Below are 57,671 nucleotides of genomic sequence, written 5' to 3' on the forward strand. Positions count from 1 at the left end.
TTGCACCGGAAAGCGAAACAGAAATCACGCTGGCGGCGATCTGGTCGGAATTGTTGCAGACCGAACGCATCGGTCGTCACGATAATTTCTTCGCGTTGGGCGGGCATTCGCTGTTGGCGATGCAACTGATGTCACGCTTGAGAAAAACATTCGGTATTGAAGTGGCGTTAAGTACCTTGTTTGCGCAACCGGTATTGGCTGCATTTTCGGCAGAGTTGTTAAAGAGCGGCGTGAGCACACGACCGCTATTGACAGCTACGACAGGAGCCGAACGTGAACTGCTATCGTTCGCCCAGCAACGCCTATGGTTTCTGGAGCAAATGGGTGGAGTCGGTCAGGCATATCACATTCCGGTGGGCTTGCAACTAAATGGTCACCTCGACCGGGTCGCCTTGAGGCAGACACTTGAGCGGCTGGTATTCCGGCACGAAGCGCTGCGTACTCATTTTACGGAGAAAGACGGCCACACCGTACAGCACGTCACAGCGGCAGATGTCAGTCATTTCCAGTTGCTGGAACACGACTTACGCCACCATCCTGAGCGCGATATCGAACGGGAACGGATAGTCGCTGAAGAAGCCGTAACGCCGTTCGATCTGGTCCATGGTCGGCTGATTCGGGCGCGTCTGTTGCAGGAGAGTGCCACGCAACACACGTTGTTGATCACGCTGCACCATATTGTGTCAGACGGTTGGTCGATGGGCGTGTTGTTTAATGAAATGAGTGCGCTCTATAACGCCTACCGGCAAGGCCAGCATGATCCGTTGCCAGCCCTGAGCGTGCAGTATCCCGACTATGCAGCATGGCAACGGCGCTGGATGTGCGGCGCGGTGCTGGAGCAACAGACGGCGTATTGGAGAGACGCGCTGGCAGACGCGCCGAGCTTGCTGGAAGTGCCGACCGATCATCCGCGTCCGTCACAGCAGGACTACGCTGGTGCTTCTATCGAGACGACGCTGGACGCCGCGCTGACGCATAAGTTGAAGGTGTTGAGCCAACGCCACGGCACCACCCTACACATGACGCTGCTCTCGAGTTGGGCGATGTTGTTGGGGCGGTTGGCGGGGCAGGACGATGTTGTCATCGGCACGCCGACGGCGAACCGTACCCAGCAAGAGGTCGAAGGACTGATCGGCTTATTTGTCAACACGCTCGCGCTGAGAATCCGTCTGCCGGAACAGGCGACGGTGGCGATGCTGTTAGCCCAAGTGAAACAGCAATCACTGGCAGCGCAACAGCATCAGGACATCCCGTTCGAGCAAGTGGTAGAACATACGCAGCCGGTACGCAGCATGGCGCATAGCCCGTTGTTTCAGGTCATGTTTGCCTGGGAGAACGTAGCGCAAGGCCAGCTCAGTTTGGAGGGGTTGACGTTGACGCCCGTACCGTTGGCGCAAGTGACGGCCAAGTTTGATCTGACCTTGACGCTGGGCGAATCAGAGGATGTCATTAGTGGTACGTTGGAATATGCAACGGCCTTGTTCGAGCGCCGCACGATAGAACGGTATCTGGGGTATTGGCAGTGTTTGTTGGCGGCGATGGTGGAGGATGATGCGCAGCAGATCGCATGCTTGCCGATCCTGAGTGCTGCCGAACGGCATCAGCTCGTGACCAGTTGGAACGCGACGCAAGTGATCTACCCGGAACGCGCATATCTGCTGCATCAACTGGTTGAAGAACAGGCCATGAAGACGCCGCACGCGGTAGCAGTCGTATCTGGTGCAGAACAGTTGAACTATGCCGAACTGAATCATCAGGCCAATCAGTTGGCACATTACCTGCGTGAGTCAGGCGTCGTGCCAGACGATCGGGTGGTGATTTGTGTCGATCGTGGTCTGGCGATGGTGGTCGGTGTGCTGGCGATATTAAAATCCGGTGCAGGGTATGTGCCGCTGGACCCGGCGTATCCGGCCGAGCGACTGGTGCATATGTTAAGGGACAGCGCCCCGCGTGTGGTCCTAAGTGGGGTGATAATGCAAGCCGGGATTGCCGGCGGCTGGGAGCAGGCGAGGGCAACGATAGCGCCGGACGTACCGGTACTCGATTTGCACGCGCCGAGTTGGCGTGCGTACCCGAGCGAGAATCCTGACAGCAGCCATCTCACGTCATCGGATCTGGCGTATGTGATCTACACCTCAGGCTCAACTGGCATGCCCAAGGGAGTGCTTAACGAACATCGCGGCATCGTCAACCGCATGTTATCGGTACAGCAGTCTTACGGCATGGATCAACACGACGTAGCGTTACAAAAAACATCGTTCAGTTTCGACGATGCTGTGAGCGAGATATTTTGGCCGTTGATGGCGGGCGCAAAACTGGTGATGGCCCGGCAGGACGGCCACAAAGATCTGCGTTACTTGAGTGAGCTCATTCGTAGCGCTGGTGTGACTACGCTACATTTCGTGCCATCGATGCTGCAGGTCTTTATCGGGCATGACGACGTGGCAAGCTGCACCAGTCTCACCCGTGTCATGTCCGGCGGCGAGGCTTTACCGGCATCACTGGTGCACAGTTTTCATGCGCAATTGCCGCACGCCCGTTTGCATAATCTGTACGGCCCTAGTGAAGCAGCGGTGGATGTCACTGCCTGGACTTGCGTGGCGGGAGCAACCGGGACGACGATCCCGATTGGCAAACCGATTGCGAACACCCGTATTTACATTCTCGACGCCCAAGGTGAACCGACTCCGGTCGGTGTCGCGGGCGAGTTGCACATTGGCGGGGTGCAGGTGGCGCGTGGGTATTTGAATCAGCGAGAACTGACTGAGAAACGCTTCGTTCCTGATCCGTTCTCGTCTCAGTCTGACGCACGTTTGTACAAAACGGGCGACCTGGCGCGCTGGCAATCGGACGGCAATTTAGTGTATCTGGGCCGCAATGATTTCCAGGTCAAAATTCGCGGTTTTCGGATTGAATTGGGCGAGATTGAAACGCAACTGGTGGCGCATCCCGGGGTCTGTGAGGCGGTAGTGATGGCACGGGAAGACATTCCCGGTGACCAGCGATTGGTGGCGTATATCGTTGTCAATACAGAGATCGATGCCACAACCCTACGTACGCATTTGAGTGTAAATCTGCCCGATTACATGGTGCCAGCGGCGTATGTCACGCTGGCAGCATTGCCGCTGACGGCCAACGGCAAGCTAGACCGCAAAAGCCTGCCTGCGCCCGATGGTGCTGCTTACGCTTTAAGTGGGTATGTTGCACCGGAAAGCGAAACAGAAATCACGCTGGCGGCGATCTGGTCGGAATTGTTACAGACCGAACGCATCGGTCGTCACGATAATTTCTTCGCGCTGGGAGGACATTCCTTATCGACATTGCAGGTAGTGAACTTGCTTAAGCAGCAGCACATGCTGATCTCAGCGAGCGATGTATTCATGTATCCAACTGTCGCTACTTTGGCAGAAAGAATTGCGCAGGCCGGTCTGCAAGAAGAAGATCGGTTGCCGATACTGATACGCGTTGGTGGAACAAAACAGCCTCTGTTTTTAATGCATGAAGGGGCGGGGCTGCTGCTGTACGCGCATGCGTTGGCCGCATGCATCGACACCGATATCCCCATCTATGGCCTGCCGCCGGTGCCGTTTTCTCAGACACAGCAATTCACCACTATGCACAGTATGGCGCAACGGATGGTGGGATTGATACGACGCGTACAGACCAAGGGTCCTTATCGTTTGGCGGGCTGGTCTTTTGGCGGTGTGCTGGCGTATGAAGTTGCGCAGCAGCTGATCGGTGATGGCGAGCAAGTAGAATTTTTGGGCCTGTTTGATACGGCAATCTACTTTGGGAGCAAATATATTTCGACTGTGGATGATAAAAACCTGCTATTGGACTTGATAAAACCGGGACTTAACGAAGCTTGTACCTTGAAGCTAGCGTTCGAAAAAATAACACTGGCAGCAGCGGAGGTGGATGTTGTAACCCTGGTAAAGACGGCAAGGAAATACGGGATCGCACCTGTATTTTTGTTGTCATCCTCTGATCAGGAGATCCCGGCAGTGATGGCGCGTATTCGTGTCCTCATCAGAGCGTTTGACGATTATGTCGCCCAGCCGATTAGTATTCCGGTGCATCTGTATAGCGCTGAAAGTGATGCAGCCTATGGGCCTCGTCGTGGTTGGGAATTGATTTTATCGGAAGCACAGCTACGCTTGGTGCCTGTGCCTGGTACGCATCAATCGATGATGGAGGATGGGAACATCGTTGTCCTTGGGCAGGCTCTGGATGCCGGACTGCGTGCTGCAAGTGTGCAGAGTACGTTGTATGGGACGGGAGACAGCATGCTCGATGATGAACTTATCTGAGGGGTTTAGTCTGGACTGACACGGCAAAAAATCGCATCTTGCAAGAATGCAAGAAAAGATTTTTTGTCACTCAAGGCTACGCATGAAATGCACGTAGGTTAGGCCTCATCATTGTTTAGACCAGGCGCCCCGACGCAGACAGTACGACTGTACGGCCATGAGAGGCAACGAGGTATAAACGATTATGCGGCCTTACTTAACTGGATGCACAGCGCGATTGCCCTACCTCCTATAAGATAGAGATAGCTCTATACAGATTTTTCTTATGTTGTTGAATAATCTTATGATTGGAGTTATCCCAAGATGAAGAACGCACAACCTGCAGAGGCACCATCTGCTGAGCAATTTTTCCCGCTTGATGACCATGACTGTGCTCTTTTCCTCGACTTCGACGGTACGCTAGTTGATTTGGCCGCCAGGCCAGATGAAGTCGTTATTCCCTTTGAATTAATCGCGTCCCTGCGCGCTGTCCATACTTTGTTGGAAGGGCGTCTGGCAATTGTGACAGGTCGTCAGATTGCGCAGATTGACGCTATGCTCGCGCCATTGATCTTGCCTGTGGCCGGTGTGCATGGGATGGAGAGGCGCAATGCTGAGGGTGTGACGCACTATTTCGCTTATCCGGATGACCACTTTGCCACCGTGTTTTCTGCGCTGGAAACCTGCGCGGTGCAATTGGCGGCTATTCATCCCGGTGTAATTGTTGAACAAAAACGGGGGGCGGTTGCGCTCCATTATCGTCAGGCACCGGCGCTTGAAGCGTTGTGTAAAACGGCGATGCAAGCGGCCCTTGGAACCTATCCCGGCATCGTTTTGTTGTTTGGAAAAATGGTGATAGAGGCCAAACCGGCCAACGTCACCAAAGGCACGGCCATTCGTGATTTTCTGGCAGAGCCGCCGTTTGTCGGTGCGCGCCCGGTATTTGCCGGTGACGATACGACCGATGAGGCTGGCTTTGATTATGTGCAGCAAGTTGGTGGCATAGGGGTCAAGATCGGCAAGGGCGCAAGTGTTGCCCATGCTCGGGTCGCCTCACCGCAGGCATTGCGTGCTGAACTCTCACGATGGGTGCAACAAGCGCAACAAGCGCATCCGGCCGACACTTTACCCTTCGCTAAAGGATCTTGATATGCCCAATACGTTTACCGAGTCAGTTCCCCCCATTACGCGTCCTACCCCGAATGCCGCCTCGCTCGATTGCGGTGTCATCGGCAATTGTGCATTTAGCGCACTGATTGATCGGATGGGCAAAATGGTCTGGTGTTGTTTGCCGCGGTTTGATGGTGATCCGGTCTTTAATGCGTTGCTCGATGATTCTGAGAACGGCGGTTTGTGGAGCATTGAAGTCGAAAACTTTGCCCGTAGCGAGCAATTTTATAATCCGAATACCGCCGTGCTGCATACCCGCTTATTTGATACCGATGGCAGGGGAATAGAAATTACCGATTTTGCCCCGCGCTTTATGAGTCGGGATCGGATGTTTCGTCCGCTGATGCTGATTCGCCGGGTACGTCCGCTGCACAGCGCCATCCGCATTCGTGTGCGGCTGCGACCACGTTTTGACTGGGGACGGCAGATTCCGACCATCACGCAAGGTAGCCATCATATTCGCTATGTCGGCCCGTCCGATACGTTGCGGCTCAACACCGATGCTTCGCTGAGCTATTTGCTGACCGAGTCATTTTTTATGTTGGATAAAACCACCAATTTCATGCTCGGCCCGGATGAGACGCTGGCTGATGGCATTAGCGATACCGCCCACCGATTTGAGAAAGAAACCATCGGCTATTGGCGTGCCTGGAGTCGTCGTCTTGCCGTTCCGTTGGAGTGGCAAGACGTGGTCATTCGGGCGGCGATTACGCTAAAAATGTCGTTATATGAGGATACCGGCGCGATCATTGCCGCCATGACGACCAGTATCCCCGAAGCGCCCGGCAGCGGACGTAATTGGGATTATCGTTATTGCTGGTTACGGGATGCTTTCTTTGTGGTGCGCGCCCTCAATAGTTTGGCCGAAGTCGGCACCATGGAGGATTACATGCGCTGGCTCACCAACGTCGTGGTGCGTTCCAAAGGCGGGCACATTCAGCCGTTGTATGGGATTGGGCTGGAAGAGTCGCTGCCCGAGTCAACCATGGCGCATCTGCCCGGTTATCGGGACAACACGCCGGTGCGGGTGGGCAATCAGGCGCAGGAACATTATCAGCATGACGTCTACGGCAATGTCATTTTGGGCGCGACGCAGGCGTTTCTCGATCACCGTTTGTTGCATCGGGCGGGGGTTGCTGAATTCACTACGCTCGAAGCAGTAGGCGATCAGGCGTTTCGGCTCTATGACCAACCGGACGCCGGAATGTGGGAGCTACGCTCACGCGCAAGAGTCCACACTTCGTCAGTGTTAATGAGCTGGGCCGCCTGTGACCGGCTCGCCAAAATTGCGCATACGCTGGGCTTGGGTGAGCGTGCCGTGCATTGGGAGGGGCGGGCACATACCATTCGTGAATTCTTGTTGCGTGAGTCGTGGAGTGAGGAGCGGCAGGCGTTTACCGCCAGTCTGGGCGGGCACGATCTGGACGCTAGCGTGTTGTTGATGGTGGAAGTGAATTTTATTGAGCCCACCGATCCGCGCTTTATTGCCACGGTCGCGGCGCTGGAGAAATCGCTGTGCGACGGCCCGTATATGCGCCGTTATGAAGCCCCGGATGATTTCGGCAAGCCCGAAACCACGTTCAACATTTGTACCTTCTGGCGTATCGATGCGCTGGCGCGAATTGGCCGTAAAAAGGAAGCCCGCGCTATTTTCGAGACCATGCTCAAGGCGCGTAATCATCTCGGCTTGCTGTCTGAAGATACACATCCTGTCACTGGCGAAATGTGGGGAAATTTTCCGCAGACGTATTCGATGGTCGGATTGATTAACTGTGCTGTGCGGCTGTCTGCGCCTTGGGATACAGCGATTTAATTACTTGGTTTTTCGCTTGCGGTCGGGGCGAGCAGGATACGTAACATTTGAAATTAACAATAAAAAGGAATCCATGTCACGTCTCGTTATCGTTTCAAACCGCGTTGCCGATCCACGTAAGCCTGCCGCCGGGGGCCTGGCTGTTGCACTCGGCGAGAGTATGAAAAAAACCGGCGCACTCTGGTTTGGCTGGAGTGGGACTATTGTCGAAGAAGCCGATGGCGGCACGCCCGGCGAAGGCCGCCTCCATACACAAGAGGCTGGAAATGTCACATTGGTAACAGTGGATTTATGTCGCAAGGATCACGATGCGTATTACCTTGGCTACGCCAATGACGTGCTGTGGCCGGTGTTTCATTACCGGCTTGACCTGGGTAATTACGAACCCGGTTTTGCCGAAGGCTACCGTCGGGTCAACGAACTCTTTGCGCGTAAGTTGCTGCCGTTGTTGCAACCGGACGATCAAATCTGGATTCATGACTATCACCTGATCCCGCTAGCGGCCTGCTTACGGGCAATGGGATGCCGCAATCGCATTGGATTTTTTCTGCATATTCCGATGCCGCCGCCTTTAATCATGGCGGCCATCCCGCATCAGGAATGGTTGATGCGCACGCTGTTTGCCTATGATCTGCTGGGCTTTCAGAGCGAAGCCGATTTGCTCAATTTTTCGCATTACGTCCAAAGTGAAGCCCGGGCCGAGGTCTTGCCCGACGGGCGTTACCGGGCCTTTGATCGCACGGTGCTGGCGGGGGCGTTTCCAATCGGTATCGACGTCGATGCCTTTATCCGTCTGGCCGAGAGCAAAGAAAGCATGCAAATGTTTACGCGATTGCGGGAAGAATATTCACGCCGCCAATTGCTCATCGGCGTCGACAGGCTGGATTACTCCAAAGGCCTGCCGCAACGTATTCGTACTTTCCGTGAGCTGCTTGAGCGCTATCCAGAGACGCGCAAAAGTGCAACGCTGATCCAGATAGCTTCGCCCAGCCGAGAGGATGTGGAGGCCTACGCCAGGATACGCACTGAATTAGAAAATCTGTGCGGCGCGATTAACGGCGATTATGGCGATCTGGACTGGATGCCGATTCGCTACATCCACCGCACGGTGTCGCGCAAACGCTTGCCCGGCCTGTATCGCGCAAGCCGAGTCGCCTTGGTCACGCCTTTGCGCGATGGTATGAATCTGGTCGCGAAAGAGTTCATCGCCGCGCAAGACCCTGCCGACCCAGGCGTACTAGTGCTGTCACGCTTTGCGGGCGCTGCCGAACAACTCAAGGAAGCATTGCTGGTCAATCCCTATGACATTGAACGCACCGCGCAAGTGATCGCGCAGGCTTTACAGATGCCTCTGGAAGAACGCATTACGCGTCATGCAGCGTTGCTGCGCCGGATTAAAGAACATGACGTGCATTGGTGGTGTGCTAGTTTTTTGACCACCTTGGCTAACATCGCGTAGCCAGAGCTATTATTAATAGCGTGGTGCATTAATGCTCTATTTAGCAATGCCAACGAAAGGTCAGATTTTAAGCAAGCCTGCATAATCGTTTATACGTCGTCGCCTCTCCTTGCCGACCAATCGTACTGTCTGCGTCGGGGCGCCTACTCTAAACAATGATGCAGGCTTGCTTATTTCTATATTGTTATTGCTCTATTAAATTATTTCCACACGGAATTATTATGGAATTATGATGAATACAGTGAAGAGTACAAATCAGAGTAACTTTGATAGTTTTTATTAATATAATTTATTCTCATATGTATCGACGCTGCTATATCGGTGGCAAATATATGTATTGATATTTTCATTTGCGCCATATAGAAATTATTTAATTCCATTAAGAAAGAGATTTATTATGACGCTTGCGATTAGTTCTACAAATGAATCATTGGAATTGTATATTCAAAAAATAAATGCAGATAATGAAACAACTCCTGCAGAGCTTCAAGAAATCAGGGATGTAGCAGATGATGATGTAGCGGATGTCACTAATCCAGCCATTCAAGATACGATAAAAGCCTTTCAGGTAGCCGCAGATGAAGTTGTTAGCAGATTAAAAAAACTCGCACTGGCTGTGAGAAAAAATAAGCTTTCGGATGCGGAAAGAGTATCGTTGGAACAAGCTGTTGAATATCAAATGGTATATATGGTCATAGGCCATAAGGTCGTTATAGAACCTTTGCTTCAAAGTCAGGAGCGTAGTGGTATTAATAAGCTACCTAAAGCAACAAGCCTATAAGTAAGGGCGCATATTTGTTCAGACCAGACGCCCGGGCTGTGCGGCCAGGCGATGTAACGACATATAAATAATAATGCGACCTTAAATAAAAAAGCCCCACTCTGATGTGTGATCAGGGTGGGGCTTTTTATATTTATTTTGAATTCATTTATGAATATCTATACCAAATAAAAATATATAAAGTCCTGGTAAGCAAGGATATCCCAAGTGATATAGCTTTAAGTAGGTCAACATTGTGATTTATATATCGGCATCTCTATTCGTGCGTATGACCCACTGCGAGGGCAGAGTGTTGCTAACACGACTTTTTATTAGAGTTCTGCATGCATACGTAGCGAATAGATCGGAAACGGGCCACGGTCCCTGTTGTATGCGGGATTAGTCACATGCTGATAGTCGAACGTGAGTTTCACATCCTTGCTCACGGCAACCGAGTAATACGCTTCGACAATTTTTTCGCATCCGTAATGCAGCTGACCGTCGCCGATCAGGATGCCATTGCCGCCCGCTGCGAAATAGGCTTTGGCAGAGGAAGATAAACCGTTGATCGCAGCGCCGAGACCAACGGTGTCGGCGGCTCTGCCCCAACTGCCGCCGCGCAGGGACAGGCCGCCGGAAACCGTACGATGGATATCGGAAAACTCATACGCTTCCTGCTTGCCGCCGTTGACGCCCATGCGTAGAAATGCACCGAGATCGTGGGTCAGTTCCTGCTCAACATTGAGGCTCACACCAGGATTTGAGTTTTGGCGACGCACCAGCGCAGTATTGGGGGCGCTGCCGGTCGCTGCAGCAAGGTTGGTGGCATCGCTGTAGGTACCCATATCGCCTTGATTGAGAAAAGCCATCAACTTGACTTTGCCCGGATGGTCGCTCCATTGATACCGGCGTTCGAGTTCTGTTACGTAACTATGCTGATGAGGATGGAAGCCGGCGACTTTGGCATTGGGCACATCAGACATCTGAAATACCCCGCCGCGCAAGGTCCAGCTATCCTGATTCCACTCAACCGTCGCGCCGTTGGTGAAGCCCCAGGAGTCAGCCGCATAATCGAAAGTACCGGCTTCGATGATGGACCAGTTCAAGAAATTGGAGCGGGGGTCATGCGCATAGGCGTTGGTGTCGAAAATATCGACAACAGAAAACCTGCCGACCGTGATCACGACATTGTTGGCACTGTAGTTGTCAGCAAATTGGTTAGTGCTGGCTTCGACTGTTTGTGCTTCACCATCGAGAGAAATGACTTGCCGGATGAAGGCGCGCGGAAAACGCAGATAAGGGACATTTTGGCCGACCTTGTAGGCTTCTCCGCTAGGGAAGCCTGCCATACCGAGGGTATTGCTGAGGCCGTAACCCTGATCGTATTCAGGATTGAGCCAGAATTGCGCCCCCGACCATAGACGTCGCCCCAGAAATAGGGTGGCGTCGGCAGTGCTGGCTTGCTGAGCAGCTGGCGTCATGCTGTTTGGCCCACTGTAGGGGGCGGTCAACCTGGGATGCCCTTGATTGACGTAGGTGAACTGCCCATGCACGCTCCAATCGTCATCCAACACGTCACTTTTCAATATCGGTTCGGTACGGTTTGTCATTACATCGTCAGCAAATGCACTCACAGGCAGGCAATATGCAGCCCATGATGCACACACGTAATACAAAGAGAGTGACAAAGAACGTAATAATTTTTTATGTTGAAGCATGGTAAAACCCCGGATTAATCGATTTTGTCATTGTTCTTGTGAGCAAATTCTGTCAAAGAATGCAGTTTTGAAAAGCCGCATATTATCTATCGGTGAATCCAGTCAGAAAAAAATATATAGGAGGTAATAGAGTTAGTGTTGTTTCTCTATAGAAATATTTTTTTAAAGAATTAGTATTTAACCGTGTCGAAAACGTAGTCCAGAGGCGCTTCTCCGTTTGTCGGTTTAACGAGGAAATTGATGATGGTTTAGGTGCTCGATACCGTGTTAGCGGTGAATGTTGAAAAAATATTGGCTGTTAACTTGAGATGTTTAATGACTAATTATATTTCTATAGGGTGTCAATAATGAAAATCAAAGCAGCGGCAGTGATCGCACTAGCAACGTTCGCATTTTCTCAGGGGGCAATGGCACGACCTGGCCCGATTCCCCCCATCGTGCAGCTTACTGAGTGTGCACTTATTCAAATTGAGTACGACGCAGCACTTGCCGAGTACAACCTTGCTGGCTATCAGGCGAAGGGTGGATTTAATGGGACCTATGACGGTATGGATATCGTGCAACAACTTAAGGCGGCAAATTGCCCCCTCCCTCCTGGCGATTGATACGATAACAATGCATTAGTGGGAAGACGTCATTAATTGGGGCTTTATCAGACGCATAGATGTACGCAGTAAATGAAGCCGAATGAACGATGTTCTTCGGCTTCATCGCACGAGCGCTATAGAGTAATGCGAGAGTAATGTGGGCTTTACAAAAGCAGCACACCTGCAACACCCCTCTCAGTCGTCACTACGTAGTAATAAAATGTGACGAACAAAAATACTTTGCATCGAGGAAACCAAGTCCAGATGCCTCTTTTTATCTCATTGATGTTACGTTTTCGATAACCTAATTGTTACCGTAACAATACTTGTATATAGCTGGCCAGCTCTTTAGAGTTCGGTCTGTACGGATTAAAAATCCCCCAAATATGCCGTTTCAAAAATAGCTGAATGCATAGAATTGCGTCGATTTTTCTTTAAGTAGTAAACTATATAAATAAGAAGGAAATGATGGCAAAGACGATCATTTTTTGCGCAGATGGCACCTGGGGCAGCGCAGATGGCAAGTTGGTTAATATTGATCACATCAGTGCAGGCGTGCCGGTCAATGGCGTAGCACAAGAAAATTCTGGCAATAGCCTTACCAACGTCTCTATGCTCTTCGAATGGCTGGAGGGAGAAACCATCACATCGAGCCCCTATGAAATGGAGCGCTCCAACCAGCCCCTGGCTGCACCGACTCAAATCGCAAAGTATGTTCACGGGGTGGGTGATGGCGCAGAATTCGCCGATAAAGTTGTCGATGGCATGTTTGGCATCGGCGTCGTTGCACGCATTGCAAACGGCTATAACTATATTTCTGAGCATTACAAAGTCGGTGACCGGATTGTCCTGGTCGGCTTTAGCCGCGGTGCCTACACTGTGCGCGCGCTGGCAGGATTGATCGCCTCCGAAGGACTATTGACCCCTGCATTGGCCACAGAAAGCTGCGATGCAGGTAGTGCCAAATACGATAACGCGGTCAAGGCCTGGTTACGCTACCGGAAAAAATCCGATACTACCGTCATTTCCCGCCTGTTGGACTGGATCGATAGCGTCATCAATTATCGCTATTTTTTTTCATCATCGGCTCTCCCGACTAGCGCATTCGTAGCCGTCAGTGAGATCACCGCAGTTGCTGTCTGGGACACCGTTGGCGCAATGGGGATACCGTTGTATGGCTTCAAAGGTAAAAAAGTCGATTCGTTTAACTTTGCCAGCAATGTCCTTAGCCCTAAAGTAAAACTTGGCCTGCATGCGGTCGCAATTGATGAGCCGCGCAAGGCTTTTACGCCTACCCTTTGGGACGAAACAAAGAATGTCAAACAGCGCTTGTTTGCGGGCGTGCATACCGATATCGGTGGCGGCAATGACGACCATGCGTTGTCGGACGTACCGCTGAAATGGTTTTTTGATGAGCTGCAACACCCAGATATTGGTGTGTTGTTCAATGCTGAACAACCGGATCTCTATTTGCCCGATGCGTGCGCTAAAGGACACTTGGAGCCGATTGAGGAATTGCTCTTCCCAGACATCCACGAACCCCGCGCATTTCCATCCGGTATGGCTATCCATACGGCGGTAGCGTTGCGCCAGCAGGGGGGCTTGGTGCATGCCGGGCTGACGCTTGATGCTGCGCATTATGCGCCAAACAATCTGCCATTTCCGGCACCGGTGAATCGAGATAACTGAATATTTTCGTAACAGGATTCCAGATTGTTTGCCGCTGTCGTGTCTCAATAGGGAGGTGTTCATAGCTGCAAAAACCACCAGCAATCACACGAATTATAATAAAAAATATTATTCTATTACTAATCGACGACCTGAACGTCAAACGTCCGCATAGAGCCGCTACCCCAAAGTCAGGATCGTAGTGATATTAATAAGTTACCTAAAGCTACGCATGTAGAAATAACCAATCATAAAAAATCCCTGCCCTGATGTGATCAAGGCAGGGATTTTTTTATTCTTTTAGGACTTACGCAACATCGTTCCAGCATCAAGTATGCACAGCCGAATGAACAATGTTCTTCGGCTTTGTTGTTTCAAGGATTGCGCATGGCCTACGGGTTATTACGCATTACATAACGCTTGTTGGTATGGGACTATCTGCCGGAGATGTAATGCGTTTTATGAATAACGATATATGCAATATTTTTATTTCTAGGGCAATGAATATGCGATATCTCAATATATGAGAACATAGTAACCACAGAAAAATCCATCGATATCCCTCGATTAGGCGATTTTTCTTAGTTATGCGTACGCAAGAAGAGACCAAAATTACGCCCAGCCATTTTGTTATTTGCGCCGAGACGCCCAGGCAGTGAGTCAGACCTTTCACTGTATTCCCGGTTTTCCATTTTTTATACGTTCATGTGAGGACAAACCCATGGTTCAACTGTCCAGACGCCAGTTTCTGAAAGTCACTGGCTCGACGTTGGCTGGCTCCAGCCTGGCTTTGCTTGGCTTTGCGCCAATCAACGCGCTTGCAGAAGTCCGCCAATACAAACTGTTGCGCACAACAGAAACCCGTAACACTTGCCCCTACTGCTCGGTCGGTTGCGGGATTTTGATGTACGGACTTGGTGACGGCGCGAAAAACGCCTCTGCCAGCATCATTCACATCGAGGGCGATCCGGACCATCCGGTCAATCGCGGCACGTTGTGTCCAAAGGGCGCAAGCCTGATCGACTTTATCCATAGTCCCAACCGTTTGCTGGCACCGGAATATCGTGCCCCGGGCGACGACAAATGGCAAAAAATCTCGTGGGATACAGCGCTAAGCAAAATTTCCCGCTTGATGAAAGACGATCGCGATGCCAACTTCATTGAAAAAAATGAACAGGGCGCTACCGTCAATCGCTGGTTGACGACCGGCATGCTGGCGGCGTCGGCTGCCAGCAACGAAGTTGGCTATCTGACGCATAAAACCATCCGCAGTATGGGGATGCTGGCGTTCGATAATCAGGCGCGCGTTTGACACGGACCGACGGTGGCAGGTCTTGCCCCGACGTTTGGCCGTGGTGCGATGACGAATCATTGGGTCGACATCAAGAATGCCGATGTGATTCTGGTGATGGGCGGCAATGCCGCTGAAGCACACCCGTGCGGATTTAAATGGGTAACGGAAGCGAAGGCCCATAACAAAGCCAAGCTCATTGTGGTTGATCCGCGCTTTACGCGGACCGCCTCGGTTGCTGACTTTCATGTGCCGATCCGGACTGGCTCGGATATCGTATTTTTGGGCGCCGTCATCAATTATTTGCTGACCAACGACAAAATTCAGCATGAATATGTCCGCAATTACACGGACATGCCGTTTATCGTGCGGGAAGAATTTGGCTTCAAGGATGGCTTGTATTCCGGCTATGACGAAAAGGCTGGCGGCTATCCCGACAAGAGCAGCTGGGATTACGAGATGGGTAGCGATGGCTTTGCCAAAGTGGACCCGACTTTGCAGCATCCGCGTTGTGTGTATCAACTGATGAAGACGCACTATTCACGCTACACGCCTGAATTGGTGGAGCGCGTCTGCGGCGTGCCGCCGGCGAAGTTCCATAAAGTTGCCGAAGCGATGGCCTCAACCGCTAGTCCTGAACGTGCGGGAACGATTCTGTACGCCTTGGGCTGGACCCATCATTCGATCGGCGCGCAGATTATTCGTACCGGTGCGATGGTGCAACTGTTGCTGGGCAATATCGGGATCGCAGGCGGCGGCATGAATGCGTTGCGCGGTCACTCGAATATTCAGGGTCTGACCGACCTGGGGCTGATGTCCAACTTGCTGCCGGGCTATATGACGCTGCCGGGTGAGAAGGAGCAAGATTTCGAGGGCTATATCGCAGCGCGTGCGACTAAGCCTTTGCGTCCGAACCAGCTCAGCTATTGGAAAAACTACCGCGCTTTTCATGTCAGTTTGATGAAAACCTGGTGGGGCGATGCGGCGACCAAAGAGAACAATTGGGGCTACGATTATCTGCCTAAGCTCGACAAGCAGTACGACTTGCTGCGCGTGGTGGACATGATGCATCAGGGCAAGATGAACGGGTATATCGCGCAGGGCTTCAACATGCTGGCGTCGGTGCCGAATAAGCAGAAGGTCACCGAAGCGTTATCCAAGCTGAAATGGCTGGTGGTGATGGATCCACTGCAAGTAGAAACGGCCGAGTTCTGGAAGCCGCATGGCGAGTTTCATGACGTCGATCCTAAACAGATTCAGACCGAAGTATTCCGTCTGCCGACAACCTGTTTCGCGGAAGAGCGCGGTTCGCTAGTGAGCTCAGCGCGCTGGTTGCAATGGCATTGGCAGGGCTCGGAACCACCGGGTCAGGCACGTAGCGATCTGGATATCATGTCGGGCATTTTTCTGCGTATGCGCAAAATGTACAAGGAAGAGGGCGGCAAGTTTCCGGATCCGATTGTGAACTTGACGTGGAAGTACTTCAACCCTGAGAGTCCGACGCCGGAAGAACTGGCCAAGGAATTTAACGGGCAGGCCTTGAGCGACGTGTTCGATCCTAAAGATGCGACCAAAGTGATCGCCAAAAAAGGCGAGCAATTGCCGTCCTTTGCGATGCTGCGCGACGATGGAACAACGACCTCCGGTTGCTGGATTTTTTGCGGAGCGTGGACGCAGGCTGGTAATCAAATGGCGCGCCGGGATAACAACGATCCAAGTGGTCTCGGCCAGACCCTGAACTGGGCCTGGGCATGGCCGTTGAATCGCCGGGTGTTGTACAACCGTGCGTCAGCTGACGTCAAGGGCAAGCCGTTCGATCCGAAACGCAAGCTCATCGGTTGGAATGGCGCGGCGTGGAGCGGGATCGATGTACCCGACTTTAAAGCCGATGAACCGCCAGAAAATGAAGCCGGTGCGATGGGACCATTCATCATGCTGGGCGAAGGCGTGGCGCGATTCTTTGCACGCGGTGCGATGGCAGAAGGTCCTTTCCCTGAGCATTACGAGCCGTTTGAAAATCCGTTGGGTTACAACCCGTTGCATCCGAAAAATCCGCTGGCGATTAATAATCCGGCAGCGCGTATTTTTCCGCAAGACCGCGCACAACTGGGTAAACATGAGGATTTCCCGCATGTAGCAACCAGTTATCGCTTGACCGAGCATTTTCACTTCTGGACCAAGCACGCTAAGTTGAATGCGATTATTCAGCCCGAGCAATTCGTCGAAATTGGCGAAGAATTGGCGCAAGAAGTCGGCGTAGTGGCGGGCGATAAGGTCCGTGTGAGTTCCAAGCGCGGCCATATTATTGCTAAAGCGGTGGTCACTAAACGCATCAAGTCATTAATGATTGAAGGCAAAAAAACGCATACGGTCGGGTTGCCGTTGCATTGGGGCTTTACCGGTGTAGCCAAGAAGGGCTACCTGATTAATACCCTCACGCCAGTGGTCGGAGACGCTAATTCTCAGACCCCGGAATTCAAATCGTTTTTGGTGAAGGTGGAAAAAGCATGACCAAAAATCTCAGCAATGTGAGCAACATCAGTACGCTGATTTCCACCGTGGGAGGCAATTAAGATGGCACTGCAATCTCTGGATATCAGAAGGCTGTCGGCGACCACCGTGCAGCCGCCCGCAGTTCGGGAGCCCGTCACCGGTACGGTCGCCAAGCTCATCGATGTCTCCAAATGCATCGGTTGCAAGGCGTGCCAGACCGCGTGTATGGAATGGAACGATTTGCGCGATGAAATCGGCGACACCTCCGGCACATACGACAATCCACGTGACCTGACCGATAAATCGTGGACCGTCATGCGGTTCTCGGAATATGAAAATCAGGAAGCCAATCTGGAATGGCTCATTCGCAAAGATGGCTGTATGCATTGCGAAGACCCCGGCTGCCTCAAGGCTTGCCCGGCACCGGGTGCGATCGTGCAATACACCAACGGTATCGTCGATTTTCATCAAGAAAATTGTATCGGTTGCGGTTACTGTATCGCCGGTTGTCCGTTCGACGTCCCACGTATCTCCAAGCTCGACAAACGCGCCTACAAATGCACGTTGTGTTCAGACCGGGTGGCCGTCGGACAAGAACCGGCTTGCGTCAAAACCTGTCCGACGGGTGCGATTGTGTTTGGCACCAAAGAGGACATGAAAACCCATGCCGAAGAGCGCATCGAGGATCTGAAGTCGCGTGGTTTTGAGAATGCCGGTTTGTATGATCCGCCGGGCGTTGGCGGCACGCACGTGATGTATGTATTGCATCACGCCGATCAGCCGTCGCTATATCACGGTTTGCCTGACAATCCGAAAATCAGTCCCTTTGTCGGCTTGTGGAAGGGTGTCGCGAAACCGTTGGCGGTGGCGAGTATCGCATTGGCTGGTTTGGCGGGATTCTTCCATTACATCCGTGGCGGCCCTAGCGAAGTCAGTGCGGAAGAGGAACTTGAGGCGCAGGAAGCGGCGCGTAAAATCGTTGAAAGCCAGCAAGGAGAAGCGCGATGAGTGATCAAGAAACGGGACACGAGCATCCCTCATCGCCTCCTCTGATCCTGCGCTACAACCCCAACGAGCGCACTAACCACTGGATTACCGCGATCACCTTTGTGTTGCTCGCGTTGTCAGGGCTGGCGTTGTTTCATCCGTCGATGTTTTGGCTCACAGAACTGTTTGGCGGCGGGCAATGGACGCGGATTTTGCATCCCTTTGTTGGCGTTGTGATGTTTCTGTCGTTTGCGCTGCTGGTGCTGCGGTTCTGGCATCACAATCAGTTTGAAAAGGGCGACGTGCAATGGCTCAAACAAATCGATGATGTGTTAGCAAATCGTGAAGACAAACTGCCGGAAGTGGGGCGCTACAACGCCGGTCAGAAGATGCTTTTCTTTACGTTGATTGCTTGCATGTTAGGCTTGTTGCTATCGGGCATTGTGATTTGGCGCGCATACTTTGCGTTCTATTTTCCGATTCCGGTGATTCGTGCCGCGGCGTTATTGCATGCGATTTGTGCCTTTGTGATCATCATCAGCATTGTGGTGCACGTGTATGCCGGGATCTGGATCAAAGGCTCGATGGGCGCGATGGTGCGCGGTACGGTGACTTACGGCTGGGCAAAAAAACATCATCCACGCTGGTTTAAGGATGTTGTTAAGCAAAGCAACAAGAAGTAATGCATTAAATTAACTAAAGTAACTAAAGTAACCCATGGGCCGATATCCCATATCGGCCCATTCATTTATTCAAAGGGAGTCTTAGTGCAACGAATTCTTGAACGCGGAGAAATTGAATCCCTCGATCACACCACTATTGCGCGGCTATTGTTGCCGCCTGCCGATGGCGTATTCGGACCGCGCGCAGCACGTCTGCGCAAATTAGCCGCCGGTGCCGTGCTCGGCACGCCGGTTAGTGATGAATTGAGTGGATATTTGCTGTTGATGGCTGATCTGGTGGATGCGCAAGATGCGGTGTTTGAATCGCTGACCGATGCCGATGCCGCATGGCCCGAGCAGGCGACGCTGGAGACTGCACGCCAGCATGGCATGCCGCCGTTACTGGCGCAGGGTGATTTATCGCCATTGGTGCGCAGTAGTTTATATACCGTCATGCAGCGCCTGTTAACCTTTCTGGTGCCAACCGCAGCAGAGCGGCCAGCGCTGGTTCCTGTGCTGGCGGCTTTGCATGCGCTAGATAAAGATGCGCTGAACATCTTGGCCGACGCCGTGTTGGCGCAACGTACTGAAGCGCTCGATCCGGCACAAGCGCCGTTTATCGCCGCGGCGCTGCAAGTGATCTGGACCCATCGTGCCAGCAAATTACTGCTGCAAGATGTGCCTACCCTGGAAACCGGTGCCGTGTGTCCATGCTGCGGTTCGCAGCCGGTCGCCAGCGTGGTACGGATCGGCGGGCAATCGCAGGGCTACCGTTATCTGCATTGCGAGTTGTGCGCCAGCGAATGGCATATGGTGCGGGTCAAATGCTCGCACTGCGAGAAAAACGCCAACATCGCCTATCAGGGGCTGGACAATCGTAGCGAAGCCGAGATTGCACAAGCCAACGAAGCGGCGTCGGTTATGCAGTCGATCAAACCTAACAAGGCTAACGATCCGCAAAAAGTCGTTCGTGCTGAAACCTGCGACGACTGTCATACCTACCGAAAAATCGTCAATCAGGAGCACGACTACGACGTCGAACCGCTGGCCGATGATCTGGCGACGTTGATGTTAGATGTCTTGGTAGCCGAAGCCGGTTATACCCGCGCCAGCATGAATCCCTTGCTCTGGTTTAACACACCAGAATGACGACGCACTCATCGGCACTGGATGGCGATGCAAGTTTTGCGGCACGTTTGCCCTCGGTTGAGAGGGTACTTGCCGACCCATCCTGTGGTGCACTGATCGAGCAATACGGTCGCACCCAAACGCTGGCGGCGCTGCGTGCGTTGCTGGCGGAGTTGCGTACTGAGTTGCGTGCGGAAATGGTGGGCGGGTGTGCTGCTGTACCGGGCACAATCGCCGCACTCAATACGGTTCTTGCCGCTCGTTTAGAGTGCGCCAACGTTTCTCCGATCAAACAACTATTCAACCTGACCGGTACGGTATTGCATACCAATCTGGGTCGGGCACTGTTGCCGGATGTGGCTATCAGCGCTGTTATGCAGGCGCTGAGTGCGCCGATGAATCTGGAATTCGATCTGAGCACCGGCAAGCGCGGTGACCGCGATGATCTGGTCGAAGGTTTGCTGTGCGAATTGACCGGTGCTGAAGCTGCAACCGTTGTCAATAACAACGCCGCCGCTGTGTTGCTGATGTTGAGCGCGATAGCCCCGCGCCGTGAAGTCATTGTTTCACGCGGGGAGTTAGTCGAAATCGGTGGGGCGTTTCGGATTCCCGACATCATGAAACAGGCGGGCGCAAAGTTGCGCGAAGTCGGGACCACCAACCGTACCCATCTGGCCGATTATGCCGACGCGATCAATGCACGCAGCGCTTTATTGATGAAAGTGCATTGCAGCAATTATGTGGTGCAGGGTTTTACTAAAAGTATCGAGATTGACGAACTTGCACGGCTGGGGAAAGAGCACGGCGTGCCGACCGCAGTCGATGTGGGTAGTGGCACCTTGATCGATCTGTCGCAATACGGCTTGCCGCGTGAAACCACCGTGCGCGAGACGATTGCCGCCGGGGCCGATCTGGTGACCTTTAGCGGCGACAAACTACTGGGCGGCCCGCAAGCCGGGTTGATCGTCGGACGCGCCGACCTGATTAAAAAAATTAAACGCCATCCGCTCAAGCGTTGCTTGCGCGTGAGCAAAATGACGCTGGCCGCGTTGGAGCCGGTGCTCGCGCTCTACCGCAGCCCTGAGTTTTTATCTGAGCGACTCACGACGCTACGCTTGTTGACCCGCCCTCAGGCGGCGATGCGCGCACAAGCAGAAAACCTTGCTCCGCTGCTCCAGCAAATACTTGGTGCTGCGTTTGTGGTGGCTGCCGAACCGTTATTGAGCCAGATCGGTAGTGGTGCTTTGCCGGTGGATTTGTTGCCGAGTTATGGACTGTCGTTGCGGGTCAATTCTGTTCATCCGCATAAAAGGCACGGAAGCGCACTTGGTCAGATGGAAAAAAAACTGCGCGCATTACCGCGTCCGGTCATCGGACGGATTTCCAACGATACGCTGTGGCTCGATCTGCGCTGTCTGGAAAGTGCAGATGAAGCGCCGTTCGTGGCCCAGCTTGCACAGTTAGCGGTGCAGCCATGATCGTCGGTACAGCAGGGCATATCGATCACGGCAAGACTACTTTGACGCGGGCCTTGACCGGCGTCGATACCGACCGCCTGAAGGAAGAAAAAGAACGCGGCATTTCCATCGAGCTGGGCTATGCCTATCTGCCTTTACCCAATGGCGAGATACTCGGCTTAATCGATGTCCCCGGACATGAAAAGTTGATCCACACCATGGCCGCCGGGGCTGCCGGGATTGATTTTGCCTTGCTGGTGATCGCCGCCGATGACGGCGTCATGCCGCAAACGTGTGAGCATCTGGCAATCCTCGCACTATTAGGCGTGCGACGTGGCGCGGTGGCATTGACTAAGATTGATCGGGTCGATGCAGAACGCATTGCCGAGGTGGAGGCCGAGATAACGGCGTTGTTGGCGTCCACACCGTTTTCCGGTGCAGCGATTTTCCGTACGCAAGCTAACGTGGATAATGATTCCGGCGTAGCGGCCTTACTGTCATACCTGAGCGATGCGGCAACAACGTTACCCCATGATCAGGATCAGCGCCTGTTTCGGCTAGCGATAGACCGTGTCTTCACGCTGGCCGGACATGGCACCGTCGTGACCGGCACTGCACTGGCAGGACGCGTAGCTATCGACGACATATTAGTGCTGGCACCGAGCGGTGAACGGGTCAGGGTGCGCAGTATTCACGCACAAAATCAGCCCGCTGCAATCGGCTATGCCGGCCAACGTCTGGCGCTCAACCTGGCCGGGATCGCCTGTGATCAAATCCATCGCGGCGACTGGATTGTGGCCCCCGCGCTGGCAGAGTGTTCCGAGCGCATCGATGTCGATCTGCAACTACTGGCAGATGCCGGTCAGTCGCTTAAAACCTGGTCACCGGTACATGTGCATCTTGGCGCAACGCATCGCACCGCGCATGTCGTGTTGCTTGAGGCGATGGATGGCGATGCCATGTCGCCAGGCCAGCAGGCAAGGGTGCAACTGGTATTTGATAAACCTTTGCATGCGGTGCCGGGTGAGCGTTTTGTGATTCGCAATGCGCAGGCATCACGCACCATCGGCGGTGGTCGGGTACTCGATCCCTTTGGTCCTGTCCACAAACGTCGCAGTGTTGCACGTGGTGCATGGCGCGATGCGCTTGCTGCTTTTGTTGTTTCAACGGACACCCGTTGCGGTATCACGGGCATTGCAGCGCTGCTTGCCTGCAGTCCACTTGGCCTGCATCGTTCTGCGTTAGTGCGCTTGTCGCAATTGCCGCCAGAGCATCTTGCGCTGCCTGCCGATACGCTCACGGTCTCTCTGCGCGAAGGCGATGCCTTACTCATTACACAGTCCGCCAGAGATGTGCTTGCTGCGCGTGCCGTGGAGGCATTAAGGGCGTTTCATGCGAGTACACCGGATGATGTCGGCCCCCATATTGGCCGCCTTAAACGCATAGTTGAGCCTGATCTGGACGATGCGCTATGGCGGGTGTTGGTGGCGTCGTTATGCCTGGCCAACACGATGCTGCAGCAAGGCCCTTGGCTGCATCTGCCGGAACATACTGTGGAGTTGCATGCCGACGAACAAGCGTTAGCGCTTCAACTGCTCGAGGCCCTTGATGCAGGTAGATTTAATCCACCGTGGGTCCGCGATCTGGCACAGGCGCACTCGGCAGATGAAATGGCCGTGCGCGATCTGCTATGCAAGTTAGCCAAACGCGGACAGCTCAATCAAATCGTTAAGGATCTGTTTTATACGCCATCCCGGGTGGATGAGCTCTCACAAATCGTCGCCGGACTCGCGCATGGTGATAGTGCACAGCCTGTGGATGCACCATCGACCCCGGTGAGTGCTGGCGCTTTTCGGGATGCAACCGGTCTGGGACGTAAACGGGCAATTCAATTGTTGGAATTTTTTGATCGCGTCGGCTATACTCGGCGGCGCGGTGATGTCCACCTGGTGCGCATAGACAGTCCTTGGGGTAATGCGACAGGATAGATATTACGTACTACACATTTTGGAAGGTATACGCATCCGGTGGTGCGGCCGGGCTTCAAACCCGGTAGGGGGCGTCAGCCGCTTCCTCGTAAGTTCGACTCTTGCTACCTTCCGCCGATATCGCGTTAAAAAAGCGGTGACAATCTTTTTAGATTGTCACCGCTTTTTTTAATCTAACGTGATGCTTTCAAGTTCTTAACATTTAGCAAAAAACATTTTCGTCTGCGCATCCTTTCGTTCCTGGCTAATCCATTCTCTGGTTTGCACCGGACGTTGTTGTCCTTCGTTATTTCTAGCGTGGGCCAGACGTTCATCGTCCATCCGGTTCAGTTCATCAATCCGCGCTTGTAACAGTCGGCACTCCTCGGATGGAGGTACTTTTACGTCTTCCAGTGATACACGTGGCGCGCCTTGCTGAGCCGACGCGATGGAAATTACGGTTGCTGCCCATAGCCCGAATAAAAAGATGGTTAGTTTTCTCATATGTGGTTTCTCGTTAGCGAATCGAACACTCTTTTTATCCGATCTGCATGACAATCACAATCCTGTCGCAAGCAAATAGAAAAAGTCTACTGTGGCAAATAAGATGCTGAACCATCGATCCAGTCTTGTCGTGCCGGAGAGAAAAAATCGATATCGACGGTGTCTTCGGTAAACACAAATTTATGCGGCACATCAGGCGGAATAATGATCATGTCACCGGCTTGCATGACGTATTGTTTCCCGCCCACTTCAACCTCGGCGCGGCCTTTGGTGATCCAGGTGACCTGCTCATTGGGATGTTGATGCATCGGAATGACTGCGCCTTTTTTCATCTCCCAACGAACAAATGTGCTTTGTGTGCCGTGCAAATACTGGCGCGTAATGAGCTCAGAGAGTTGTTCTGCCGGCAGCGCTTCAAGCGCGTGTAATGGGGGAGGAGCACTTGCATGCATGATCACGGCTGGTGTCTTGATTCTCGACATCGGGCTCCGATAAGCGATCGCATCAATCTCAACGTTGAGGGTTTTATCGGGGAAGCCGACCACGACCGTTGTGCGTGCCGGGGGATCATTGGGAAAATACGATTGATACACGGCATTCATGGCAGCGAAATCTTTGCCATGACGCAGATAGACCGTGGTTTTCACGATGTCCTTCAGGCTTAGGCCTGAGCGTGCCAAGGTTTGTTCGAACTGCGCCATGATGTGATGGACCTCCATTTTGACGCCACCTGGAATGACCTTGTTTTGTGCATCGGTGCCAACTGCTCCTGAGAGAAAAACATAGTCGCCTGCCTCAATGGCGGTGCTGAAATGTTTGCCAGGATCGATCGCTTTTCTGGCAGTTGATGCGTGGACTTGTTCCTGGGAGTGCGATGCCTTGAGGAACAACATCTGGGTGATGGCAATGGCGAATATGACGAACGTTGTGTGTATTTTCATTAGCGATATTTCCTTCTTGGTTAAATTGATGGAGTTATACGAAGTGGTTTTCTTCGTTGCCAACTGAGTCATGTTTGTCTTTTGAGTTCCGGCGGAATTGGCGTCCAATACAATTATTTTCGAGTGCTCTCAGACTATTCTGGCGTCAAATTTTAATTGCTGAATCACCTCAAATTATTTTCAGATTTGCCGGTATTGAAAGCGGGAAATCTCCTAATTTTTGTTGTCCAGCGTGCGGCATCCTAAACGGGTTTTTCAACCCTTTTTAAGCAAAAAATACGTGTGTGGATTTTCCAAAATGCAACACTATTGTTGTATTTTTATAAATTATTATATTTTTAACAATACTTAATGCGTTGTTTAGTTGTCTACTTTATAATTAAAAAAACAATATTTTGCATGTGTCCTCATTGCCAATAAGACCGCAAAAATGATGCAGACGTAGTCTTCAAACGTGACATCTATGTGGTGTTCAGCTTAGGAGAAAAGAGATGTTTTTTCTTTTTACCCTTCATCAAGTTACGTGGCGCCAGCCAAGGCGGGGGCACATTTCGATCCCCGACACTGGATTTTTCCGCACGGTTTTTGGTTTTGTACTGTGCTGCTTTTTGTACGCCTCAACCGCCGGACACAGCCTGGCACTGCCGGGCACCTCTCAAGTACCCAAGGCAAATCTCCTCGCGACTATCCATGCTCTGAGCGATAAAGCTGAGGTAGCGGCGATGTCGACACCGCCATCGCAAGCAACGCACTCATCGAAAAATATGTCTGTCGTGCCAGATGCAAAGCCGATCCGATTGCTAATGCCTGTGACTGTCAATACCAAGAAACCGCCCAAGCAAACACTACGTGCCAACTGGCCTGTGACGCCGATTCAAATGGATTCCATTTCGCCATTTTCGATGGTGCAAGACGCGCCTGCGTTTGGTACTTCAGTTGGTACTTCATTTGGTACTTCTGCGGTCGAATTTCCCGTGAAAACTATCCCTGGTGGAAAGCTGATGATGCTGCTGCTCCAGTGGCTGGGGGCAGTGATTGCGGTTTTTCTGGTGATATACACCTGCCGACACGTCATCTTTACCTTGAATCGGCTGTTCGGTGTGCAACGCCATCCTTACAGTGATATCGATGTTGCCAATTGGCCGAGCGTCACCGTGCTGATTGCCGCCCACAATGAAGAGGCGGTTATTTCCGGCTCACTCAGAGCGTTGCTGGAAGTCGATTTTCCTGCCGGTAAGCTCGATATCGTGCCAGTCAATGATCGCTCCACAGACAGAACGCGTGAAATCATTGACCGCTTCGTCGCACAACATCCGGACCGGATTCATCCGTTTCACCGTGTTGATGGCAAGCCGGGTAAAGCGGCGGCGTTGAAGGATGCCACGGCGGCGGTTACCAGCGACATCATTATTGTGTTTGACGCCGATTACATTCCGTCAAAAGGGTTGATCAAACAACTTGTATCGGCTTTTTTCGATCCTGAAGTGGGAGCGGTCATGGGGCGGGTCGTGCCTCTGAATGTGGGCACCAATTTGCTCACGCGCTTACTGGATCTGGAACGTTCTGCCGGCTATCAAGTGGACCAGCAAGCGCGGATGAATCTCCGTTTGGTGCCGCAATACGGCGGCACGGTCGGTGGTGTCCGTATGCGTGCGCTGCACAGTATTGGTGGCTGGCATGACGATGTGCTGGCCGAGGATACCGATCTGACGTTTCGTTTGCTGTTGCGTGGCTGGAAAACGGTCTATCAAAATCGCTGCGAATGTTATGAGGAGGTGCCGGAGTCGTGGCCGGTGCGTTACCGGCAAATCAAGCGTTGGGCCAAGGGGCACAATCAGGCGCTGTTCCGACATTCGAAGGCATTGCTACGAGACCGTTCCGTGCCGGTGATGGAGCGCATAGATGGTTTGCTGTTGCTGGGTGTGTACGCGATGTCACCGATGGTGATTTTGGGATGGGTGATCGGGATTCTCGCGTTCTATTTTGGCGATACGCCGCTGGCGATCGGATTGTTGTCGGTCGTCGCATTTACCAGCTATTGCACACTGGGAAATTTCGCCGCTTTTTTTGAAATTGCCGCTGGGGTCCATCTGGACTATAACCACCGACGCATCCGGCTACTACCTTTTAATCTGATCGGTTTTATCGTCAGCTTAGTGGGTATTTCGGAAGCGACGCTAGAGCAACTGCTGACCGATCACCTCATGCATCGTCGCTTTCAGTGGGATAAAACCGTGCGCTATCGGAAGGAGGTTTGAGTCATGTGGACCATCCTTTTTTTCTTGTTTGCATTGTCGTTATTCATCACGCCATTGCTGCCAGCGCTGCGTGAATTGCTATGGCCCACCGATATCGATCCGCTCAATATCGCGTATGACCATGACCGTAGCATTACCCGCTTTGCGCGCAGGCTGGCGCAGTTGTCGCGGGAGTATCTTGCGGCGCTTTCTTTGCCTGAAAGTGCCGTAGGGTCGCAGCTGAAATCCGCCAATATGGCAGAATTTTTGATCGTTATTGAGGATGCGGCACTTCCCCTGGAGCCAGAAGAAGTCACCCGGCGGATGACTGAGCGGCGACTGGTGGGCGAAAAAAATCTGATGTTGCCCGACTGTTTTGATTATGCGCGTGAGGTCTACGCGATAGGGAATATTCAAAGCGGGATCAACAATCATTTTCGTGCGCTGTTTGCGGAAGGGGATATTGCGCTGCGTAGCGGCAATCAAGTATTGCGCTGGGTGCATGCGAGACGCTTGCATATCGGCGCTGAGGCAGTCTTATACGGTCGGGCCTCTGCCGATGATGAAATGCATTTCCATGGCGCGGCCCATTTCGAACGACTCAATGCACCGCGTATCTGTGTTGGAGAAGTCAATCGCCACTCGCCAGTTGATGTCGCAGGCGCTGACGCTAAAACGGTAATAGAGCGACCTTCTGCACTTGCACTGATCGCCCATCAGGTCGATCAACGACCGGATGAAGGACGCATGATTGCCTTGGGCGATTTGACGCTGCCAGCCGATACCGTTCTTTACGGCGATCTGATTGTGCGTGGAAAATTGCGGATAGGCGCTGGTGTATTAGTTCTGGGAAGTATCAAAGCCCACCGCAGTATCCAGATGGAAGCGGGGGTCACCGTACGCGGCGCTGTGGTGAGTGCCGGGCGGATTATTTGCGGCAATCATGCGGTGATCGATGGCCCGCTGATCTCGGAGCAAGCGGTGTTGATCGGCCATGGTGCACGGATTGGATCGCTATCTCATCCGACCTCGATCAGTGCGCCTGTCATCAAACTCTATGCTCACAATACGATTGCCTACGGAACGGTATGGGCACGGGAGCGTGGCGTGGTGGTCAATCGTGGTACGAACAAGGCGGCGTTATGAACACCGTTCAACCAGGTCGGCTTGCCTGTATTGCTGGTGCATTCACGCTGGCATTGCCGTTACTGTCGGTGGCGATTGCGCCCGTTGATCGGTCTCTTTCACTGGACGGATATCAACGCGAAGATGGTGCCATTACGTTAAAGCGTGACACCGCATTTGTGGACCCTTACTTCGCTACCAAAGCACTGCTGCTGGCCGTGCAACACGGGCTGGACATGCGCGAGATTACCCAAAAATGGATAGCCTGGCTGTTGCCCCGTCAACTTCCTGATGGTCGTTTCATGCGCTATTGCAGATATGAACTGGCTGCACAATGGCTCGCTTGCAAGGATGCTGATGCAGACGACGCGATGATGGCAATGTGGGTGGCACTGCTGGCCGAGGCGACGCCGGGCGAAATGCCTGTGGCGCTGCAAAACAGTATGGATCGTGCACTCACGCGGCTGGAGTCGCTGCGGGTAGCCGACGGCGTCACAGGCACTGGTGTCTATACGATTTCCTCGACCAATTCTGCAGCGCTGTTGATGGATAACGTAGAGATCTACGAAGGCTACAGCGCCTTGTCCAGATACTTTGCAGCGCACGGCCCGCTCTGGCGCGCAAAAGCTTATACCGTACGGGCGATGGCCGTGGCCGACGCGATTGAGCGGGTTTTTTGGGACCCGGTGTCAGAGCGCTATCGGATTACGACGCAAGTCAGACAGAGCGATGATTTTTATCCGGATCAGGTGGCGCAACTGTATCCCTTGCTGGGTGGATTGCCGGATATCTGCGGTGAGCGCCGCTCTTCCCGCTCTTCCTATCACGCATGGATGGCGCGCAATAAAGCGCCTTGGTTAACGCTGACGGCGGACTATTTTCCGTGGGGTTTAGTGGCCATTGCGGCACTTCATATGGATGACAAGCCCACCGCACTGAGTTGGGTTGAGAGCGCAAGTGGGTTGCGTGCCGGGCCGCGTTGGAATGTTCTCGAAGAAGTAACGTATGTGATTTTGCGTCCGTCTTCATGGTGCTTGGAAAGGTCATTATGTTAAAGCGTCTCTGGACGACAGCAGTCGTGTTGGTGTTGTTGGCTTTGATAGCTCTGGCGGTGGTGCGTCACTTTCAAGCGCACGAAGGAGCCATAGATACGATTGCCTTTTTGATTGAGGATGATGTGCCGTTGACGGATGTAGGCGTGCGGGCATGGAAGGATGCGGCGCTGGAAGAGGGGGTGCATCTTGAACCAGTGCATGCCGGGGAATTTTTACAACCGTCGATCTTTCACCGTGTGCGATTGGAGGGCGGGTATGCCGGGGTGATTGTGCCCGACGCCATGCATCGGAAGATGAGCGTGGTGCTCATCGATACCCTTTCTGAATATGTGCGCAACGGTGGCAAGCTGATGCTGACCTTTGATGCCGGTACGCTCAATTTAAAAGGTGGGGCGGTGCCGGAGCGGGCCAGATTGTCGGCCTTGGCCGGTGTTGAGTACGCATTGTATAAAAAACTGGGCGACGACACGCTGGTGGTGGGTTCTGCGATTAGCACGCCGGATGTATTGAATGCGCTCAATATTCCCCCGGGAAAATATGCTGACGTCCCCATCGACCTTGCCAGCGTGGATTCGATTGCTTCGCGCCGCAAGGTCGGTCTGGACGTGACGAAAGAAGTGGTGATTTCCTCGTATAGCTATGATCGACTGGAATACGGCCATTTCGTTACCGAAGGCGTGTTTGAGGGGCGCACCTTGATGGTCTCAGACAGCGGCGATCTGTTGGCGGGTGTGCACCCGTTTGGCGCGGGAAAAGTCTTGTTTGTGAATTTCCCTCTGACCTATCTGAAGCTGCGTACCGATGGCGCGCCCTTGCATGGTTTCTTGAATTATTTTGCCCGTACCATTTTGCAGCTCCCTGTCATGGGCAATACGCCGGACGGGATTGGCGGCCTGGTTATGAACTGGCATATCGATTCAAAGTTGGCGCTTCCAGGCATTGCGAAAATGGTCGATTTAGGTTTTTTTGAGCAGGGGCCTTATTCCATCGACATCACCGCAGGGCCGGATACGAATACGTTTGGCGACCATGTCGGGCTCGATGTGGTGAATAATCCTGAGATACAGAAATGGATGAAATTATTCGTCGCACGCGGTGATGAAGTCGGTAGTCACGGTGGCTGGATTCATAATTATTTTGGCGAACATATCAGCGATTCCAATGAGAAAGATTTCGCCAAATATATTGCGCTCAATAACGACGCCATTTCAACCGTCACGGGTAAACCGATACGCGAATATTCAGCGCCCTTAGGAAATCATCCTGCCTGGGTCAGTCGTTGGCTGGAGGCGCACGGTGTGCATTCGCATTACTACACCGGCAATGTTGGTCAGGGACCAACCCGTTCGTATATCAATGGCGAACGTCTGGGCAAAACAATCTGGACATTTCCGGTATTAGTGCGCGGAGAAATTGCGACCTTTGAAGAGGCTGCACGGGACCCGGCAGTGAGCCAGAAGGATTTCGGCATTTGGCTCAATGAGATCAGCGACTTTACCCAGGATCAGGCGCTCATACGGCTGGTGTATTTTCATCCGCCGGGCGTGGCGCTCTACAGTGATGCGGCCCGGGCATGGATGACCCACACCCGGGAAATGCTCTCGCATGGACAATTTCGCTGGTACACCATGACCCGGATTGCTGACTTTCTTGATCAGCGTGAGTTAGTCCAATGGGATTTTGCTGAAGACCGCAAACACATGCTGATTTTCAGCGCGACGCATCCGGACAATCTGAATGAACAAACCTGGCGATTTTCTAAGGCGCGCTATACCGAGCCGATCATCGATGCTGGGATGGGAAGCGTGCGCAGCGCCGCAACTGAATGGATTATCGTGGCCGGCAACGGCAAGCAACTTAAGGCACATCTGTTTTATCGAGCACAGGGAGAAATAAAATGAATCCTTCGATCTTGTTATGTATGGGCACGCGGCCTGAAATCATCAAAATGGCGCCGGTGTATCGGGCGTTAAAAGCGTCGGCATTGCCGGTCAAGTTATTGCATACCGGCCAGCATCATGAAATGGCATGGCCCTTATACAAATTTTTCAATATGTTGCCGGATTATTTTTTAAAACTGGAGCGCAGCTCTGCTTCACTGGCCTATTTAAACGGCCTGTTAATTGAAGAAATCGATGCGGTGTTAGAGAAAAATTCGCCCATCGCGGTATTGGTCCACGGCGACACATCGAGTGCGCTGGCGGCGACGATGGCAGCTTTTTATCACCAGATTCCGGTTGGTCATGTCGAGGCGGGCTTACGTAGCGGGTCGATGTATGACCCATTTCCAGAGGAAAAAAATCGTGAATTGATCGGCCGGATCGCCACCTGGCATTTTGCGCCTACCCCGATTGCGCAAGCGAGTCTTTTGCGGGAAGGTCTGGCAAGTAAAACAATCCATTGTGTCGGCAATACCATTGTTGATGCCACGTTGTGGGGTATCGACTATATCGACAAGTTGCCAGCGCAAGGCGTGGCTGTGCTACCGCAGTGTTTGCAGGGATTGCCGGATGTGTTATCGAAGACAAATACACGCTTGATGTTGGTCACCGCGCATCGCCGGGAAAACTGGGGGAAAGGTATTGCATCGATCGCCACAGCGGTGCGCGAGGCGCTGGAAAACGACGCAACATTGTGCGCGGTCTGGCCGGTGCATGCGAACCCTATCGTACAAAATACAGTGCATCAGATCTTTGCCGACGTTAGCCCTGATGTTGCAAAACGCTTGTTTCTGACTGAGCCGTTGAACTATCCGGCGTTACTGTGGATTATGAAAAGGGCCTGGCTCATCCTGACCGATTCGGGCGGCATTCAGGAGGAGGCCATGGTGCTGCACGTTCCGGTTTTTGTCTTGCGAGACACCACGGAACGGCCGGAATTGATTGCCGCTGGCGGCGGCATTATGGTGGGAACAGACCCCGTTATCATCACCGAAAAACTCAATTGGTTGCGTGCCGATGAGGCGAGTCGACGCAACATGTGCGATGTGAAAAATCCGTTTGGTGACGGTCACGCCGCTACGCATATTAGCGATATTCTTTTGCAAAGTATCACCGTCGGAGAGGCGCAAAGGAGGGGCGATGTAGAAAGTAAACCCTGCGCTATGGTGTCGATGGGAAGCGAGCGTGCAGCGTGATATCCGCATACAAAGAAGCACAAAAGTTGGTGATGGTGCTGGCGATCACCGGTGTAATGCTGGCTGTTGAGATGGATGCCGATGCGTTTGCGACTGCGCCGCCCTCCAATGATATAAACGATGTGTATCCCGGATTCGATGCCGCGCCCCTACTAACGGAGAAAGCACCGATACCAGTACGTAAAAAACATCGGAAAGCCCCATTGATGGCACGCTCTGAGAATGCCGTTGCAGTGGCCACAGTTGTCAGTGAAGTTGAAACGGCTGCGCCGCCAGCCACGGAGATGACGCCTGTGATGCAGGAAAATGCGAACGGCACGTTTGCGCTACCGGAAAAGGTGGGCTTGCAGGATGGCAATGCGATAGAAACGATGCCTATTCTTGCGTCCGATATACCGGCGCAAGCGCCATCGCCACCGCCCGCAAAAGGTTTTATCGAGGCGGGTGCTCAGCATTATGTGTTGACCGGGCATGAACCATCGTGGGAGGGCGAATATGTACGCGGCGCGTGGGTCCAGAATGCAGACAATGTGTGGAATTACGAGTTGGTCAATGCGCGGCGATTTGGTGATGGCGGGACTTTTTATAGTGGCGGCTTGACGCATACCTTCAACGAAGATTGGTACGGCGCGTTAGCACTAGGATCAAGTTCAGGCGGGATATTCTGGCCGCGAGAGCGGGTTGATGTGTTCTTGCATGTCAAATTACTCGAACAGAAAAATCTTGTCGCCAACATCGGCTATACGCATTACCAGGCAAAAGATGCGCACCATGATCAGATTCTTCATGTGGGTGCGGACTATTATTTTGAGATGCCATTGATCGTATCGGCGGAATTCATTCTCAATAACAGTTCGCCAGGCAATGTGAATGCGGGGTACGGTTTTTTGACCGCGGCCTATGGTCATGAGAAAGAGTCTTATCTGACGCTCAGACTAGGGCATGGCAAAGAAGCCTATCAATTGCTTGGCGACGCGCAAGTAATTGCCGGCTTTAACAGCAGTGTCGCGACCATTACTTACCGTAAATGGATAGGCAGAGATTGGGGCTTTAACCTTGTGGGCGAGTATTACAAGAACCCTATTTACAAGCGTCGTGGGATTGAGATCGGTATTTTTAAGGATTTTTAAGGAGTGATCTGAGAGGCGATAGTTATGAAACAACGCATGTATTTTTCATCAGAACATAGGCGCTGGCTTGGTCATCGTGGCGATCAAATCAGAATGCACCGGTCTTTGCGGGCCTTGTCATTTCCTAACAGTCGCTGGCTTGAAGTCGTGATGCTGCCGTTGGGATTGAATGCGCTGACGTTGTATTTATTGCCTGATCTAACTGACTTCTGGTCGGATTTCTTATCGTTTTGGTTAGTGCGATTAGATCTTCCGGGCGCGATATCCGTGACATTTGAATTTAGTGTGCGGGAGAAAATGATCGCGATTCCGGCGCTGCATCTTGCCGGTGCGATTCCTTCTGCTAGTGGTTGGCTGCTCCATGTTGCGGTGACCCTGTTTGTTCTGGCACTGTCGTTCTGGTTGCCTGTGAGCGCTATGCCATACCGTTATTTATTACGTGTTTTGGTACTTGTTCATAGCACCTCATTATTATATTTTGGGGTTGCACCGGCATCATTTCCCTACGATCTGGAGACTTATTCCCGCGATGCCTTCATCATGATGATGGTGTTTTTGTTCATTATTCCTTGGATTTTGGCGTTTTCTTATTACGTTTATGCATTTTCGGTGGCAAAAAAAATTGGCTTTACGTTGCTGATGATGTTGTATTTTTGTGTTTTCGGGCCGACACAGCTGCTGGTTCACGCTATTTTTTTGCATAGTTTGTCCGTCTTAATGCTGCCATTACTTTATCTGGTGTTTGGCGCATTTCTTAACGTGATGCTGTTTATGGCGTTTTATTCCTGGGCTATGAGCGATTAGCTTTTCAGACGTAGGGCAATGCAGTACGAAGGTTCCTCACCACTTGTAAGAGGCCCTTGATGAATTGACGCAATTGTTGCTCGTCGGGGACGCTTCCTTTTAATTGCAAGTGACGGCATAGCTGCTCGGCTAATTGGGCCAGACTTTCCTCCTCGACGACCAATAATGCGCCCTTGAGTCGGTGTAAGCGTCCGCCCATTGTCCCGATATCGCTAGCCTGAAACGCATGCAGTAACGCCCATAGATCATCGCGGTAAGTATCGAGAAAAATCATCGCAATATCGGCATCGACAGTGGCATTCTGTAACGCGATAGCGTTGACGTTGGTGGCAGCAATGGACACTTCAACATCCGGCAGGGGGGCCGGTAGCGTGGATTTCTTCTTCACAGGTATGTCGCTTGATGCATAGCGTTCCAGAGCGGTTTTGAGGTTGATGAGCGACACCGGCTTGTTCAACAGGATATCGATTTCAGGAAGAATGTTGGCGATGCGTTCATTAATGACGCTAGCGGTGATGACGATAATGGGGATGGATAGTCCGCATCGGCGTAGCGACAAAATAAGCTCGTCGCCGCTCATCAGAGGCAGACTCATATCGGTCATGATCAGATCGTATTCTGAACCGGTTGGGGCCGATGTTGCGCGGTCAAGCGCCAGGGTGCCGTTATTAACAAAATCGACATTGCTATATCCCAAAGCAAACATTTGTTTTTCCAGTAGCTTTTTGCAGACCGGATCATCTTCCACTGCGAGTACGCGTAAGGATGTCGGTGCGTTGATCGCGTTTGATTGCAATGATGCTGATGGTGGGGTAACTGAGGACAAAGCTGTGCAGGCAGCGTCGGTTCTCTGCGTTCGCTCGGGGGTATTGGATTCTGACTGGAGTGGCCCGGTGGTGGTGTGAATGGCTAACAATAGTTTTACCTGGACGATGGTGCCGGACCCATATTCACTTTGAATGGTGATTTTCCCTTTCATCGCTTCGGCTAATTGCTCGCAAAGCGACAATCCGAGCCCGGTGCCACCGAATTCGTGTGCGATCGAGGGATTGGCTTGACTGAAGGGTTTAAACAAGCGTTTTTGATCTTGTACTGCTATGCCGACACCTGAGTCTCGTATGGCTATTTGTAATGCATAACCAGCCGCTTCTGCGGCCCCGAACACATCCAGAGCGACCCAACCCCGATCCGTAAATTTCACCGCATTCGATAGCAGATTATTTAAAATTTGCATAATTCGTCCGGTGTCGCCAATGAGTATGTCTGGAACAGTCGGCGCTATCTGGCATTTGAAAGCTATCGATTTTCCCTCAATGGCGGGCATCCATAAACGGGTGCATTGTGTGATCGTTTCGCGGATGTTGAATGGCGCATTGTCAAGCGATAGCTGACCTGCCTCTATTTTAGAAATATCGAGAATGTCATTAATAATTCTAAGAAGAGATTGAAACGAATTTCGGATGGTTTGCACCAGTTCGCGCTCGGCAGGTGGCAGGGCTGCCATTTCCAGCAATTCCAGATTCCCCGTTGCGCCGTGTAAGGGCGTGCGTATTTCATGGCTGATTAATGCCAGAAACATCGATTTTTCTTTATTTGCTTCATCGGCTTCGATCTTTGCCTGCACCAGTGCACGTTCGGCATATTTTTGTGATGTGATGTCGCTCAGGCAACACAGAAGAACATCATTGCGCAAATAACGTGTACGTGTGAAGGCCGCCAGGGCATAACTGAATTTTCCTTCGGTGCCAGGTAGTTTCAATTCGACATGGACGATGGACTCATCGATATCAGGTGACTGCGGATTGTCAGCCTCACTGATATTTTTATAACATGTCATTAAGCGTTGATATAACGGTTCTATATCTCCGGATGGGCAATGCTGATTGGCCACCACGCGTGCTTGTACATTGTCGAGTAAGAGTTCTCCGGTACGATAATTGAGCACGAAAAATCCTAGCGGCGCGACTCCCATCATTGCTCGATTAAAAGCTTCGCTATCCTGGACGCGTAATGCTTCGCGGAAGACGGGAAAAAATATCACGCGATTGAATAGAATTACCACCGTCCATAAAATCAGGCTCAGCAGCAATGCCAGCCCTGCAGTGAACAAAATCTTGCCCTGAAGAACACTCCATAACATGGCCCAGTCAAATGTATACAGCAGGGTCCAGCCTGTTTCTCTGACCGGATGGCTTAAGGCGATGAGCGTGATGTTGCCGGAAAATATTGTATTGAGAGAATTGCTATATTTTTCAGGGGGCGGCTGTACATTTTGTCGTAGAAGTGTTTTTTTTGCGATGTCGCCCGCGACCTTACCCGAGAGTATGGTCCCATTGGACGCAATGACAGCAAAGCCAGCTGTCATTGGCTGGACTAAAAAATAATCGTCGAATTGATTGACGGGAACACTGATGACAATGACAGAAAAAATGTCATCGTCATGCAACACGACCGCAGCCCGGCTAATAACGCGTGTACCGGTCAGCTTGTCTATGTAAGGAGGAATCCAGATAGTTTTTCCGCCGCGTAATTGTTCTTTTGGTATCGTTCGTAGTACTACCTCTATGGGTTCCACTGCTTCGACAATGGCGGCTGTGCGGTCGGTGGGATTTTCCCGGGGTGGTAAATTTATATCGATATTCTGTGGCGAATGCAGACCGAGAAACGTTTTCTGTTTGTCATAAAACATCAGGTACGCGCTCTGTTTTTTCGGTGACTTACTTAGGGCAGTACTGAGCACAACATCGTGGAACTGGGTGCGCAGGTTACCTAAGGCATACGCATTGTCGGTGGCTGTCAAGATCGTTGTGATGGTGATACCGGTTTGTGAAATCGTTTGCGGGGCCATGGGATTGCCCCGTACATCCATCTTTGGATTGACAGTACCAGTTAGCCTGGCTTCAGACACCAGACTGGGTAAGCGGTGCTTACCCAAAAGCTCTTGCCTTGCAATTGTTTGCCGCATTTTGGCATTCGCGGCAATGACTTTGCTTTCGACCTGACGTTGTTCACTATTGAATAAGAGGCGTTGTGTATGGATGAAATTTTCTGCATACATTGCCACCGCAATGATGGCGGCGCACAGTGCCACGACAGTAAACAATGTGGCGCCGCTATACAGTATCCATCGATGGTATTGCCCCAACAGTTTGATCGGACTATTTCGGCAGGATGGCCAGTGTGGTGCAAAACGTGTCGAGAACGGTTTCCCTTGAGCGGGTTTGATCATTGCGAAGTAATGGAAGATACAAGTTGCTCATTACTTAACATATGAAAAAATTCGATATTACTTTTAGTTCCGAGTTTTTTCATCAGCAATTGCTTATGTGCACTGACCGTTTTAACACTACGATTGGTCAGATCGGCAATGTCAGTGAGACTCAGGCCACGTTGCAGCAGACGTATCGTTTCAATTTCTTTCGGTGTAAATGTAACGCGACCAACGGAGGGTGATCGTTCGTTTCTACCCAGAGCGAGAAGATTCTTGAGCATGTCCTGAGTGGTCGCGGTATCGGTAAACTTATTGCCGGAGCGGACTTCATGAACGGCATTGATGACATTGCGCATATCGCTATTTTTACGCACAAAACCGTACACGCCACATTCCAGCGTATTACGGGCAGTTCCCAAATCATCGCGTGCTGAGAGCACAATTATTTTAAGAGGAGGGTAGGTATGCCGGATTTTTTTTAACATAGGCAAACCGTCTGGAAGAACGTCTCCATAGAAGGAGTAATCGCAAATAAGAATGTCGCAGACGTGCGCCTCCAGCGCTTTGTAGGTTTCCGCAACTGTTTGAGCGGTGGCAACAATACGAATATTTTTAATGGTTCCTAATATCTTTTCAACGCCATGGAGCAGAATCGGGTGATCGTCTGCGATGATAATGTGACAAATTTCGTTGAGGTGGCTATTTTCCATAGGATGCCGGTTTTCGGTCATTTTGATCTCCATGTTCTCTATTCGCAAAAAAATAAGACAGTTATCAATCGAGCATTTATATGTCTGTCATCACACTATGGCCGAATAGAATTATCCCAATATCAGGAGAAAAATGAGTTAGGAGACATCTTTACTTGCGATGGATATATCTATGTATTTTGTAGAATATTCTTGTGTGCATATTTTTCTAAGACTTTTCTATACGGCCTTGTCGACAACAAGAGATGGCCAGTGAAAAATTGATGCTCAGTACTAATATTGGTTGCTAATAAGTGATTAAAGCGCCATACCAGCGATGACGCGATAAAGTTCAGAGTCGTTAGTGATGCTCAACTTTTCCATCGCACGCAACTTGTGTGCACTGACAGTTTTGATACTCAGGTTCATACGCTGGGCGATATCGGTCAAGCGGCAGCCTTTACCCATCTGTCGCAATACTTCTAACTCTTTTGGACTAATCACGGTTTCGCTCGGATTACGATGCAGCATATTTTTCAATAAATGGTGCTCCACAAACGTATCCCCGCTCAGTACTGCATTGATCGCTTGCGATAAGACTTCTACGTCGGCACTTTTACTGATATAGCCGTTTGAGCCAGCCTCAAGCGCTGCGCGGATGATGATCGGCGAGTGATGCAGCGACACCGTCAAAATGGCAGTGCTGTAATTCTTGCGGATGTACTTAATCAGGCTTTGACCATCCAGTGTGTTGAGCCGATTAGGATCATTGTTATCTATTTGCAATGAGTAATCCATCACCAGCAAATCGGGCTTGTAGTCTTTGAGTACCGCAAATAGTTCTTTAGGCGACGCAACATCGGCAATGACCTTATATGGTCCCGGCTCGGCGCTTAAGGCTGGATGGGGCGCACCTTTGGATTGCAGATTATTGATGATGGAGACCAGGCCTTTACGAACAAGGATGGAATCTTCGACGACAACGATATTGATAGGCATAAGGAAAAATCTCCGGTCATTTAGATGGTCTGCAGAACGTCTTCATCGAGGCTCCACGCCGGATTATCCGAAGGGAGAATAAAGTACTGTGCGATAAGGATGGGTCCTGACTTGCTGAAACGAAGAATATTCTTAACGGCAATGGGAGGAAATGGGATTTATCCCAAAGATGGCGATGGCTAAAAAAATAGGGCGACACAATGTCGCCCTATTTTTTGCATTCATGACTGAATACGGGTCATTACGGTGGACTTACTTCAGATCAAATTGCGCTTTCAACCACATTGTACGACCAGGTTCATTAATACGACTGGTTTGTATGTAGCCCGGTAATGCTGTGCCGCTACGACTTAAATGCTCGGCATACACTTTGTTGGTCAGATTATCGATCCCGGTGGAAATGAGTAAGCCCTTGCGCGGTTTCCACCCCGCATTGATTGAAAATATCGTAAATCCTGCACTAGCACCTAAATCTTGCCCGGCGATATTACCTTTGTTGATATCGAAACGATGTTGCGCGGCGACGGTGCGTACCATGGATGCCACCGACCAGGTTTGATTGTCAAAGATCAGGCCGAGTTTAGTTTCCAGTGGCGGCATTTGCGCCAGCGGTGTGTTATCAGAACGATTATTACCGCGTACATAGTTGATGGAGCCATCGAGTTTCCACAATTTATTTAATGCATACGTGGCGCCGATTTCACCACCCCATGTTGTGGCTGCAATGTTGCGTGCGATGGTGGCGTTGGTGTTGACGCCATTGTTCACACCTGACTGAATCAGAATGAAATCCTTAACGTGACTAAGGAAACCGGATGCAGTCAGATTCAAAGGACCGTCTTGATATAAAACTCCGATATCAAGCTGCGTAGTTTTTTCTGGTTTTATACCGAAAGCGCTGCTACTGGCAGCGCCTTGTTTTGCAATCATCTCCCAGTAATCGGGAAACCGCTCGGCAATCCCGATACCCACGTAGAGCGTCATCGGCAGTGCCGCAAGATCGTATTCGTAACGAGTAAAGCCGCTAATGAGTGTGTCATTTCTGCGCGTCGCCACGTCTGACGGTGCGCTGGCTTTACGTAAATCAGCGGCATGCCAGAAATCGGTTCGCAAGCCAGAAATGATCCGTCCATTTTCTTGTTCGCCAAGATGTTGGGTCAATTCGCCAAATACACCTATATTCCGAAATTGTGCATTCTCCACACGCGGGTTATCCCGATAGGACACCGCATCGGGGCGCATCCCCATGCCCATACGCGAACTGTGCAGATTGCTTTGTGTATCGAAACCCGTCACCAGCTCGGTGGTATCAGAGAGGTTCAATGTGATGGCCGCGCGTCCACCTTCGGTGGTGCGATCCGGGTTCATCGCTCTTAGCATCGTGTTGGCAGCTGGCGTGCGTACGCTGTAATTGTCCATGACGTGGTCGATGTAATTGCGATAAATTTGCGCCTCTACTTTTTTAATCATCGGAGACAGATTGTTTTGTTGAAATTTTAATCCGACAGTCGATCGGGCAAAGCTGGCACCATCCATTCCACGGTCGGCATAGGCAGCCTGACCATCGCTTTTTTCTACCGATAGCTCGAGCAGAGTGTTGTCGTCAGGCGTCCATCCAAAAGCGGCACGGCTGCTCCAGCGGGTGTAGGACGAATGCACAGAATTGCCATTACCGTCGCGATAGTCATCGGAATGCGCACGCGTGGCTCCGGCATCCACATAAAAATCGGACCAGCTATAGCGGGCGCTGGCAACTTCATCATGACGCCCAAAACTACCTGCAAGCACGCTGGTATTGAATATTAGTCCGGGCGTTGCACGACGCGTACTGCGTTCGAACAGCACGGTTCCCGCAGAACTGCCGGGACCATACAGTACGGTTTGCGGGCCTTTGATGACGGTGATGGCGTCGTATTGAGAAGGGAATATATACGCCGTTGGCGGGTCCATACGACCACCGCATCCACCCAATATTTGCTGTCCATCCATCGCAATATTCAAGCGCGAACCTGCCATACCGCGCAATACCGGATCGCCATCGGTACCGCCTTTACGGATGACGGAGAAACCGGGAATGGTTTTTAGATAGTCTGCGCCATCCTGTGCAGGAACCGGTTGGCGCGGTGCCTTGGGATCCGTGATGACAGTCAGTGGCGATGACATCTGCGGAGCGGTAATCACCACTTCCGGGAGGGGAACGTTTTGTTCCAGAACAGGGGTATTTTCTGGCGGCTGCGCCTGAACATGATGAGAAAACAGGACAGAGAGAACCAGGCCGGTTGGCGTGATCTTGAAAAACATCGTCATAGGAAATGAAGGGGGTTATTACGGCAATCAGGGGCATGCCCGCAGACAGTGCTGGTATCGCTACGCTGTCAGCGTTAAGCATGCCGTGTGATTGACCTGGGGTTGATTATTTAAAAATAGAAACCGCGTAGGCCTAGTCTGAAAATACCTGTTTCAGCGTTTCAATTTTTAGCGAGGTTTGCTACGGTTAAGAGGCAAATACAACATCGATCTGTTTATATATTCGAAGGTAGTTTGCTAAGAGAGATTTTGGTTGTTTACGTTCAATATATATTTTTGGAAACGCTCAAATTACGCAAGAATATTCTTGATTTTCATAAGAAAAATCTCGGATTTGTCGAATTGGGAATGATGATCTATCTATCGAAAGCCGGGCCGAATACAATTAGCGCCGCTTCTGACTTGGAGGCACTCGCGTGTCGGGTTGAGTGTTGTTTACAAGGGCCGCCGGGAGCTTTTTTGTGGGAGATGAATGCTTGAGAAAATCCACGTCATGTGGCTGCTTGGTATATCCGCATTTATTTCTGGATTCGGTGCACGCTTTTCAGAACATCTACATTCCGTCGATTGAAAACGACAATGACCGTTTTCATTTTTATAGTCATCCGCATACCGCTAAGGCAGTACCGACGAACCTTTCTCATTGACGCCGTCGAATACGCTCGTGTCAACGAAAGGTATGTGTACGAACAACACAGAACCTTCTTGCATGTGCTGGCATCTTTGGGATAAACCCCATTCTTGTATGAAGACATTTCTGTAAAACTTCGTCATCTCATTTCAAACAGAGCAAAAAAAGTCCGGTGTATAGCCGCATCAGGAATCATTGTTCACATCATCAGGAGTTGTTAATTATGCGTATCAATCCTCTCATTATCGCAACAGCAGTGACCGCAATTTCTTTACTCGTTTCGACAGCACCTGCAACAGCATCTGGCTCACCACAAGCACAACAAGCGCAACCAACCGCAGGTGGGCAGGCATCGGATTACGGACTGTTTGAAAATATTCGCAGCACTTTTGCACGTCAGGCAATCACGCCACAAAACGAGAATATGGCGAAACCAAATCTGTTTGATAGCTTGCCTTTAGAAAAAGCGATCAAGCAAGTAAAAGGTAACGGCAAGCGTCACATCGCTGTTTTCTCAGATCCGAATTGTAGTTATTGCAAATATTTAGAAGCGGATCTGGCGAAGCTCGATAACGTGACTGTGTACACCTTTATTTTCCCGTTTTTGTCCAAAAAATCAGAAGAACAAACCAGCGACATTCTTTGTTCTAAAAACCCTGCCAGCGCCTGGAAAAGCTGGATGCTGGATGGTAAATCGCCTGACAAAAATCCATTTTGCATGCCTAAAGTCAATGACTTGCTAGAGATCGGCCGTAGCGTTGGCATTACCGGCACACCAGCGATGATCTTTGGTAACGGGAAACGGGTTAACGGCTTTATTCGCGCTGATGCTATTGAGAAAACGTTCAATTAAGCAACGCATCAATCACGTCAACAAATGCGGCTTCTTTTGCCGCCACTCTCTTGGCTTAACCGCCTGAACATTATTTAAGGAAATGCAGATGATGCACGTCAAACACACTTCACAACGCGGTTTTACTTTGCTTGAGCTACTCGTCGTTCTGCTCATTACTGCGCTTTTGGCTGGGTATGTCGGTCCTAAGCTATTCGGAAAAATTGAGCAGGCAAAAGAAAGTGCGGCCGCCGCGCAAATGAAAACCCTGGCCGACGTGCTCGGTCAGTATCGACTCGATACCGGCAGCTATCCGACAGAAGAGCAGGGCCTAGAAGCACTCATCGTACAACCGGCCGGGGAAGACAGATGGAAAGGCCCGTACCTTAACAGCGAACTACCTAAAGACCCTTGGGATAACCCGTACGTGTGGCATAACCCGGCGCGCGAAGCTGACGCTGGATATGACGTTGAGATTTTATCGTTGGGTGCGGATGGTCAGCTGGGAGGTACGGGTAAAAACAAGGTAATCAAGAGAGGTTTTTAAATCATGAAAAAGTCATTAGCCGCCCTTACTTTTTGCATTGCGGCGCTGGCCCCGGTAGTCGCCAATGCGGCCTGCTGGGATGAGGCCGGGGCACGCTACAACATTGATCCGATTTTGCTGCAAGCCATAGCGCATGTTGAGTCCGGCATGAATGTTGACGCCCGCAATTACAACAACAATGGCACGTACGACGTTGGCCTGATGCAAATTAATAAGCTGCATTTTCCACGGCTGGCTCCCTTCGGTATTACCGAAAAAATTCTGGTTGCCGAGCCTTGTACCTCAGTCATGGTTGGAGCATGGATTCTGGCGGAGTTTGTGCAGCGTGTTGGTTATAACTGGCATGCCGTCGGTGCCTACAACGCAGGTGTTGGCGACAACCGCAAGAGTGCGCGCAGCCGGTATATCAAAAAAGTCGCAAAACAGTATGAGATTTTAAAGCAGCAGCAGGATATGAAAATTCAGCAACCTCAGCCGGGGAAGATCAGACCGGTCAATTTATCAACTACGGCTAAGCAATGAAACAGTTCGAAGTATTCATTTTGCGTGATGGGCACGCACAGCATCAATTGATACAAGCGACCGACCCTGCGGACGCCCGTAAGCAAGGCGCTAAGCAGGGTCAGGTTCTGCGCGTAAAAGAAGTAAAGCAACGCGCAAAACGTCGCAGCAAATTTTTGCTGGGCTTGTTCATCCAGGAGTTGATCGCGTTGCTTGATGCCGGTCTGGCATTGGTAGAGGCCATTGAAGCCCTGGCCGAAAAATCGACCAACCCGGACCACAAGGAAGTATTAGACGGATTGTTGACATTTTTGTATCAGGGACAACCGCTGTCGCAGGCAATGGAGCAACAGAGCGAGATTTTTCCAACGCTGCTCATTGCCAGCGTGGCGTCCTCAGAGCATAGCGGTCAACTGCCGCAAGCCTTGCGCCGGTTTCATCATTACGAAGTACAGATTGCGAATTTAAAGAAGAAGGTAGGGAGCGCCTTGATGTACCCACTCATTGTGGTAGCCGTCGGCGCATTGATTTTAGGATTTTTAGTGGTGTTTGTGATCCCACGCTTTGCCACTGTTTTTAGCGGTATGAAAGACCTCAACGGTACCGCGCAACTCATGGTGTGGTGGGCAGGATTATTAGCACAGCGCGGTGGCGAGTTGTTGATAGGGTTGGCAGCGGGTGTGAGCGCCATCATCATGGCCCTGCGCACGGCAACCGTCAAAGCGGCGTTATGGAAAATAGTGTGGAGCATCAAGAGCCTCCATGAACAACGGGTTTTATTTGTTCTGGCACGGTTTTACCGGACCTTTGGTTTATTACTGCTAGGCGGGATGCAAGTGGTTGATGCGTTGAAATTAACCGGAAAGTTACTTCCGGCTGATCGTCAGGCTGATCTGCAACAAGTATTGCAGCATGTGCAGGAAGGTCGTGGCGTAGCTGGTGCCTTAGTAGACGCCAATCTGACCACGCCGGTTGCTGCACGATTGCTGCGCGTTGGTGAAAAAAGCGGCGATCTGGCCGGTATGTGCGAACGTATCGCGCAATTTCATGACGAGGCCTTAGCTCGTGCAATTGAAGTATTTAGTAAAGTATTCGAGCCGATTTTGATGCTCATCGTTGGTGGTCTTATCGGGGTCATTGTCTTTTTACTGTATATGCCGATTTTTGAGTTGGCGGGGAGTGTTTCATGATGCATCAGATGACTATGGAGAGACCAGACTGGCTGTCAGGCTCGACCGCGCAAAACGGTAACAGCGTGATAGAAGATGAACTCAATACGCATCCAGAGATGCTGGAAACGATTGCGGCATTAATTGGCCTGCATTCCATCCCGGCCGCAACAGTGCTGGCGGCGGTCTGCGATTTCGAGATTATGCCGTTGGCAGTGGTATTGGAAAAACAGATTTTACCGATTCGTGTAGAGGGTGTTTTATATCTGGTCATGGGACGTCCAGGATCAATCCCTGCACGTAACTGGACACAACGCCTGTGTGAAGAACACGCGGCGGTACTGGCCATCACCATTCCCGATGCGGTCACGCAACGACTCGAGTTGATCGAGGCGCAGGAGCGGGCGATCGATCAGTTTCAGCAAGAGCAATCAGTGCGTCAAACCGATGACGTCGTCGAAATTTCATTGAGCACAATTTCACAAGATGAAAGTCCTGTCGTAAAGCTGCTCAACTCAACCCTGTTTGATGCATTACAGTCACGCGCCAGCGATATCCATCTTGAAAGTGTGGATGATGGTTTAGTCGTCAAATATCGTATCGACGGCGTATTGCAACCCATCACGCAAGCACAAGGCAGTGATTTTGCCGAACAGACGATCTCGCGTATCAAAGTGCTGGGCGGGATGGATATCGGCGAGCGCCGGATTCCGCAGGATGGCCGATTCAAGGCTTGCATCCAGTCACGCAATATCGATTTTCGTGTCTCGGTGATGCCGAGTATTCATGGTGAAGATGCAGTCCTGCGTGTACTCGATAAATCCAGCCAAAATCAAGCGATCAAGCTCGAGACGCTCGGTTTCGATGACAGCACGCTTGAGCGCATTCGTAGCCTGGTCAAGACGCCGCACGGCATGGTGCTGGTTACCGGCCCTACCGGAAGCGGAAAATCAACCACGCTCTATGCCACGCTATCCGAACTCAATAGCGGCGAAGAAAAACTCATCACAATTGAAGATCCGGTCGAATATCAACTTCACGGCGTCTTGCAAATCCCTGTCAATGACAAAAAAGGTCTGACCTTTGCGAAAGGTCTGCGCTCTATTTTGCGGCACGATCCGGACATTATTCTCGTCGGTGAAATCCGCGATACGGAAACCGCCGGCATTGCGGTACAGGCTGCGCTCACAGGACATTTGGTGCTCTCGTCGGTCCATGCAAATGGTGTCTTTAGCGTGCTGGAACGCTTTCTGTATATGGGTGTTGAGCCAGCAAGTTTGCTCGAAGCGCTTAACGGCGTGGTAGCGCAACGGCTGGTACGCCGGAATTGCCCTAGCTGCGCACAACCGGTGTTGGATCCGCAACAAATATCAGCAGCAAAACACCATCTGCCCGAGTTACCTGATGTGCCTGATCTGTCTAATTTACCTAAGGCACTCGAACCACCTCTGCACCATGACACCGCCGTCGAGATCAATCTCATGGCGGGAGCCGGATGTGACGCTTGTCGCTTCACCGGTTTTCATGGACGGATTGCGTTGGCTGAAATACTCCGTTGCAGCGAGGCATTCAAGGATGCCGTCATGCAAAAAATGCCAATGCGTGGACTTAAGGCGCTGGCCAGGTCCGAAGGATTTGTATCGATGGGCGACGTAGCGATGGACGCTGTGCGGCAAGGAAAAACGACTTTACAGGAGGTGCAACGTGTCATTGCGATGGATTAAATATAGTGCCGTTATCGGTACTGAGATAGCGATACGGTTATCGGGTAGCAAGCTCGCACAAGCACAAAAAGTCGATTTTCCGTCAGCGTGGGGTGATGCGGTAGAGCGCACGGCGATTATTGAAGCGGTTATCAACGCGCTGCCACGTAGCGCATTGACCAGGCTCGACACGCTCGAGGTGGCGATTGGCTATCCCTATGCCAATAACATGATCTTGCCGTGGCAAGACGACATTCTTGTCCCGGCGGATCGACTTGCTTATGCTGAATCAATGCTCGAGCAGCAGTACGGTATCGCGCTGTCGGAATGGTATTGCGAGATTTCGCAGGAGCGTTTCGGTTGCCCGGCAATTGCCAGTGCGATCCGGCGCGATATTGTTGATGAGATCGTTGCCGCTTCCAAGCAGCAAAAACTGCGCTTGAAAAGCGTTCGCGCATTGCTCACCGATACGATCGCCAGTCACCCTGGCGCGCTGCCTGCCGACGCAGTATTCGTGGTGCGTCAGTCGGCCGGTTACGAGTTTGCGTTCCGCCAGGATGGCATGTGGCGGAATGCCTTTGCGTTGCCTGGCGCAGGCCAGACAACGGAGCAATGTCTGATGTCAGCTTCAATGATGGCGAATCATTTTCCGGTCAATATTTATTTAAATGACATCGCAACGGATGACGACGCTAGTACAGCCCAGGAGAACGAACATGCAATTGTATAAACGTAGTCTCGTTCCAGTCGGTCATTTTCGTCCGGTGCTCATCGCTGCCGCGCTGGCCATCACGGTCGCAGCCGGCACCATCCTTTGGCAGGACGTCAGACTGATGCAGCAACAAACTGAGCGCCTCAATGTGCAAAGTAATCTGCTGGCCGAGTTGCAACGCAATATCGATAAAGAAAAACGTACAGCGCTGTTAGCGCAAAAAGCGATTCCCGACGGCTTTCCATCGGAAACAGCGATCTCAACGCTTAAGCGTATCGAAGCAGCATGGTCCGAGGACATTAGTCTGCTGCGCGTGCAAACGGATATGACTAAAGGTCGTATGCAATTGCAAATCAGCGCTAAATCGCGCGATGCGTTGTTCGGATTCGTCGATCGTCTTGAAGACTACTTTGGTGATGATGTGTTTTTGCAGAATCATATACAACAAGCCACTAATAACGATGAATGGCTGCTTGATGCAAGTCTGGTTCTGGGGTGGAAATGAATATGCAAAAAAAACTGACTAAGCTGACGATCCGCCTGAAATGGGAGTGGTATCGATTGGCAGGCACGCTAGGCGTGCCGGGATTGAGTGCTGGTGCGGTACTGATCGTTGCAGCTGTCGCACATCAGGCTTACGTTGCACCGTCTATTCATAAAATAGAGCAGCAATTAAAGCGTACCGCTTCGTTACAGATTGCATTGATGGAAGAAATAAAAGATAGCCGCAACAGAGTTTCTGTACCGCACTCAACTTTATCGGCAGGGCAGCAAGACGTGTTGGATCTGGCAAAAAAAATGGCCCTCGATAAGCGCGATGTGAAATATCAGCAAATACAGCGTGGAAAAAAAGATGCCGGACAAGACGGACGGATTTTAATTACCTTGCCAACTAGCGGTGAATATCCGCAATTCAGGGAGATGATGGCCGAGCTGGCGGTGTTGCCCGGGGTATGGGTTGAAACGTTTTCTTTGTCCAGAAAAACTTCATCCGATGTGATGCTCGATATTGAAATGAAATTATCCGTCACGAAAGTGGCAAGCAAGGATGCGACTAAAGACAAAAACATAGAGGTGATCAAATGAAAATTCCCCTTTATTTGCGCATCGTGCTGCCCGTGACTTTGGTCGCTTGCGGGTATGCGGCATGGTCTGATGGGACGCCAGAGAATGCATCCGTGGTGCGTGCCAAGCCAGCGAAGATCAAGACAACACGTATGACTGAGCAGACCAAAGCTCTACCAGAACTAGAAGTATCGGTGACACGTAATTTGTTCCCGAATCAAGGCCCCGATGCATACAAGCCGGCAAATGTATCAACGTCCGATAGCGATAGTTCGGAAAAAATAGTATTGCCACCGGTACCAGTTCAGGCGCCACCTTTTCCGCTGAAGGTCAGTGGCATCTGGGTGGAGGGTGCACAACGCAAGATCATCCTGACCAAGGGCGACAAAACCACCATCCTGTGTCAGGGGTGTGGCAAAAATGCAAGTCCGAAGGTCGGCGATATTCTTGAACGACATTACCGGCTCGAAAAGATTGAAAACGAACGCATCACATTTACTTATTTACCGTTGCAGCTTAAACAAATAGTCGATATCGACGTAGCTATTAGCGGAACAGGGAATTAATCATGTCAAATTTTAAACATCGCATAGTCAATAGCATTTTGATGCTAGCGTGCGCTTCGATATTTGCGGGCTGTGCAGTTCCTCGCGCCGTCGAAAATACCGAGAAACTGTCTCAACAGGGCCAGTTTGTCGAGGCCATCAACGTCTTGACCGAAGCAAAGAAAGAAAATCCCGATGATATGCGCCTCGATAGCGCACTCTACAAACAGGTCGATAAGTTAGTCGGTCGTTACTACCAGGAAGCCGAAGAAGCGCTTGCTGCCGGGGACGAAACAAAGGCCCTTGAGCGTCTCAAAACAGTGTTGGAATACGACAGCGGTAACATGCGCGGGCTTCAAACCATCGATCAGATCGATAGCCGCCAACATCAGAGAGTGTTGTTTGATGAGGCGCGTGCCATGGCCGATGACAATCCGAAGGAGGCACTGCATCTGATAGCAAAAGTGTTGGAAGAACGCCCATCCTGGACTGAGGCCATCAAACTGCGCGACACCCTGATGCGCCGCGTAGCGGAGTCTAAAACGCTGTCGCCGTCGCTTGGGGCTTCACTGCAAAAACCGGTATCGCTGACATTCCGTTCGCATAATCTGATCAGCATTTTCGATACCATTTCGCAACTTGCCGGTGTCAATTTTATTTTCGATGCCGATGTCTCGAAATCCGCCACAGCCAGTATTTCAGCGCAAAAAACGACGGCGCAAGACGCCATCAATTTGCTGCTGGCGACCAATAAGTTGCGTAAGAAAGTGTTGAATCACAACACGCTGTTGATTTATCCGGCCAACAACGTCAAAGATAAGGAATACCGCGATATGGCGGTAAAAACCTTCTTCTTTAGTCACGCGAACGCAAAAACGGTCAGTAGCGCGTTGAAAATGACCCTCAAAACCAGAGACATCCATATTGATGAACGTATCAACGCCATCGTTGTGCGCGATTCGCCAGAAACATTGGAGTTGGCGAGTCGGTTGGTGCAGGCGCTTGATCGTCCTGAGGCCGAAGTGACATTGGATATCCAGGTACTTGAAGTAACTAGTAATGATTCATTAAATCTGGGCGTGCAATATCCGGGATCGATTGGCGTTGGTATTAATGCTGGTGCAGACAAAGACCCTTCAAAGGACACTACGGCAAACAATATCCCGTTCAACCTATTGTCTTCTTTGGGCAAAAACAACACATTCGTCAACCTTGGCGACCAAAAAGGGATAACGCTGAATATGTTGCAAAAAGCGTCACATATGGAGGTGTTGGCGAATCCAAAAATCCGTGTCAAGAATGGCAAGAAAGCAAATATTCAGATCGGTCAAAAAATTCCCATCATCACTAATCTGATGACGGACGCAGGTGCGACATCAGAAAAAGTTGAAATGCTTGAAGTAGGGCTGAAATTTGAAATTTTGCCGACCATCAGTCTCGATGGCGAGATTAGCGTTGATATCGATCTGACTGTTGCCAGTTTAGGTGACTCCATAAAATCGCCAAAAAACGCCATCTACTATCGTATCAACGAACGTAAAACCAAAACAACTTTGACGGCAAAAGATAACGAAACACAAATTCTTGCTGGTCTGATTAATCGCGAAGATCGTAACTCTAAAAATGGATTACCGGGCCTTAGCCAAATGCCTTTGCTGGATCGCTTGTTCGGTACCGGTGAAAGTAGTAAGGGAAAATCTGAACTTGTATTAGTCATCACGCCGCGTATTGAACGCAAACTGGAATTGCCGGGTGCACATGTAACGACCTTCATCTCAGGCACAGAATCCCGTGTCAGTGGCGACAGTCTGGTATTGCGCAACACAGAAGGCGCACGTCTGACTAGCGGGGGCAGTGACTCTCCACAATTTAGGAATAGGGCAAGCGCACCGGTAATAGATAGTCCGATGGATGAGTTGCCAGAACTTGTCGCTCCGGTTGAGCAAGAAGTACCGGCTGCTGTACCGCCGCCGATCAGTCAAAAGTTACTTAATGGTTACCAGCCTGACGGTATGCGCAGTGCATTGGCGTTGGCATCGACGCCCAAGCTAGCACCTAAGTTGGCGAGAGTTGTTAGCTCACCAAAAATGGCAAAAGCCGCGACCAAAGAAACAACCAAAGTTGCAGTAGCGACGCAAGTAGTGGAGAAAGTGCAACCGCAACAGCCAATCCAGGTGGCCATCGTGTCCCCCACATTGCCGAGCGTAAAGGTAAAGGCAGCACCGAAAGCCTCAGATTCAGAGCTGAAAACAGCTTTGTTCGAAGCGGGTAGTGGGGTGATGCGTGATCTTAAATCTGTTCTGATGATGGGGATGTCGGGTGCTAGTGCGTTGCTGTCAATGGGCAAGCCTAAAGCGACTGCTTCAACCGAGTTGAAACTCAAACAGGCAATGCATGAGACACGGGACCAATTGGCACGTCGTACACAATTGGCCAACTGCGCTCAGAGCGCTCTGGTGGCAAACCCAGGCAACGATACTCCACGGCGGGAGAGGGCATGAACCTCGGACTGCGCGGGGTAAGTCGACCGGGCGGAAAGGGTGAAACAACGATGCAAGCTACAAAAAAACGTGGTTTCACCCTGATCGAATTAATGGTGTCGCTTGCCATATTGGCATCGCTGGCCGCCGTAATGTTACCCATGACAGAGTTCATGGCACGGCGCGCGCAAGAGCAGCAATTACGCGAAGGCTTGCGCGATATCCGACGGGCGATTGACAGCTATAAACAAGCCGCAGACGCAGGCGATATCGAAAAAATGATGGATAGCAACGGTTATCCGCCGGATCTGCATGTACTGGAGACGGGTGTTGCAGATAAAAAGAACCTGAACGGTGGAAAGCGATTTTTTATCCGTAGATTACCGCGGGATCCAATGTGCGATTGCCCTGAAAAATCCGCAGCAGAATCCTGGAAACTGCGCAGCTACGAGAGTGCATTCGATTCGCCTCAGTCGGGAAGCGATGTTTTCGATATCACATCAACCAATACAAAAGAGGGTCTCAATGGCATCCCGTATAACCAATGGTAAACAAAAGGGATTTACCTTAATCGAACTACTTGTGGTGATGGCCATCATTGCCACGTTGATGACGCTGGTGGCACCTAAATACTTCACCCAGACCGAGCGCGCCAAAGAGGTGGTGTTGCAACATAATATTCGTGGCCTGCGTGAAGCCATCGATCATTATCGGCAAGATAAAGCGACAGGACCAGAGTCTCTCGATGATCTGGTCAGCAGCCGTTATCTGAAGAATGTACCGATCGATCCTGTGACCGGAAACCGCGATTCGTGGCAGACGGAACTCGACGATGACGGACAGATTAAGGACGTACGCAGTGGCGCAACTGGCATGTCTTTGGCTGGGGAAGAATATGCACAATGGTAGCCCGGGTAAGCAGGGCGGCTTTGCCTATCTTTCTGTCATTATTCTGGTAGCCGTTGTCAGCATTATGGCGCTTCAGATGTCGGGTACGTTGGCGGTGCGCCTGAATCGGGATAAAGAAGCCGATCTGCTATTTAAGGGTGACCAGATTGCGCAGGCGATCCGCAGTTATTACGAAAGCGGACCGGTGCCGGGCTGCTATCCGAGAAATTTAGAGGTGTTACTCGAAGATCGACGCAACTTCAAAACACTACGCCATTTGCGCCAAATTTATCGTGATCCTATGCACACATCGGCCAATAATTCGCCCAATGATTCGACCGATATTCTTGCCGACAATTCGGGTACCAGATTCATCACTAGCGCAATGAGTCGCGATGCTGGCAATAATGGCGGCTGGGAGATATTGCGCAATGAGACGAATCATGTCATTGGTGTGCAAAGCAAAAGCACGAATACGCCCTACCAACAAGGTAATTTTCCCGAAGCAAAAAAAGATTTTCGAAATAAATCGCGTTATGACGAATGGAAATTTGTCGCCAAAGGAAGTACGGTAAAAGCAGCATCACCGGGGGCGTGCAATCAATAGAGTGCACATTAGGCAGTCATCATGCAAGCAATAAAGTGCGTCCTGCCTGGGTGTCAATCTGAGCGTGCGCTGCACAGGAACCTACGAGTTTTCAGGCTGTTTTTTTTACAATCTCCACGCTATAATCGGCGCCATCGTACGGCAGGTTGTGAATGGCGTACGAGAAAAAAACAAGCAAATTGTAACTTTCCTGGGGCAGCACATGCATGGTCGAAAACTTAACTTGGTCAGCGCTGACGATCATCCTGTAGTGCTCCTTGGCATTGAGTCGATTTTACAAAATGTACCGAATGTGAACCTCGTTAGTACTGCCACTAATTCCACCGAACTATTCGAGATACTTGAGCGCACACAAGTCGATATGGTGCTCACTGATTACGCAATGCCGGGCGGTGCTTTTGGGGACGGCATGGAAATGCTGGACCGCCTCAAAAATCGCTTTCCAAACGTCAAATTAATCGTACTCACAGTGCTGACGAATCCGGCTTTGTTAAGCAAAATTGTCCAGTTAGGTGTGTATGGATTGCTCAATAAGAGCAGCGATTTAAACGAAATTCCGGCCGCTATCAAACGCGTGGCTGATGGCTACAAGTATGTAAGCCGTAGCCTGGCCGCAACACTAGAGGCGCAAAGTAGCCGTCCTGACGTCGATAAAATTGCCTTGTTATCCAAAAAAGAACTCGAAGTACTCCGCATGTTTTTGGGCGGAATGTCGGTACAAGCAATTGCCGACCATCTGCGACGCAGCAGCAAAACAATCAGTAACCAGAAACGCAATGGCATGTTGAAACTGGCTTGCGCCAATGATGCAGAATTGTTCCAGCTCAACTCTCAGGTTGGATTGACCAGTATCGCGCCACCAGGAGGTGATGCTCCAAAAACCGACGCTCCAAAAACCGAATAACTGCGTTCAATTCACCAGTCCTTTTTATCCCTGATGTTTCGATCTCCTTTTCGCATCAATCCGGCGTTGTATTGACGCGTGCCGTACTGTTATCCAGTGATTAATATCTATGTTTTACCGACGAATAATTACCAAGGTAATGCCCCTTGGGAGGCTGATCAACATTTTGCGCAAAGGTTATCGGCAGCAATGAGAACTGTGCACTTTCAGCCGGATAAAGTGTGGTCAATGAAGGACATTGTCAGATTTAAGACACAAGCCTAATAGGTATTTTTAGAAAAAATTATTTTTACTGTATAGATATACAGTAGTTGTGATAAGCTCAAGTTTCACTATCAATGACTACTGAGGGGTATTTAAAATGGCAAACTTTAATTTCGTTGGCGCAGTATGCAACGTTGATGATGTGCCCGCAGCGATTGTGTTGCGCATAGGCGGTCGAGAAATATCGATATGTCGCGATTATCGTAAACGCTATTACACACCCCATCCCCTCATTGAATCACGTACCAGTATTGCCTCTGGCTATCTTGAGCTATTGCTACTACGCATCTGGTTGATCAGATTGTGCAAAGCACGCTGACAGTCATCCACTTAAGCATCTGGCAGTATTGTGGTAAACGCAAGCAAGCACCTAAGTAAATACATTGGCAATGTTTGTCTTCTTTGTGCCGCTGATTTAATTCGGTAATGCTTGCTTTTCAATCGCACACAAGCTTGGTTACGTCAGCGACTCAGGTCGCATCCGCTGTTGTTGCTGATCATGCACAGATTCCCACCTATACATATTCCAGCCTGAGCGTTAACCGCCGCAACGCTCTGCAGCATCCGCCTAAGACTCACTCGAACAGCGCTGCCTTTTATCACTCCTTCCTACATAAAAATCAGTGTTTCGCCGATACCTTCCAATGATTGATGATGTTATCATTTAGTCATGTAAGTATGGTCGTACAAATAAAAAATTTTACTTTTTCTAATGCATCAAAAAAATGATAAATTGATGAATTATTTAATAAGTAATATATTAATGTTTATTGAAGAAAATAATTTCATCGTGCGATACATTTTTATTGATATTTTTGTATATTATTTTTTTAATAAAAATAATATACAAAATACACAGTGCAGTTAAGTAAATGTGCTAATAAATGAAAATAGACTAAAGTGGTATGAGAAGATATTGATAGGTATGTGACTTGATGCTTGTTAATAGAGGTGGGTGGTCGAGGTGCAGGCAGCCTTTGTGTCGTCTGAACGCTAGCCATTCGTTTAATGTTTTATTTTGGAAGGATGTATTATGGCAACGGGTATTGTTAAGTGGTTCAATGACTCCAAGGGCTTCGGTTTTATCACGCCTGATGACGGTGGCGAAGATTTGTTTGCGCATTTCTCCGCAATCCAAATGGGTGGTTTCAAGACTCTCAAAGAAGGGCAAAAAGTAACGTTTGAGGTTACGCAAGGCCCCAAAGGCAAGCAAGCCTCTAACATTCAAAATCCTTAAGTCTGGTTAACAAAAGCCAGACTTCTGGCTGGCAAGGTGCAGGCTCACATCTATTATGGTTCGTGAGCCTTTTTATTGCCTGATTGCATTGTTTGTTTGAAACCGCGGAGAAACAGCAAAACCGACTACAGATGGCATACATTGCTCAGTAATAACATACTATGTATTGTCCTATCTGGAGTGAATTATCGATTGTTATAACCTGATTGAATATCATTACTCCGAGAACTAGAATGAGAATATAAAACTGACTCTGATCAAAATTAATCAGTAATCTTTATTGTTTTTCCAAAAACGTTACCGTTGTCTGAGATAAATAAGGCCGCATAATTGTTCAGACTAGGTGCCCCGATTCAGACAGTATGACTGTACTGCAAGGCCGGGTAACGACGTATAAACGATTACGCGGCCATACTTCAACAGACAACTAGCGCAGCTTCTCTAGTTTTCTCATTTTTAGAATAAGACATTGGTATCCGATTAATCGCTTTTGATATGGAGTAAGTCATGTCCCGCAGTCCTTTGTTCCGCGAAGAAGATAATGCAAAGCAACGTCCCCATTTGACGACAACATCCGCATCTGAGAATGCGCACAAGGAAATACAAAAAGCAGACACCAGTGATGGATTATGGAGTCGCATGAATTTGGGGATACGATTGTCTTGCCAACAGACAAAACCGCCTTTTAAGCGTTAGAGATATAACGATAGGCTTTATTTAATTTCCATGCAGAAATATTAATAACCTGGAATGATGCCACTAAGTAAAGCCGTAGAATTGTTTAGACTAGGCACTCCGACGCAGATTGTATGACTTCACTGCAAGGAGGAGCAACGACGTATAAACGATTATGCGGCCTTATCTACTCAGAACCAGTCCTTAGTCTGGTTTCGTAAGTGATCCAATACGCTCTAAAGATGACCGACTGTCGGACAGAGACGCGCAAGCTTGTCAGTCGCGCGCGCGTCACCATCATCCTCGACAAATAGCATCGGCAAAAATATACCCAACCGAATGCGCAACCTTAAGCGGTTGCGAGGTAGCAAAGACCTTGGCAATTTTTCTGCGCAGCCGACTTACCACAGCTTCAAGCCGGCGTTCGTCATACGCCAGCGGATCTTGCCGCAGCGCTGTTGAAATGATTTCCTTGCGGCTCACCGGTAGCCCGTGATCATTGGCAAGTATGTCAATGAGTAGCATTTCCAGATGCGTGAGCACAATTTCGATGCCTGACGGTGCGATCAGCTTCCACTCGGTCTTCAGAAAGCGCCACGGGATTTTGCTCGAATGTGCAGTATTGAGCGTCAGCCTGCGATACAGGCTATCGATGGTCGCGTTCATCTCTTCAAGGTGCACCGTTTTGCTCAGAAATATGTCGGCACCACTCTCAAGACCTTCGAGGCGCGCTTGCAAATCATCATGCGAAGTGAGCATGATGATGCCAAGCTGGCGGGTGCGTTGCATAGCCCGAAGTTCACTGGCGATAATGAGGCCATTGTCGCCAGGAAGATCCACATTGAGCACCACGATATCTACCGGACGTTCAATCAAATCGCGGTATAGCGCAGTGCTGTTGTGCACGCCAGTGACCAGATAACCCTTGCATCGCAGATGCAATACGATCGACTCTCGAAATACACTATCGTTCTCTACCACCACAATACGAATGAATTTGGTAACGCTGTCTATGGCCGACATATGTATTTTTAAAGACTATTGAATGCAGTAAAAGGTGACGATTTATGCATTGCATCAATGCATGCTGTTGCAATATAAACAACTGCACGAGGATGATTACAATCCAAATCATGGTTATCCAAAACTTTCTATCATCATAACAAATTATGTAATTTATTAATAATAATGATAATCAATAATGTAGGATGTTTTTTTAACGTAACGCACTCAGAATCGGTGTTTACAAAACAAGTTGTGAGTGGGTGTAACTGGGATTAGCGACATGTTGACGAATACCTGCATTTCCTTACAAAGCACTCAA

Annotated in this window: 44 protein-coding genes and 1 tRNA gene; 37 read left to right on the top strand and 8 right to left on the bottom strand. The window is 50.7% G+C overall.

Annotation, left to right across the window (positions count from 1 at the left end; translation table 11 throughout):
- From ACVBEF_RS04115 to ACVBEF_RS04135, 5 genes are all read left to right on the top strand, one after another.
- Positions 1-4,310: amino acid adenylation domain-containing protein (locus tag ACVBEF_RS04115; RefSeq protein WP_447122679.1), on the top strand; the 4,310-nt coding region annotated here is incomplete at its 5' end.
- A gap of 303 nt (positions 4,311-4,613) precedes the next feature.
- Positions 4,614-5,438: a trehalose-phosphatase gene (gene otsB, locus ACVBEF_RS04120; protein WP_447122680.1), complete on the top strand. Its 825-nt coding sequence runs from the start codon at positions 4,614-4,616 to the stop codon at positions 5,436-5,438.
- 1 nt (position 5,439) lies between these two features.
- Entirely contained in the window at positions 5,440-7,272 is a 1,833-nt protein-coding gene (locus ACVBEF_RS04125; RefSeq protein ID WP_447122681.1) for a glycoside hydrolase family 15 protein, read from the top strand.
- Between the two features lie 73 nt (positions 7,273-7,345).
- The gene (gene otsA / locus ACVBEF_RS04130) at positions 7,346-8,731 is read left to right on the top strand and encodes an alpha,alpha-trehalose-phosphate synthase (UDP-forming) (protein ID WP_447122682.1); all 1,386 of its coding nucleotides are present in this window, start codon (positions 7,346-7,348) and stop codon (positions 8,729-8,731) included.
- A gap of 397 nt (positions 8,732-9,128) precedes the next feature.
- On the top strand, positions 9,129-9,512 hold the full coding sequence (locus ACVBEF_RS04135) for a hypothetical protein (protein WP_447122683.1): 384 nt from the start codon (positions 9,129-9,131) through the stop codon (positions 9,510-9,512).
- A 311-nt stretch (positions 9,513-9,823) separates the two neighbouring features.
- Here the strand turns inward: ACVBEF_RS04135 and ACVBEF_RS04140 are convergent, their stop codons facing one another.
- A complete protein-coding gene (locus tag ACVBEF_RS04140; RefSeq protein ID WP_447122684.1) occupies positions 9,824-11,101 on the bottom strand; it encodes a carbohydrate porin in 1,278 nt (425 codons plus the stop codon).
- Positions 11,102-11,556: 455 nt separating this feature from the next.
- On the opposite strand from ACVBEF_RS04140, the gene ACVBEF_RS04145 reads away from it, so the two are divergent.
- The 9 genes from ACVBEF_RS04145 (at position 11,557) to ACVBEF_RS04185 (ending at position 23,584) form a co-directional block, all read left to right on the top strand.
- Positions 11,557-11,814, top strand: coding sequence for a hypothetical protein (locus tag ACVBEF_RS04145; protein WP_447122685.1), 258 nt, complete (start codon positions 11,557-11,559; stop codon positions 11,812-11,814).
- 450 nt (positions 11,815-12,264) lie between these two features.
- Positions 12,265-13,485, top strand: coding sequence for a DUF2235 domain-containing protein (locus ACVBEF_RS04150; RefSeq protein WP_447122686.1), 1,221 nt, complete (start codon positions 12,265-12,267; stop codon positions 13,483-13,485).
- A 700-nt stretch (positions 13,486-14,185) separates the two neighbouring features.
- A complete protein-coding gene (gene fdnG / locus ACVBEF_RS04155) occupies positions 14,186-17,266 on the top strand; it encodes a formate dehydrogenase-N subunit alpha (RefSeq protein WP_447122687.1) in 3,081 nt (1,026 codons plus the stop codon).
- 63 nt (positions 17,267-17,329) lie between these two features.
- Positions 17,330-18,256, top strand: coding sequence for a formate dehydrogenase subunit beta (fdxH, locus tag ACVBEF_RS04160; RefSeq protein WP_447122688.1), 927 nt, complete (start codon positions 17,330-17,332; stop codon positions 18,254-18,256).
- Entirely contained in the window at positions 18,253-18,918 is a 666-nt protein-coding gene (locus ACVBEF_RS04165) for a formate dehydrogenase subunit gamma (protein ID WP_447122689.1), read from the top strand. Before fdxH ends, ACVBEF_RS04165 begins: the two co-directional genes overlap by 4 nt.
- A gap of 84 nt (positions 18,919-19,002) precedes the next feature.
- Complete coding sequence (gene fdhE / locus ACVBEF_RS04170) at positions 19,003-20,046, top strand: formate dehydrogenase accessory protein FdhE (RefSeq protein WP_447122690.1); 1,044 nt, start codon at positions 19,003-19,005, stop codon at positions 20,044-20,046.
- Positions 20,043-21,503: an L-seryl-tRNA(Sec) selenium transferase gene (gene selA / locus ACVBEF_RS04175; protein WP_447122691.1), complete on the top strand. Its 1,461-nt coding sequence runs from the start codon at positions 20,043-20,045 to the stop codon at positions 21,501-21,503. Before fdhE ends, selA begins: the two co-directional genes overlap by 4 nt.
- On the top strand, positions 21,500-23,470 hold the full coding sequence (gene selB, locus ACVBEF_RS04180; RefSeq protein WP_447122692.1) for a selenocysteine-specific translation elongation factor: 1,971 nt from the start codon (positions 21,500-21,502) through the stop codon (positions 23,468-23,470). Before selA ends, selB begins: the two co-directional genes overlap by 4 nt.
- Positions 23,471-23,491: 21 nt before the next feature.
- A tRNA-Sec gene (locus ACVBEF_RS04185) sits at positions 23,492-23,584 on the top strand.
- Positions 23,585-23,665: 81 nt separating this feature from the next.
- Here ACVBEF_RS04185 and ACVBEF_RS04190 read toward each other — a convergent pair.
- Positions 23,666-23,953, bottom strand: coding sequence for a hypothetical protein (locus ACVBEF_RS04190; RefSeq protein ID WP_447122693.1), 288 nt, complete (start codon positions 23,951-23,953; stop codon positions 23,666-23,668).
- Positions 23,954-24,039: 86 nt separating this feature from the next.
- Positions 24,040-24,894 (bottom strand): Rid family hydrolase, encoded by an 855-nt coding sequence (locus ACVBEF_RS04195; protein WP_447122694.1) that lies wholly within the window; start codon positions 24,892-24,894, stop codon positions 24,040-24,042.
- Between the two features lie 608 nt (positions 24,895-25,502).
- Here ACVBEF_RS04195 and ACVBEF_RS04200 point away from each other — a divergent pair.
- Genes ACVBEF_RS04200 through ACVBEF_RS04230 form a run of 7 tightly spaced genes read left to right on the top strand, consistent with a single transcriptional unit; the run spans position 25,503 to position 34,381 of the window.
- Positions 25,503-27,152 carry a glycosyltransferase gene (locus ACVBEF_RS04200; protein ID WP_447122695.1) on the top strand — a complete coding sequence of 550 codons (1,650 nt, stop codon included), beginning with the start codon at positions 25,503-25,505 and terminating at the stop codon, positions 27,150-27,152.
- A 3-nt stretch (positions 27,153-27,155) separates the two neighbouring features.
- On the top strand, positions 27,156-28,277 hold the full coding sequence (locus ACVBEF_RS04205) for a hypothetical protein (protein WP_447122696.1): 1,122 nt from the start codon (positions 27,156-27,158) through the stop codon (positions 28,275-28,277).
- On the top strand, positions 28,274-29,311 hold the full coding sequence (locus ACVBEF_RS04210; RefSeq protein ID WP_447122697.1) for a hypothetical protein: 1,038 nt from the start codon (positions 28,274-28,276) through the stop codon (positions 29,309-29,311). Before ACVBEF_RS04205 ends, ACVBEF_RS04210 begins: the two co-directional genes overlap by 4 nt.
- Positions 29,305-31,212: a hypothetical protein gene (locus ACVBEF_RS04215; protein WP_447122698.1), complete on the top strand. Its 1,908-nt coding sequence runs from the start codon at positions 29,305-29,307 to the stop codon at positions 31,210-31,212. The genes ACVBEF_RS04210 and ACVBEF_RS04215 overlap by 7 nt, the downstream gene beginning before the upstream one ends.
- A complete protein-coding gene (wecB, locus tag ACVBEF_RS04220) occupies positions 31,209-32,447 on the top strand; it encodes a non-hydrolyzing UDP-N-acetylglucosamine 2-epimerase (RefSeq protein ID WP_447122699.1) in 1,239 nt (412 codons plus the stop codon). The genes ACVBEF_RS04215 and wecB overlap by 4 nt, the downstream gene beginning before the upstream one ends.
- Positions 32,444-33,577: a YaiO family outer membrane beta-barrel protein gene (locus tag ACVBEF_RS04225; RefSeq protein ID WP_447122700.1), complete on the top strand. Its 1,134-nt coding sequence runs from the start codon at positions 32,444-32,446 to the stop codon at positions 33,575-33,577. Before wecB ends, ACVBEF_RS04225 begins: the two co-directional genes overlap by 4 nt.
- A 24-nt stretch (positions 33,578-33,601) precedes the next feature.
- Positions 33,602-34,381, top strand: a complete 780-nt coding sequence (locus tag ACVBEF_RS04230; RefSeq protein WP_447122701.1) for a hypothetical protein — start codon at positions 33,602-33,604, stop codon at positions 34,379-34,381.
- Positions 34,382-34,385: 4 nt separating this feature from the next.
- Here ACVBEF_RS04230 and ACVBEF_RS04235 read toward each other — a convergent pair whose 3' ends face one another.
- The 4 genes from ACVBEF_RS04235 to ACVBEF_RS04250 all read right to left on the bottom strand — a co-directional run bounded on the left by ACVBEF_RS04235 (position 34,386) and on the right by ACVBEF_RS04250 (position 41,587).
- Positions 34,386-37,610, bottom strand: coding sequence for an ATP-binding protein (locus ACVBEF_RS04235; RefSeq protein WP_447122702.1), 3,225 nt, complete (start codon positions 37,608-37,610; stop codon positions 34,386-34,388).
- Positions 37,607-38,323 carry a response regulator gene (locus tag ACVBEF_RS04240; protein WP_447122703.1) on the bottom strand — a complete coding sequence of 239 codons (717 nt, stop codon included), beginning with the start codon at positions 38,321-38,323 and terminating at the stop codon, positions 37,607-37,609. The genes ACVBEF_RS04235 and ACVBEF_RS04240 overlap by 4 nt, the downstream gene beginning before the upstream one ends.
- Before the next feature lie 276 nt (positions 38,324-38,599).
- A complete protein-coding gene (locus ACVBEF_RS04245; RefSeq protein WP_447122704.1) occupies positions 38,600-39,280 on the bottom strand; it encodes a LuxR C-terminal-related transcriptional regulator in 681 nt (226 codons plus the stop codon).
- A gap of 252 nt (positions 39,281-39,532) precedes the next feature.
- A complete protein-coding gene (locus ACVBEF_RS04250; RefSeq protein ID WP_447122705.1) occupies positions 39,533-41,587 on the bottom strand; it encodes a TonB-dependent copper receptor in 2,055 nt (684 codons plus the stop codon).
- An 803-nt stretch (positions 41,588-42,390) separates the two neighbouring features.
- Here ACVBEF_RS04250 and ACVBEF_RS04255 point away from each other — a divergent pair.
- From ACVBEF_RS04255 to ACVBEF_RS04330, 16 genes are all read left to right on the top strand, one after another.
- Complete coding sequence (locus tag ACVBEF_RS04255) at positions 42,391-43,071, top strand: DsbC family protein (protein WP_447122706.1); 681 nt, start codon at positions 42,391-42,393, stop codon at positions 43,069-43,071.
- 88 nt (positions 43,072-43,159) lie between these two features.
- Positions 43,160-43,597, top strand: a complete 438-nt coding sequence (gene gspG, locus ACVBEF_RS04260; RefSeq protein WP_447122707.1) for a type II secretion system major pseudopilin GspG — start codon at positions 43,160-43,162, stop codon at positions 43,595-43,597.
- A gap of 3 nt (positions 43,598-43,600) precedes the next feature.
- Complete coding sequence (locus tag ACVBEF_RS04265) at positions 43,601-44,119, top strand: transglycosylase SLT domain-containing protein (protein ID WP_447122708.1); 519 nt, start codon at positions 43,601-43,603, stop codon at positions 44,117-44,119.
- The gene (locus ACVBEF_RS04270; RefSeq protein ID WP_447122709.1) at positions 44,116-45,288 is read left to right on the top strand and encodes a type II secretion system F family protein; all 1,173 of its coding nucleotides are present in this window, start codon (positions 44,116-44,118) and stop codon (positions 45,286-45,288) included. The genes ACVBEF_RS04265 and ACVBEF_RS04270 overlap by 4 nt, the downstream gene beginning before the upstream one ends.
- Positions 45,285-46,991 carry a GspE/PulE family protein gene (locus ACVBEF_RS04275; RefSeq protein ID WP_447122710.1) on the top strand — a complete coding sequence of 569 codons (1,707 nt, stop codon included), beginning with the start codon at positions 45,285-45,287 and terminating at the stop codon, positions 46,989-46,991. The genes ACVBEF_RS04270 and ACVBEF_RS04275 overlap by 4 nt, the downstream gene beginning before the upstream one ends.
- Positions 46,972-47,700 (top strand): hypothetical protein, encoded by a 729-nt coding sequence (locus ACVBEF_RS04280; RefSeq protein WP_447122711.1) that lies wholly within the window; start codon positions 46,972-46,974, stop codon positions 47,698-47,700. The genes ACVBEF_RS04275 and ACVBEF_RS04280 overlap by 20 nt, the downstream gene beginning before the upstream one ends.
- On the top strand, positions 47,687-48,187 hold the full coding sequence (locus ACVBEF_RS04285) for a hypothetical protein (protein ID WP_447122712.1): 501 nt from the start codon (positions 47,687-47,689) through the stop codon (positions 48,185-48,187). The genes ACVBEF_RS04280 and ACVBEF_RS04285 overlap by 14 nt, the downstream gene beginning before the upstream one ends.
- The gene (locus tag ACVBEF_RS04290) at positions 48,184-48,768 is read left to right on the top strand and encodes a hypothetical protein (protein ID WP_447122713.1); all 585 of its coding nucleotides are present in this window, start codon (positions 48,184-48,186) and stop codon (positions 48,766-48,768) included. Before ACVBEF_RS04285 ends, ACVBEF_RS04290 begins: the two co-directional genes overlap by 4 nt.
- Positions 48,765-49,313: a hypothetical protein gene (locus tag ACVBEF_RS04295; RefSeq protein ID WP_447122714.1), complete on the top strand. Its 549-nt coding sequence runs from the start codon at positions 48,765-48,767 to the stop codon at positions 49,311-49,313. Before ACVBEF_RS04290 ends, ACVBEF_RS04295 begins: the two co-directional genes overlap by 4 nt.
- A 2-nt stretch (positions 49,314-49,315) precedes the next feature.
- Positions 49,316-51,793 (top strand): secretin N-terminal domain-containing protein, encoded by a 2,478-nt coding sequence (locus tag ACVBEF_RS04300; RefSeq protein WP_447122715.1) that lies wholly within the window; start codon positions 49,316-49,318, stop codon positions 51,791-51,793.
- Complete coding sequence (locus tag ACVBEF_RS04305; protein ID WP_447122716.1) at positions 51,790-52,323, top strand: type II secretion system protein; 534 nt, start codon at positions 51,790-51,792, stop codon at positions 52,321-52,323. The genes ACVBEF_RS04300 and ACVBEF_RS04305 overlap by 4 nt, the downstream gene beginning before the upstream one ends.
- The gene (locus ACVBEF_RS04310; RefSeq protein WP_447122717.1) at positions 52,298-52,681 is read left to right on the top strand and encodes a type II secretion system protein; all 384 of its coding nucleotides are present in this window, start codon (positions 52,298-52,300) and stop codon (positions 52,679-52,681) included. Before ACVBEF_RS04305 ends, ACVBEF_RS04310 begins: the two co-directional genes overlap by 26 nt.
- On the top strand, positions 52,668-53,267 hold the full coding sequence (locus tag ACVBEF_RS04315) for a hypothetical protein (RefSeq protein WP_447122718.1): 600 nt from the start codon (positions 52,668-52,670) through the stop codon (positions 53,265-53,267). The genes ACVBEF_RS04310 and ACVBEF_RS04315 overlap by 14 nt, the downstream gene beginning before the upstream one ends.
- Positions 53,268-53,469: 202 nt before the next feature.
- Positions 53,470-54,171: a response regulator gene (locus tag ACVBEF_RS04320; protein WP_447122719.1), complete on the top strand. Its 702-nt coding sequence runs from the start codon at positions 53,470-53,472 to the stop codon at positions 54,169-54,171.
- 361 nt (positions 54,172-54,532) lie between these two features.
- Complete coding sequence (locus tag ACVBEF_RS04325) at positions 54,533-54,754, top strand: hypothetical protein (protein WP_447122720.1); 222 nt, start codon at positions 54,533-54,535, stop codon at positions 54,752-54,754.
- 714 nt (positions 54,755-55,468) lie between these two features.
- Positions 55,469-55,672 carry a cold-shock protein gene (locus tag ACVBEF_RS04330; protein WP_447122721.1) on the top strand — a complete coding sequence of 68 codons (204 nt, stop codon included), beginning with the start codon at positions 55,469-55,471 and terminating at the stop codon, positions 55,670-55,672.
- A gap of 972 nt (positions 55,673-56,644) precedes the next feature.
- Here the strand turns inward: ACVBEF_RS04330 and ACVBEF_RS04335 are convergent.
- Entirely contained in the window at positions 56,645-57,370 is a 726-nt protein-coding gene (locus ACVBEF_RS04335; RefSeq protein ID WP_447122722.1) for a response regulator transcription factor, read from the bottom strand.
- Positions 57,371-57,671 lie beyond the last annotated feature (301 nt).

This window comes from Glaciimonas sp. GG7 (assembly GCF_052976905.1).

Bases quoted from the DNA above. Each gene is read 5' to 3' on its own strand.
- otsB (WP_447122680.1), top strand. From the start codon at position 4,614: ATGAAGAACGCACAACCTGCAGAGGCACCATCTGCTGAGCAATTTTTC.
- ACVBEF_RS04125 (WP_447122681.1), top strand. From the start codon at position 5,440: ATGCCCAATACGTTTACCGAGTCAGTTCCCCCCATTACGCGTCCTACC.
- otsA (WP_447122682.1), top strand. From the start codon at position 7,346: ATGTCACGTCTCGTTATCGTTTCAAACCGCGTTGCCGATCCACGTAAG.
- ACVBEF_RS04135 (WP_447122683.1), top strand. From the start codon at position 9,129: ATGACGCTTGCGATTAGTTCTACAAATGAATCATTGGAATTGTATATT.
- ACVBEF_RS04140 (WP_447122684.1), bottom strand. From the start codon at position 11,101: ATGACAAACCGTACCGAACCGATATTGAAAAGTGACGTGTTGGATGAC.
- ACVBEF_RS04145 (WP_447122685.1), top strand. From the start codon at position 11,557: ATGAAAATCAAAGCAGCGGCAGTGATCGCACTAGCAACGTTCGCATTT.
- ACVBEF_RS04150 (WP_447122686.1), top strand. From the start codon at position 12,265: ATGGCAAAGACGATCATTTTTTGCGCAGATGGCACCTGGGGCAGCGCA.
- fdxH (WP_447122688.1), top strand. From the start codon at position 17,330: ATGGCACTGCAATCTCTGGATATCAGAAGGCTGTCGGCGACCACCGTG.
- ACVBEF_RS04165 (WP_447122689.1), top strand. From the start codon at position 18,253: ATGAGTGATCAAGAAACGGGACACGAGCATCCCTCATCGCCTCCTCTG.
- selA (WP_447122691.1), top strand. From the start codon at position 20,043: ATGACGACGCACTCATCGGCACTGGATGGCGATGCAAGTTTTGCGGCA.
- selB (WP_447122692.1), top strand. From the start codon at position 21,500: ATGATCGTCGGTACAGCAGGGCATATCGATCACGGCAAGACTACTTTG.
- ACVBEF_RS04190 (WP_447122693.1), bottom strand. From the start codon at position 23,953: ATGAGAAAACTAACCATCTTTTTATTCGGGCTATGGGCAGCAACCGTA.
- ACVBEF_RS04195 (WP_447122694.1), bottom strand. From the start codon at position 24,894: ATGAAAATACACACAACGTTCGTCATATTCGCCATTGCCATCACCCAG.
- ACVBEF_RS04205 (WP_447122696.1), top strand. From the start codon at position 27,156: ATGTGGACCATCCTTTTTTTCTTGTTTGCATTGTCGTTATTCATCACG.
- ACVBEF_RS04210 (WP_447122697.1), top strand. From the start codon at position 28,274: ATGAACACCGTTCAACCAGGTCGGCTTGCCTGTATTGCTGGTGCATTC.
- ACVBEF_RS04215 (WP_447122698.1), top strand. From the start codon at position 29,305: ATGTTAAAGCGTCTCTGGACGACAGCAGTCGTGTTGGTGTTGTTGGCT.
- wecB (WP_447122699.1), top strand. From the start codon at position 31,209: ATGAATCCTTCGATCTTGTTATGTATGGGCACGCGGCCTGAAATCATC.
- ACVBEF_RS04230 (WP_447122701.1), top strand. From the start codon at position 33,602: ATGAAACAACGCATGTATTTTTCATCAGAACATAGGCGCTGGCTTGGT.
- ACVBEF_RS04235 (WP_447122702.1), bottom strand. From the start codon at position 37,610: ATGATCAAACCCGCTCAAGGGAAACCGTTCTCGACACGTTTTGCACCA.
- ACVBEF_RS04240 (WP_447122703.1), bottom strand. From the start codon at position 38,323: ATGACCGAAAACCGGCATCCTATGGAAAATAGCCACCTCAACGAAATT.
- ACVBEF_RS04245 (WP_447122704.1), bottom strand. From the start codon at position 39,280: ATGCCTATCAATATCGTTGTCGTCGAAGATTCCATCCTTGTTCGTAAA.
- ACVBEF_RS04250 (WP_447122705.1), bottom strand. From the start codon at position 41,587: ATGACGATGTTTTTCAAGATCACGCCAACCGGCCTGGTTCTCTCTGTC.
- gspG (WP_447122707.1), top strand. From the start codon at position 43,160: ATGATGCACGTCAAACACACTTCACAACGCGGTTTTACTTTGCTTGAG.
- ACVBEF_RS04265 (WP_447122708.1), top strand. From the start codon at position 43,601: ATGAAAAAGTCATTAGCCGCCCTTACTTTTTGCATTGCGGCGCTGGCC.
- ACVBEF_RS04270 (WP_447122709.1), top strand. From the start codon at position 44,116: ATGAAACAGTTCGAAGTATTCATTTTGCGTGATGGGCACGCACAGCAT.
- ACVBEF_RS04275 (WP_447122710.1), top strand. From the start codon at position 45,285: ATGATGCATCAGATGACTATGGAGAGACCAGACTGGCTGTCAGGCTCG.
- ACVBEF_RS04285 (WP_447122712.1), top strand. From the start codon at position 47,687: ATGCAATTGTATAAACGTAGTCTCGTTCCAGTCGGTCATTTTCGTCCG.
- ACVBEF_RS04290 (WP_447122713.1), top strand. From the start codon at position 48,184: ATGAATATGCAAAAAAAACTGACTAAGCTGACGATCCGCCTGAAATGG.
- ACVBEF_RS04295 (WP_447122714.1), top strand. From the start codon at position 48,765: ATGAAAATTCCCCTTTATTTGCGCATCGTGCTGCCCGTGACTTTGGTC.
- ACVBEF_RS04300 (WP_447122715.1), top strand. From the start codon at position 49,316: ATGTCAAATTTTAAACATCGCATAGTCAATAGCATTTTGATGCTAGCG.
- ACVBEF_RS04305 (WP_447122716.1), top strand. From the start codon at position 51,790: ATGAACCTCGGACTGCGCGGGGTAAGTCGACCGGGCGGAAAGGGTGAA.
- ACVBEF_RS04310 (WP_447122717.1), top strand. From the start codon at position 52,298: ATGGCATCCCGTATAACCAATGGTAAACAAAAGGGATTTACCTTAATC.
- ACVBEF_RS04315 (WP_447122718.1), top strand. From the start codon at position 52,668: ATGCACAATGGTAGCCCGGGTAAGCAGGGCGGCTTTGCCTATCTTTCT.
- ACVBEF_RS04320 (WP_447122719.1), top strand. From the start codon at position 53,470: ATGCATGGTCGAAAACTTAACTTGGTCAGCGCTGACGATCATCCTGTA.
- ACVBEF_RS04325 (WP_447122720.1), top strand. From the start codon at position 54,533: ATGGCAAACTTTAATTTCGTTGGCGCAGTATGCAACGTTGATGATGTG.
- ACVBEF_RS04330 (WP_447122721.1), top strand. From the start codon at position 55,469: ATGGCAACGGGTATTGTTAAGTGGTTCAATGACTCCAAGGGCTTCGGT.
- ACVBEF_RS04335 (WP_447122722.1), bottom strand. From the start codon at position 57,370: ATGTCGGCCATAGACAGCGTTACCAAATTCATTCGTATTGTGGTGGTA.